The organism is [Actinomadura] parvosata subsp. kistnae, from assembly GCF_900323885.1.
GTDB classification, from domain to species: domain Bacteria; phylum Actinomycetota; class Actinomycetes; order Streptosporangiales; family Streptosporangiaceae; genus Nonomuraea; species Nonomuraea composti.
Genome location: NZ_OOHJ01000027.1, coordinates 115,122 through 170,649, shown reverse-complemented (window position 1 = coordinate 170,649; position 55,528 = coordinate 115,122). Strand labels below are relative to the sequence as shown.

Below are 55,528 nucleotides of genomic sequence, written 5' to 3'. Positions count from 1 at the left end.
AGGTGCGGCTCGCGCCCGGCAAGATCATCGTGGGCCTGGACATCGACAGGGAGATCCGCCTGCCCAAGGGCGTCACCGCCGAGGTGCGGCGCCGCTCCGCCATCGGCGAGCCGTACGTGGCGCTCTCCCCGCCGCCCACCGGCGTCGCCGGCCCCGCGCTCGCGCCCGGCGACACCATCCCGCTGGCCAGGACGACCGTGCCGCTCGACTACAAGAAACTCTTCGAAGGGGTCGGCAAGCTGCTCAACGCCGTGCCTCCCGAGGACGCCGACACCATCGTGCACGAGCTCGCCGTCGCCCTCGACGGGCGCGCGCCCGCCATCCGCCGCATCATCGACGACGCCCACACCCTGACCGGCACCCTCGCCGACAACGCCGCCGTCCTCGACGACCTCGCGGTGCAGCTCACCCGGCTCACCCACACGCTCGCCGGTCGGCGCGGCGCCCTGGCCTCCGGCATCACGGACCTGCGCACGGTGACGGCGGCGCTGCGCGAGTCACGTACGGACCTGAACGCCATCCTCGACCAAGGGCCCGGCGTGTTCGCCCAGCTCGACGCCGCCATCCGCACGTCCAGGCCCGGCTTCTCCTGCCTCCTGACCGCCGCCGGGCTGCCGCACCAGCCCGCCTTCTCCGCCGCCACCGAACGCAACGTGCACCACCTGCTGAGCATCATGCCGACCGCGCTCAGCCTCGCCGGCGACATCAGCGAACGGCGCGGCGGGACCGTGTACGGGAAGGCGTCGTTCATCTTCAGCGTGCCGGGCGGGCCGACGCCGGCCGAGGAGTACGCGGGCCCGCTCGGGCCGCCCGCCATCCCCAAGCTGCGCTCCTGCCCGGCCCGCTCGCCCGCGCCCGCCCCCGACTTCACCGCCGACCGCGGCCACACCTCCGCTGACGACGCCGACGCCTCCCCGGCCGCCGAGCGTCCGAGCGAGCAGGCCAGTCCTGAGCCTTCCTCTGACAGCAGCACCACCCCGTCACCCAAGGGCGTGGCCGCCACCCGGCCCGCGCCCCCCATGAACGTCGTCCCGCTGATTGCCGCGATCTTCCTCGCCGTGGTGGTGAGCGGTGGCATCGTGGGCTGGATCGCGGCGGGCCGGGCCGCCCGCCGCCGTGAGGAGTCGTGATGACCGACGAGCCCAAGGCCGTCCAGCCGCCCGAGGACGCCCGGGAGCCTGAGGACGTCCAGTCGCCCGAGGACGCGCAGGCGCGTGAGGACGCGCAGGAGCGTGAGGACGCGCAGGAGCGTGAGGACGTCCAGAAGCCCGAGGACGCGCAGGGACCTGAGGACACGCACGAGCCTGAGAGCGCCCAGGAGCCTGAGAGCGCCCCGCCGCTCGCCGACGACACGACCGTCGCGGCCGGGACCGGGGACGGGGCCGGGGACGGGGACGGGGACGACGGCGGGCGGCCGTCGCGGCGCGGGCGGTTCACGCGGGCCAAGGTGATGGGCGCGCTGGCCGCCATGCTGGTGACCGCGATCACCGCCACCGCCGTCCTGCAGTGGCTCTCCGCCGCCCAGGCCGAGGACGCGCGCGCCGGCCTGGAGTCGGAGCGCGCCCTGCGGCTGGAGGTCTCCGGCGCGGCCAGCGCGTTCAGCCGCGCCCTGCTCAGCTACGACTACCAGAACCTCCAGAGCACCCGCTCCACCCTCGCCGCCCAGGCCACGGGCGACTTCCTGAGCACGTACGACGCGGCGTTCGGCGGCGCGATGGCGCAGGTCATCGTCAAGCTCAAGGCCACCTCGCAGGCCACGGTGCGCGAGGTGTACCTGGCGGACGTGGACGAGGCCACCGCCCACGCCATCGTCGTCGTGGACCAGCAGGTGAACACGTCGGAGGCGATACGCTCGGTGAAGGACTCCCACCTTAAGATCAGCCTTGTCAAGGAGAAGGGGACCTGGAAGATTCATGACGTGACCGTGCTCGGCGCGGCGTCGGAAGACCAGTACAACCTCAACGACGACAAGAAGAAGAAGGACTGACGATCGGCCCCTTAGCGATGGGCGGCCGCCCCGACGAGGTGCGCGCCCCCGATGACTGGCTCACCGAGGTGGAGAAGGAGCGGGCCGCCCGCTTCAAGTTCGACACCGACCGCAGCATCTTCATCGCCGCCCACCTCCTCGTCCGGCTCTGCGCCGCCGAGGTGCTGGGCGAGGACCCGGCGCGGCTCACGCTGCTGCAGTACTGCGAGATGCACGGTTTCGGGCACGGCAGGCCGTACTTCGAGCAGTATCCCGATCTCGGCGTCAGCTTCAGCCACACGCGCGGTTACGTGTGCGCGGCGGCCGGGCCCGGCAAGGTCGGGGTGGACGCCGAGCGTGTCCGCCCGGGGCCTCTCGACACGGTGCTGGCCGACCGCGTGCTGACCCCGCGCGAGCGGGCGCTGGTCACCGGCAACGACGAGCTGATCCGGCACTGGACGCGCAAGGAGGCGCTCATCAAGCGGGGCGAGCTGACCCTCGACAAGGTGAGCACGGGCGGCGATGACCTGACCGGACGCCACCTGCTGGAGTGGACCGCCGGCCCGGACATCAGGGTGGCCGTCGTCACCGACACCCCGGCCCGCCGCGCCCCCATCCCGGGCGCACCTTCATGAGGGTCGGTCTATGAGGGTCGGTCTTCATGAGGGTGGGCCTTCATGAGCGGCGGCGGGTGGGGGTCGGGTCGAGGAAGACCTGCCTGACGCCGGGGAAGCGCTCCCTCAGCCGCCGGTCCACCTCCTCGCAGGCGATCTCCACCCCGGCGGCGCTGGCCTCGTCCCTGAAGTCGATCTTCGCGGCGACCAGCACCTCGCCGGGGCCGATCATCATCGTCAGCAGCTCGACCACGTCCTCCACCTCGGGCTGGGCCAGCAACACGGCCCGCACCCCGGTCTCAAGCGCCTGCGGCGCGGCCTGGCCGATGAGCAACGACAGGTTCGACTGGATCAGGATGAGCGCGACGACCAGCAGGAGCAGGCCGATCGCGACGGACGCGGCGCCGTCCCAGAGCGCCGAGCCGGTGAGCTGCGAGCCCAGCAGCCCCGCACCGGCGACGAGCAGCCCCACGAGCGCCGCCGCGTCCTCGAACAGCACGGCCTTCAACGCGGTGTCGGACGTGAGCCGCACCAGCCGCACGGGGCTCACCTCGTAGCGGACCGCCTCGGCCCGCAACTGCCGGTACGCCTTCGAGAACGAGACCGCCTCGATCACGAACGAGACGGCCAGCACCACGTACGACGGCGTGAGGTTGGCCAGCTCCTCACCATGGCTGATCTCGTGCAGCCCGTGCGTGACCGAGAACCCCGCCCCGCCCACCAGCGTCGCCACCGCCGCCATCATCGCCCAGAAGAACCCGGCCTTGCCGTGCCCGAACGGGTGCCGCCGGTCGGCGGGCCTGCCCGAGCGGCGCACCGCCACCAGCAGCAGGAGCTCGGTGACCGTGTCGGCGGCCGAGTGCGCCGCCTCCGACAACATCGCCGCCGAGCCGCCGATCAGGCCGGCGACGAGCTTGGCCAGCGCGATGGTGAGGTTCGCGGCGCCGGCGACGAGCACGGTGCCGAGGCTCTCCCCCGACTTGGGCTCCCCCATGGTGTTCAACTCTACGTGCGCTAGATTGGGGATCATGAGCGCGCCTCGCTGGCTTTCACCCGCCGAACAGCGTGCCTGGCGTACACACCTGGCGCTGCACAAGCTCCTCATGCACCGGCTCGACCGCGAGCTGCAGGAGCACTCACTCTCGTTGAACGACTACGAGATCCTCGTTAACCTCTCCGAGAGCCAGGGCCGGCGCATGCGGATGAGCGACCTGGCCGACGCGACCATCCAGTCGCGCAGCCGGCTGTCGCACCAGATCTCCCGCATGGAGGCCAAGGGCCTGGTCGTCAGGGAAGACTGCCGCGACGACCGGAGGGGCACGTACGCGGTGCTGACCGACGAGGGCTGGGACACGATCCAGCGGGTCGCGCCGCACCACGTGGCGGGCGTCCGCGAGCACTTCGTCGACCGGCTCACCGACGACCAGCTCGAAGCCATCGAGGAGGCGTACGCGCCGCTGGTGGAGCACCTGAAGAAGCTCCGCTGACGCGCTGTGCCGACGTCCGGCCCGCGCTGAGCCCGGGGGGCCTGCGCTGACATCCGGGGGCCTGCGCCGAGACCCGGGGGCCTGCGCTGACACCCAACCGATATCGGCGACCGTGCGCGACCCGAGCCGACGGTCGATACGATCCGGGCATGCTCAGAAGACTCCTCGTCGTCGCCGTGCTCGCGTTAGCGGCGGCGTGCTCGTCGGGTGGCGGCGGGGCCGAGCTGCCCGCCGGGCCCGACCTGATGAAGAAGGCCGCCGAGGCCATGAAGGCCGTCAAGTCGGCCGGCTTCTCGATCACCACGGAAGGCAAGCCCAACCTGCCGATCACCAAGGCCGACGGCCGGCTCACCGCAGGCGGCGACGCCGACGGCACGCTCACCCTGAACATCCTGGGCAGCCTCCAGGAGGTCTCCTTCACCCTCGTCGGTGAGACGGTGCACTTCAAGGGGCCCACCGGCGGCTTCCAGAAGATGAGCAAGCAGCAGCTCGCCCAGTACTACGACCCGTCCGCGATCCTGGCGCCCGCCAAGGGCATCGCCAACCTGCTCGCCTCCGCCACCGACCCCAAGGTCGAGGCCGCCGAGTCCGGCTCCTACCGGGTCGCCGCCACCCTCCCCGCCAACGTCATCGCGCCGATCGTGCCCGGCGTCACCCAGGGCGTCAACGCCAAGGTCTGGCTCGACCAGGCCACCAGCCGCCTCACCAAGGCGAGCCTGCCGTTGCAGGGCGGCACCGTCACGGTGTCGTTCAGCGACTACGACGCGCCCGTCACGATCACGCCGCCCGCCGCAGGGTGAGCCCCATGAGACGACCTCCGGCGAGGTCCGCGAGATGAGGCGGGCCCGGCGGGTGGTGCTCGGCGCGGGCGGCGCGGTGGTGCTGCTCGCGGCGCTCGACGCGTACGTTGTGGTCACCGTCCTGATCGACATCGCCGAGGACGTCGGCATCCCGCTCAACCACCTGGAGCGGGCCACCCCCATCGTCACGGGCTTCCTGCTCGGGTACGTCGCCGCGATGCCGCTGCTCGGCCGTCTCTCCGACCGCTACGGCCGCCGCCCCCTCATCCACGCCTGCCTGGCGGCCTTCGCCCTCGGCTCCGTCCTGACCGCGCTGGCCGCCGGGGAGACCATGGTGGTGGCCGGGCGTACCGTGCAGGGGGTGGCCGGGGGCGCGCTGCTGCCGATCACGATGGCACTCATCGGCGACCTGTGGGACGAACGCGAGCGGCCCGTCGCCCTGGGCGCGGTGGGCGCCGCCCAGGAACTGGGCAGCGCCCTCGGCCCCCTGTACGGCGGCGCGCTGGCACTGGTCCCCAGCACCGTGGTGGCGGGCGTGGAGCTTGGGGGCTGGCACGCCATCTTCTGGATCAACGTCCCCCTCGCCGCCCTGGCCGCCCTCGCCATCCACTTCACCGTCCCCCCACACCCACCCGCCCCGAACCCGCCACCCACGCCCGGCACGAACCCGCCACCTCCACTCGGCGCCCAGGCGTCGCCGGGCACCATGCCCCACGCGACCACGGCCGGCGCCACAGCCCACACCACCGCACCCTTGACGCGGGGTGCAGCGCCGGACCTCGCGCCCCACACGACAACGCCCGAAGCCACGCCCGACGCGGCGGCGCGAGCAGCCCATGGTGCGCAGGCCGAACAGGTCACCGGCGGTGCGGTGGCCGAGCACGCGGCCGACCATGCGCAGACCGAGCAGTCAGCCGGGAGCGCACACGCCGAGCACGCGACCGGCGGTGCGGTGGCCGAGCAGGCGACCGGGAGCGCGCAGGCCGAGCACACGGGCGGCGGTGCGGGGGCCGAGCGCGCGGGCGGCGGTGTGCGGGTCGGGCGGGTGGATGTGGTCGGTGGGGTGTTGCTGGCGTTGGCGTTGGGGCTGCTGGTCGTGGGGCTCTACAACCCCGACCCGGCCACCACCGTCCTCCCGCCGTGGGGCCCGCCGGTGATCGCGGCCGGCGTGGTCGCGGGGGTGGCGTTCGTGTGGTGGGAGATCCGCTCCCCCGTGCGCCTGCTCGACCTCACCACCACCCGCAAGGGCCCGCTCCTGGCCACGTTGGCCGTGAGTTTCCTGGCCGGCGCCGCGCTCCTGGTCACGATGGTGTTCGTGCAGCTCACGGCGCAGACGCTGCTGGGCAAGGAGCCGCTGGCGGCGGCGCTGGTGCTGGCCAGGTTCCTGGCGGCGCTGACGGTGGCGGCGCTGCTGGGCGGGCTGCTGGCGCGCAGGCTGGGCGACCGGGCCGTGGCGGTGGCGGGCATGGTGCTGGCGGCCGGAGGTTACTGGCTGATGAGCCGCTGGCCGCTCGACCTGGCGGGGGCGGGCCTGACGCTGGACCGTGACCTGGTGCTGGCCGGTCTGGGCCTGGGGCTGGTGATCGCGCCGGTGTCGTCGGCGGTGCTGCGGGCGAGCACGGCGGCGCAGCACGGGGTGGCGTCGGCGGCGGTCGTGGTGGCCAGGATGATGGGCATGCTGATCGGCATCGCGGCCGTGTCGGCGTGGGGGTTCCACCGGTTCCAGTCGCTGACGGCGCACCTGGACACGCCGCTCCCGTTCGGCGTGGATCCGGAGACGTACCAGCGGCAACTGGCCGACTACACGGCGAAGGTGCAGGCGGCCCTGCACACGGAGTACACGGAGATGTTCCTGGTGACGGCGCTCATCTGCGTGCTGGGCGCGGCGGTCGCCGCCCTCATGCCGCGCCGCTGAGGCGTGCCCGCCCCGCCCATGAGCGGAGGCGGGCACGCGGTGGTGTCATGCGGTGGTCAGGGTGAGAGCCGGTGCAGGTCGCGGGGGAACGCCGTCGTCTGCCGGACGTTCGCCGCGCCCGTCAGCCGCGCCGTCCACCGCTCCAGCCCCAGTGCGAACCCGCCGTGCGGCGGCATCCCGTACCGGAAGGCCTGGAGATACCCTTCGTACGCCGCTGTCCCCTCGCCCCGCTCGGCCAGTGCCCGCACGTAGTCCTCGTACCGGTGCAGCCGCTGCCCGCCGGTGACCAGCTCCATCCCGCGGAAGAGCAGGTCGAAGCCGTTGGTGTAACCAGGCCGCCCGGGGTCGGGGTGGGTGTAGAAGGGGCGCTTGCTCATCGGGTACCCGGTGACGAACAGGAACTCGGAGCCGTGCTCCCGCTCGGCCCACTCCGACAGCCACCGTTCCTGCGCGGGCGACAGGTCGGGCTCGTTGGAGGAGGTGAGCCGCTGCGCCTCGGTGAAGTGGATGGCGGGGATCTCGGCGGGCACCGTGGGAGGCACGACGCCGAGCAGGTCGAGCGCGGCGGGGCGCGCAGGCGTACCGACTCGATCATGCCCGCCACCGCCTCCCGCAGCACGGCCATGACGTCGCGGTGGTCGCGGACGAAGCCGAGCTCGGCGTCGAGGCTCGTGTACTGGGCCAGGTGCCGTACGGTGTCGTGCGGCTCGGCGCGGAAGACGGGCCCCACCTCGTAGACCCGCTCGAACACCCCGACCATCGCCTGCTTGTAGAACTGGGGCGACTGGGCGAGGTAGGCGGGCCGGCCGAAGTAGTCGAGGCCGAAGACGTTCGCGCCCGACTCGGTGGCCGAGCCGACGATCTTGGGCGTGTGGATTTCGGTGAAGCCGAGCCGGTCGAGCGTCTCGCGGAACCCGGCCGCACTGGCGGCCGAGATCTCCAGCCCGGCGCGCAGCAGCGGGTGCCGCAGCGCCACGGGGGCGTGGTCGAGCACGGTCGGCAGCGCCGCCCCGACCACGGGCCGGTACAGGTCGAACGGCGGCGCGGTGGCCGGCCGGGCGAGCACGTGGATCTCGGGCGCGACCAGCTCGTGGCCGCCGGGCGCCTGCTCGCTGGCCGCCACCGTGCCGGTGACGCGCACGACGCTCTCCTCGGACGGCAGGTCACCAGCGCCGACCCCGGCAGCAACACCGGCGGCCTCGCCGGTCAGGGCACCCGCGGCGTCTCCGGGCACGACGACCTGCGCCAGCCCGGTGCGGTCCCTGACGACGAGGAAGGACACGGATTTGAGTTGCCGGCGGCGATGGACCCAGCCGGCGATCGTCACTCGTTGGCCGGCGTGCTTCGCGAGCTCCGCCGACATGACACGAGAGATCATCACAGCTCCTCATGAGGAAGTGCATGACCCCTTGGGAGTGCGGGGGAGAAGGGAGCTCCCGGTGCCACCGCACTTTCGCCGCCCCGTGGGGACGGCCTCGATGACCCGATGACGGGGGTCAGGCCGGCGGGGCATTTCCTCCCCGCACTCGGGAGTGTCTTCACCAGCGGGGCACGGCACCGCCTTCGCAGCTACCGGCGGCTCTCTCGGCCCGTGCGGGGCCGCTGGCTACTCGTCTCCGTCAACGCGTTGCCGCCGATCCTACGATCACGCGGGGATCGGCGGCAAAACGATTACTTGTCCTTCTTGCCGCGCTTCTCGCGGATCTTCATGGTCACCTCGATGGGCGACCCGGCGAAGCCGAACTCCTCGCGGATGCGCCGCTCGATGAAGCGCCGGTAGGTGTCCTCCAGCCAGCCGGAGGTGAACAGCACGAACTTGGGCGGCTCGACGGACGCCTGCGTGGCGAAGAGGATCTTCGGCTGCTTGCCGCCCCGCACGGGCGGCGGCGTCTGCTGCACGAGCTCGGTGAGGAACGCGTTGAGCCGGGCCGTCGGCACCCGCGTGGACCAGGAGTCGAGCGCCTTCTCCAGGGCCGGGACGAGCCGGTCGACGTGCCGTCCGGTCTTGGCGGAGATGTTGACGCGCAGCGCCCACGGGGTGCGGACGAGCTGCCGGTCGATCTCCTTCTCCAGGTAGTAGCGGCGGTCCTCGTCGACGAGGTCCCACTTGTTGAAGGCCACGACCATGGCCCGCCCGGACTCGATGACCAGGCCGATGATGCGCAGGTCCTGCTCGGTGAGCGGCTCGCTGGCGTCGATCAGCACGATCGCCACCTCGGTACGTTCGAGCGCGGCCCTGGTGCGCATGGCGGCGTAGAAGTCGGCGCCCTGCAGCTCGCGGTCGCGCCGCCGGATGCCGGCGGTGTCGACGAAGCGCCAGGTGCGCCCGCCGAGCTCGATCAGCTCGTCGACGGGGTCGCGGGTGGTGCCCGCCATCGGGTCGACCAGCACCCGCTCTTCTCCCGCCAGCTTGTTGAGCAGGGAGGACTTGCCGACGTTGGGCTTGCCGAGCAGCGCGACGCGGGCGGGCCCGCGCTCGGTGCCGAACGTGACGGCGGGCGTCTCGGGCAGCGCGTCGAGCACGACGTCGAGCAGGTCTCCGCTGGAGCGCCCGTGCAGGGCCGAGACAGGGTGCGGCTCGCCGAGCCCGAGTGACCACAGCGCGGCGGCCTCCAGCTCGAGCTGCTGGTTGTCGACCTTGTTGGCGGCCAGGATGACCGGCTTGCCCGACTGGCGCAGCACGGAGCCGACGATCTCGTCGGCGTCGGTCGCGCCCACGGTGGCGTCCACGACGAACACGATCACGTCGGCCAGCTCGACCGCGACCTGCGCCTGCTCGGCGATGCGCAGGTTCATGCCGGTGGCGTCAGGGTCCCAGCCGCCGGTGTCGACGACGGTGAAGCGGCGGCCGTTCCAGTTGGCGTCGTAGGTGACGCGGTCGCGGGTGACGCCCGGCACGTCTTCGACGACCGCCTCGCGGCGGCCGATGATGCGGTTGACCAGCGTGGACTTGCCGACGTTCGGCCGCCCGACGATGGCCACGACCGGCAGCGGCGCGCTGTGGTGCTCGTGCTCGTCGATCTCCAGCTCGTCGAGGTCAGCCTCGACCCAATCCCCCGTTGACACGATTTTTCATCCTTAAGGTGAGTACCGCACCTGAACGGCTCAGGTGCGCTCTTTGACCAGTCTCAGCACCTCAGCGATGACCTCGTCGAGCGTCAGCGCGGTGGTGTCGAGCTCGATGGCGCCAGCCGCCATCGAGAGCGGGTCGGTCTTACGTGTTGAGTCCAGGGTGTCACGCCGGGCCATGGCCTCCTGCTGCGCCTCCACCGTGGAGCCGGCCACCTCGGCGCTGCGCCGGCGGGCACGGGCCTCCGGGCTGGCCGTCAGGTAGATCTTGACGGCGGCGTCGGGCCAGACGACGGAGCCGATGTCGCGGCCCTCGACCACGATGTCACCGGCGCCGATGATCTCACGCTGCAACGCGACGAGCCGCGCCCGCACCTCCGGCACGGCGGCGACGGCCGAGACCGCGCCCGTGACGTCGGACTCCCTGATCGGGCCCGCGACGTCGACGCCGTCGACGTGGATGGCCGGGCCGTCGGGGTCGGTGCCGGAGACGATCGCGGGCTCGCCGCAGCGGGCCGCGACGGCGGCGGGATCGGTCAGGTCGACGCCCTGCTGGAGCATCCACCAGGTCATCGCGCGGTACATCGCCCCGGTGTCGAGGTAACGCAGGCCAAGCGCGCGGGCGGCTCCGCGCGACACGCTCGACTTACCCGACCCCGAAGGGCCGTCCATGGCGACGACCAGACCGGCCACGGTCTCTCCCTCTTCACGTGTGGATCCAACCTGAAGAGGCTACCGCCTCCGGCTCACCCGCCGATCCAGCTTCCATACGGCCACGCGATCCGGCCCGCCCCCGCCCGCGATCCAGCCCCCGCCTCGCACGGCGCGCCGGCTCCCGCCCGGCCGGGCGATCCGGGGCTTGCTTTCAGTCGGCGATCCAGCTTCCGTGGAAGCCGAGCGGCACCCGGGCGGGCAGGTGCACGGTGGCGACCGGCTCGCCCGTGAAGTCCTGCGCGGACAGGATGACCAGGTCGGCGGCCCCTCTGGCGGGGTTGTTGACGAACGACAGCACGTACCCGTCGTCCTCGGCCTCCCCCGCCCCGACGAAGACGGGCTCGCCCACGTAGGCGCCGCGCCCGAGCTGCCGCGCCTCCTGGGTGCCGTGCCGCAGGTCGTGCTTGATGAGCGTGTTGTCGAACGCGCCGTCCGGCAGGTCCTCCAGCTCGCTGCCCCGCACGCCGCCCACCACGTCGAACAGCTCGCGGGTGGCGGCGGTGTAGCCGTAGCGGTAGGGGCGGCCGGTGCGGCGCTCGTCCATGCGCGGGAACTCCTGGGCGCGGTCGTCGAGCGTGGCCCGCCCGACGCGGCCGGTCGTCAGGTCGATCCGCCAGCGGTCGAGCGTGGGCGCGCCGCCGAGGTCGAGCCGCGCGTCCACGAACCCCTTCGGGTAGCTGACCACGTCGACGACCACCTGGTCGCCGTCGTCGTAGGCGTTGAGCGTGTGGAAGACCCAGCACGACGGCGCGTCCACCCACCGCAGCTCGCCGCTCTCGCGCGACAGGAGCCCGATGCGGGCGGGGTGGTCGTCGTTCCACGCGTACGGCAGCCGGTCCCCCCGCTCCGCGTGGGGCATGCTGAACGTGACGGGCAGGTCGTAGATCACCACGAACCGTTCGGTGAGCGCGAAGTCGTGCACCATCGGCTGGTCGGGCACCGGGATGTCGGTGACGCGCCGGACGACGCCCTTGGGGTCGAGCACGAGGTGCTGGTGGTGGTCCCAGCCGAAGAAGTAGGCCAGCGCGTGCAGCTCGCCGGTGACCGGGTCGAGGTGGGTGTGCGCGGCGAACCCGCCGGACAGCCCGCCGTCGAAGTCGCACGCGCCGATGGTGTCGAGCTCGTACCCCAGCTCGTACGGCAGCGCCCCCGCCTCCACGGTGGCGAACGTGCGCCCGCCGAGCCCGATGACGTGGGTGTTGGCCGCGAAGTCCATGCCCGCGTGCACGGGCCCCGGCCTGGGCTCCTCGCCGAGCCGTTCGGCGACGTGGGCGCTGCGCACCCACCGGTTGCGGTACCACTCGGCGCGGCCGTCGCGCAGCCGCACCCCGTGCACCATGCCCTCGCCGAAGAACAGGTGCGCGGCGCTGGGGTCGTCGAGGCTGAGCGGGTTGGGGCCGTTGCGCAGGTAGCGGCCGTTGAGCTCGGCCGGGATGCGGCCGGTGACGTCGAGGTCGAACGCGGTGATCTCATCGTTCACCGGCGCGAACCCGTTCTTGAACGGAGTGGTCATGACCTGTCCCTTCCATCGTCGCTCGCCAGGAACTCGCTTGCCGGGAACTCGTCCGCCGGGGGCTCCGCCGCCAGGAACGGGGTGAGCACCGAAACACAGAGGAGCCGGTAGCGCCGCCCGGCCACGTCCCGATCGAAAAATCCCGAAATTTCCAGACCCACCGCGCCGTGCACAGCCATCCACAACACGTCGGCGATCTCCCTGGCCTCGGCCCCGCGCAGCAGCCCGGCGTCGAGGCAGTCGACGACGTCCCGCAGCAGCAGCTCGAACGTGCGCTTGGCCGCCTCCACCGCCTCGGGCCCCGGCTTCAGCCCCGGCAGCGCGCCCTGGAACATGACCCGGTAGTAGTCGGGCTCGCTCAGCGCGTACTCCCGGTAGGCCATGAGCCCGGCGTGCAGCCGTTCGAACGGGTCGTCGGACGGCGGCACCGCCAGCAGCCACCGCTCGAACCGGGCGAACCCCTCCAGCCAGAGCGCCTCCCCCAGCCCGTCCTTGCCGCCGAAGAGGGTGTAGATGACCTTGGTCGAGCAGCCCACCTCGCCGGAGATCCGCCGCACGGTGAGCGCCGCCGGCCCCTCGGAGACGAGCAGCCGCTTGGCCGCGTCGAGGACGGCCGCCCTGACGACGCTCTGCCCTTCCTTCTGGGCCTGCTGGTACGCGGAAACCGTCATGGAGGTAACGCCGTTTCTGCTCGGTAACACTGTTACCCCTTCCTACGCCCCGCCCCGCCGCCCGTCAAGAGGAGTAAGCCCGCTCCGTCCGGTAAGTGAGACCTTGTGAACAACGGAGCCCGCGTCACGGTCGTCGTGGCGAGCAAGGACAGGCTGGGCGCGCTCAGCCGCTCGCTTCCCCTGCACCCACGCCCGGTGATCCTCGTCGACAACGGCTCCACCGACGGCACCGCCACGTTCGTCAAGCGGCACTTCCCCGACGTCCACGTGGTCGAGGCGGGCAGGAACCTGGGCGCGCCCGCCCGCAACATCGGCGTCCAGATGGCCGAGACCCCCTACGTGGCCTTCGCCGACGACGACTCCTGGTGGGCGCCCGGCGCGCTGGAACGGGCCGCCGACGTGCTGGACGCCTACCCGCGCCTCGCGGTCCTGGGCGCCCGCGTCCTGGTCGGCCCCGAGGAGCGGCTGGACCCGGTGTCCGAGCAGATGCGCCACTCCCCGCTCGGCGTCGAGCCCGACCTGCCGGGGCCGAGCGTGCTGGGGTTCCTGGCGTGCGGGGCGGTGGTGCGGAAGGAGGCGTTCCTCGATGCGGGAGGGTTCGACGACGTGATCTTCTTCTTCGGCGAGGAGGAACGGCTGGCGGTGGACCTGGCCGCGAAGGGGTGGGGGCTGGCGTACGTGGACGACGTGGTCGCCCACCACCACCCGTCACCCTCCAGGGACCCGCGCGGCCGGCAGGTGCTGGCCGCGCGCAACGCCGTACTGACCGCCGTGCTGCGCCGCCCCTGGCGGGTGGTGGCCCGCCGCACGTTCCAGGCTCTGCGCGGCGGCTCGGCGGGCCGCGAGGGACTGCGCACGGCGGTCCGCCGCCTGCCCCGCGCGCTCGCCGAACGGCGCGAGCTGCCGACCTCCGTGGAACGGGCACGACGCACGCTGGAGCGGACCGATGGCTGACCCCCGCATGAACGCCGTCGTGCCTGACCCGCGGGTGGGTGCCGTCGTGATCACCTGGAACCGGCGGGAGGAGGTGCTCACCTCGCTGGGCCGCCTGCTCGCGCTCCCCGAGCGCCCCCACGTGGTGCTGGTGGACAACGGCTCCACCGACGGCACCGCCGAGGCGGTCGCGCGGGCGTACCCGGAGGTGGAGGTGGTCGCCCTGGACGAGAACCTGGGCGCCGTCGGCCGCAACGTGGGCGTGGAGCGGCTGAGCACCCCGTACGTGGCCTTCGCCGACGACGACACCTGGTGGGCGCCCGGCTCGCTGGCGCGGGCCGCCGACGTGCTGGACGCCCATCCCCGCCTGGCCGTGGTGACGGCCCGCATCCTGGCCGAGCCCGGCGGGCGCGACGACCCGATCGTGGCCGAGCTGCGCGACTCCCCCGTCCCAGGGCCGGACTGGCTGCCGGGGCCCGCGCTGGGCAGCTTCCTCGCGGGGGCGTCCGTGCTGCGGCGGGAGGCGTTCCTCGCCTGCGGCGGCTTCTCGCGGCGGCTGTGGCTGGGCGGCGAGGAGGAGCTGCTGGCGGTGGACCTGGCCACGGCCGGCTGGGAGCTGTGTTACCTGGAGGAGCTGACCGTGCACCACCAGGCGTCCAAGCAGCGGGACGCGCACGGCAGGCGGCGGGTCGGGCTGCGCAACACGCTCTGGTTCACGTGGCTGCGGCGGCCGCTGCGGGCGGCGCTGCGCCGCACCGCGCACCTGGCCAGGACGGTGCCGCACGACCGCGTCTCGGCGCTGGCGGCCCTGGACGCGCTGCGCGGCCTGCCGTGGGTGCTGGCCGAGCGGCGGCGGGTGCCCCCGAGGGTCGAGGCCAGGCTGGCGAGCCTGGAGGCGTCCCAGGAGAACTCGCGGGCCCGCCGTTACGTCTCGTGAGCGCGGGGCAGCTGGCGGACATGAGCACTGCACCGAATCCGATCGACCTGCAGAAGCACCTGAGCGGGGTCGACTACCCCGCCAGCAAGGACGACCTGGTCCAAGCGGCCCGCGACCACAACGCGAGCGACGACATCGTCCAGGCGCTGGAGAACATGCCGGACCGCCAGTATGACGGCCCCAACGCCGTCAGCGAGGCGGTCACGAAACGCTGAGACGTGGGGGTGCGGCGGGCGGGGCCGATCACCACGGCCCCGCCCCCCGCGCGTCCGGGGCGATGATCCTCAGGACCAACCCGCCGCGCGCCCGGGACCATGGTCCCGAAGGCCCGCCCCCGCGCGTCCGGGGTCATGACCGCCCGGCGGTCAGGCCGAATGCCCGCACCGGCACCAGGCCGCGCTTGAGCAGCCTGAACAGGGTGAACGGGCTGTCGCTGACCGTCTCCTTGTAGGCGATGGCCGCCCGCCCGGTCAGGTACCACCGGCGCGGGCTGTCGTCCGGGCGGGTGAACTGGATGACGGCGTCCTTCCTGCCCAGGCTCACCGGCTGGTGGAAGAACCCGAACCTGAACGGCCGCGCCCTCCTCCCCCGCAGCGTCGCCGCCAGCGAGTCGGCGGCGGCCAGGGCGCTGGGGATGCCTCCCTGGCAGGTGCCGTGCAGGATACCGAAGCTCTGGGTGATGGCGGCGGCGTCGCCGACGGCGTACACGTCCGGGTGGGAGACCGAGCGCAGGGCCGCGTCCACCACGATCCGGCCGCGTTCGTCCACCGCCAGCCCCGACGCGGCGGCCTGCGGCAAGCCCCTGGTGCCGGTGGTCCACAGCGTCGCGTCGGAGTGGATCAGCTCGCCGCCGGCGAGCTCCACGCCGTCGGGCAGGACCTTCGTGATCTCGACGCCCGCGCGCACCTCGACGCCGAGCCGCTGCAGCGCCCTGTCCAGGTACGCCCGCGCGCCCGCCCCCATCATCGCCCCCGGCCGCCCCCTGGTCAGCAGGACGACGTGCAGGTGGGGGCGTGCCTCGGCCAGCTCGGTGGCCGATTCGACCCCGGTCAGCCCGCCGCCGGCCACGACGACCGTGCCGCGCGTGAGGGTGTCGAGGTGCCGGGAGAGCCGGACGGTGGCGGTGTGGTCGTCGTAGACGTAGGCGTGCTCGGCGACCCCGGGCACGGTCACGTCGGTGACGGTGCCGAGCGCGTAGACCAGCTTGTCGTAGCGCAGGGTGCGCGCCTCGTGCCCGGGCGAGGGGTCGAGGCGCACCTCGTGCCGTTCCGGGTCGATCGCGGCCACCCGTCCCAGCACGAACTGGACGCCGCCGCCCGCGAGCACGTCGGTCAGGGCGTGGTCGGCGAGCCGCTCGCCGGCCGCCGTCCGGTGCAGGCGCAGCCGCTCGGTGAAGCGCGGGGAGGCGTTCACCAGCGTGACGCGCCCGCCCGTGCGGCGGGTCCGGCGGGCGGCCCTGAGAGCCGCCGTGACGCCCGTGTAGCCGCCGCCGAGTACCAGGATGTCGGTCATCTTCCTTACCTCCTCGATTCGTGCTTGCAGACGGATCGAGGGGGCGCGGATGTGACATGGGGCGAGGGTCAGGCCGGTGCCGGCGCGGGCGCGGGCTCGTCCCGGTGGAAGATCGCCAGGAGGGCGAACCAGGCGAGGATCATGATGCCGGCCGGGCGCAGGACCTCTTCGGCGAGAAGGGTGCCGGCGAAGGAGTAGCCGCCGAGCCAGACGCCGGTGACGACGCCGACCACGCGGACCGGCCAGGAACGGCTGACCAGGGAGCTCGCCACGATCCAGACGCCGGCGAGGACGTGACCGCCGAGCCGGACCGCCCAGGCGGTATCGTACTCGACCGCGTTGATCATGAGGATGCCGGCGAGCACGTCGAGCACCACCCAGCCGTAGCCCGCGGCCTTGGCCCAGGGCGCCGCGTCCAGGCGTGACACCAGGAAGAGGATCGAGAGGTGGAAGAAGACGCCCAGGTATTCTCCCCACGCCACGTCCGGGTCCGCGAAGAAGGCGATCACGGCGGGGAGGAACAGCAGGAGGGGCAGGAGCGCCACCTGGCGCAGGCTGGCGTAGTGGCGCCGGGGATCGAGCATCGAGAGGTCCTTGTCCGTCGAGCGGTGCGGTCGGGACGAACACTAGGAAGTAAGGTGTTGATATGTCAACAGTTGGGCCGGGTGCGGCGACCGAGCTGTGGCTGCGGTGGAAGCGCGCCCATGAGATGGTCCGCACCGCCGTCATCGCGGAGACCACTGCGGCGTCCGGCCTGTCCGAGCCGGAGCTGGGCGTCCTGGTGTGCCTGCACGAGTCCGGCGGGAGCCTGCGCCAGAACGCCCTCGCCGCCACCCTCGGCTGGGATCGGACGCGGCTGTCGCACCTGCTGACCCGGATGGGCGAGCGCGGCTACGTGGCCCGCGACAAGGTTCCGAACGGGGTGGAGGTCACGCTGAGCCCGGCGGGCCGGCACCTGATCGACGCGACGTTGCCGGCGCTGGAGACGGCCACCCGGCGTCACCTGCTGGACCGGCTCGGCCCGGACGACGCCAAGACGCTCAGGACCCTCGTCGACCGCCTCCTGCCGGCGAAGGAGTGAGGGCCGTACCGGGATCCGCCGTACCGTGACATGCTGACGTCGGCGGACCGGCGGCGCGCCGACACCTGCGGCGCCGGTGGACGACGGCAGACCGAGGAGGGTGCGTGCCGTGACCGCACTGTACTGGGACCCGTTCGACACGACGATCGACCTCGACCCGTACCCGCTGTGGCGCAGGATGCGCGACGAGCAGCCCGTCTACCACAACGACAAGCTCGCCTTCCACGCCCTGTCCCGCCACGCGGACGTCGAGGCCGCCACGCGCGACCCGCGCACCTACAGCTCCGCGTACGGCACCGTGCTGGAGATCATGACGGCCGAGCCGATGCGCACCGGCATGATGCTCTTCATGGACCCGCCGGAGCACACGATGCTGCGCACACTCGTGTCACGGGCCTTCACACCGCGCCGGATCTCCCTGCTGGAGGGGTACGTCCGCACGCTCTGCGCCGAGCTGCTCGACCCCCTGACCGGCGAGTTCGACTACGTGCAGGACTTCGCCGTCCAGCTCCCGTCGAGGGTCATCTCCGAGCTGATCGGCGTCGACCCGGCCGACCGGGAGGAGGTACGCGAGGAGATCGACCGCGCCTTCCACATCGAGGAGGGCAAGGGGATCATCAACGACGTCGCCATCGCCGCCATGGCGAGGCTGCACACGTACTTCCGCGAGCAGGTCGAGGCACGGCGCAAGAGCCCCCGCGACGACCTGATGAGCGCGCTGGTGCAGGCCGAGGTGCCCACCGGCGACGGCGCGCGGCGGCTCACCACCGCCGAGGCGGCCGACTTCGCGGGGCTGCTGGTCAGCGGCGGCACCGAGACGGTGGCCCGGCTGCTCGGCTGGGCCTGCGTGCTGCTCGCCGCGCATCCCGCCCAGCGGGCGGAGCTGGCCGCCGACCCCTCGCTGCTGCGCAACGCCGTCGAGGAGATCCTGCGCTACGAGTCCCCGTCGCCGGTGCAGGGGCGCACCCTGACCAGGGACGTCCTGCTGCACGGCACAACGATGCCGGCGAGGTCGAAGGTGCTGCTGCTCACCGGGGCCGCCAACCGGGACGAGCGCGCCTACGCCGACGCCGACCGCTTCGACATCCACCGCCGCTTCGACGGGCATCTCGCGTTCGGCCTCGGCATCCACTTCTGCCTCGGCGCCGCCCTCGCCCGCCTCGAAGCCCGCGTCGGCCTGGAGGAGACGCTGCGGCGCTTCCCCGTGTGGGAGGTCGACCACGAGCGCGCGGCACGCCTGCACAGCAGCACCGTACGCGGCTACGACAAGCTCCCCATCGCGGTGTGACGGCCGGGCGCCCGCTTGCTCAGGGAACCTGCCAGCCCCGCTCGTGCAGCGCCTCCGTGAGCGTGGTGGCCGCGTCGGGCTCCACCGACAGCTCGGCGATGCCCAGGGGCAGGCCGGGGGCGTGCTCCAGGCGGACGTCCTCGACGTTGACCCCGATCTCGTCGCACACCTGGAACAGCCGGGCGAGCTGCCCGGGCCGGTCGCCGATCACGACCTGGACGACGGCATAGGACGAGGCCGGGCCGCCGTGCTTGCCGGGGATGCGGTCGTGGCCGGCCACGCCGCGTTTGAGGAGCTGGGTGATCTCGTTGGTGGCGGTGCCGTCGCCCTCGGCCAGGGCACGCAGCGCGCTCGCCGCGTCGGCCAGGTCGTTGGCCACGGCCTCCAGCACCTCGGCGACCGGGGAGGCGTTGCCGGACAGGATGCCCAGCCACAGCCCCGGGTCGCTGCCCGCGATGCGGGTGACGTCGCGCACGCCCTGCCCGGCCAGCCCGAGCGCGACGTCCGTGGCGTCGGCCAGGCGGGCGGCCACGGCGGAGGCGGCCACGTGCGGGGCGTGGGAGACCACCGCGACCGCGCGGTCGTGGTCGATCGCGCCCACCTCGACCGCGTTGGCGCCGCACAGCTCGATCAGCCGCAGCACCGCCGCCTTCGCCTCAGGGTCGGCCTCCTCCGTGGGGCACAGCGCCCACGGCCGCCCCAGGAACAGGTCTTCCCTGGCCGCTCCCGGCCCCGACTTCTCCCGGCCGGCCAGCGGGTGGGAGGCGACGTAGGTGGCCAGGTCGCAGCCGAGCTGCGCGGCCCGGTGGATGGGCTCGGCCTTGACGCTGGCGACGTCGGTGTAGAAGCGCGCCGCGCCGATGCGCTGCAGCTCCAGCAGCTCGGTCGCCACGTGCGCCGGAGGCACCGCGATGATCGCCAGGTCCGCCCGCTCGGCCGCCGGCACCGTCGCCTGCTCGCCCTTGATCGGCTGCCACTCCTCGCCCGCGCCGAGCTCCCGTGCCAGCCGCACGGCGCCCTGGTCGCGGTCGGCGAGCAGCACCCGCACGCCGCGCTTGCGCAGCGCCAGCGCCGCTGAGGTGCCGATGAGGCCGGTGCCGACGACGAGCACGGTACGAAGATCCATCGCGATGTCCTGATTCATCGGGTCGTGCGGGCTGGTGGTTTCGCGCGGCCGGCTGGCCGTGCGCTGGAGCGGGGGTGGTGCGGGTGCCCTATTGGGCGATGTCCTGGCGCAGCGCCACCGCGCCGCGCAGATAGACGTGCTGGATCTCCGAACGCGGCCGGTCGGTCTCCACATGGGCCATGAGGCGTACGACGCGGGGCAGCGCCCCCGGCACGTCGATCTCGGTGCAGCAGATCAGCGGCACCTCGTGGAAGCCCAGCTTACGCGCCGCGAGCGCCGGGAACTCCGCCGTCAGGTCGGGCGTCGCCGTGAACAACACGCTGATCACGTCGTCCGGGGACAGGCTGTTGCGCTCCATGATCGCGCTGACCAGCTCGGTCGTGCCCGAGATGACCGAGTCGCGGTCATTGGCATCCACCTGGATGGCCCCACGGATCGCCCGCACCATGTGGTTCGTCCCCTTCCGACGGGTTCCATAGACGCGAAGCCCGTGCGGAGGTTCGCACGGGCTCCTTCGTCCGGCCAGATTACAGCTTCACGGCCGCGTACAGCTCGCCGACTTCCTTCAAGGTCAGCGCCCTGACGGTGCCGGGCTTCGTCCGGCCCAGCTTCACCGGCCCGAACTCGATCCTGGCCAGGTCGATCACCCGGTGACCGGCCTCCTCCAGCATCCGCCGCACCACGTGCTTGCGCCCCTCATGCAGGACGACCTCGACCAGCGCCTGCTGGCCGTGCTCCTGCACGATCGAGAACGAGTCCGCCCTGGCGATGCCGTCCTCCAGCTCGATGCCCTGCTTGAGCCGGCGGCCCAGGTCGCGCGGGATCGGCCCCGGCACCTTCGCCCAGTACTTCTTCTGCACGCCGTAGCTCGGGTGCGTCAGCCGGTTGGCCAGCTCGCCGTCGTTGGTGAGCAGCAGCAGGCCCTCGGTCTCGGTGTCGAGCCGGCCCACGTGGAACAGCCGCGGCGCCAGCTCCTCCACATAGTCGGCCAGGCACGGGCGGCCCTGCGGGTCGTCCATCGTCGAGACGACGCCGATGGGCTTGTTCAGGGCGTAGTAGACGAGGTCGGGAGCCGTCGGGATGCGCTTGCCGTCGACGTGGATGACCTGCGTCGCCGGGTCGACCTTCGCGCCGAACCTCCGCACGACCTGGCCGTTCACCGTGACCCGGCCCTCGCCGATCATCTCCTCGCACGCCCTGCGGCTGGCCACGCCCGCCTGCGCGAGCACCTTCTGCAGCCGCACGCCGCCGGGGACCTCGGTGGTGTCGCGCTCGTCGGTGTAGCCCTCGGGGTAGAAGGCGTGGTCGCGCAGCGGCTGCCTGGCCGCCTTCACCCGCCTCTCCTGCGGGCTGCCGTAAGTCTGCCCGGCGCCCTGCCCGTAACTCTGCCCGGACCCCTGACCCCGGCCCTGTGCGGAGCCCTGACTGCGGCCCTGCGCGGAGCCCTGGCCGTAACCCTGCCGAGAGCCCTGACCGGAGCGCTGACCGTAACCCTGGCCATTGCCCTGCCCATAGCCCTGGCCGAAGCTCTGGGAGCCGCCGCCGCGCCTGGGGCCGCCGCCGATCGTCTGCACGCCGTCACGGCGCGGCGCGCGGCGGTCGCCGCCCTGACGGTCGTCGCCGTCGCGGCGGCCGTAACGGGACCGGGTCGAGCCGGCCGACCTCGGCGCGAACTCCTCCCTACGCCCGCTCCGCCCCGCCCGGAACCCACCGGCCCGGTCGTCACGACGGTCGTCACGGCTTACGTAGCCGCGGTCGTCGCGGCTCGTGTAACTGCGGTCGTCGCGTCCTGAGTCACGGCCCGCGTCGCGGCTCTCGTAGCGGCGGTCGTCACGCCGGTCATCACGCCGGTCGGAACGGAAACCGCCCCGCTCCTCGCCGCGCGGACCACGCTCACCACGTCCGAACCGGTCATCGCGGACGGGACGGTCACCCCGGCCACCGAACCGCTCCTCACGGGCGGGACGGTCGGCGCGGCCACCGCCGAAGCGGTCATCGCGGGCGGGACGGTCACTCCGGCCGGCGCCGAAGCGGTCGGCGCGGCCACCGAAGCGGTCATCGCGCTCACCGCGACCTCCGGACCGGTCATCACGGCCGTAACGGCCGTCACGCTCGTCCCTGCCGCCACGGTCACCGCGGTCGCCACGGCCACCATCGAAGCGGTCTCCACGATCCCCACGGCCACCGCCGAAGCGGTCGCCACGTTCGCCGCCGAAACGGCTGCCGCGGTCGCCGCCGAAGCGGTCGTCGCGGGCGGAACGGCCCTCGTTGTCGCCGTCGCGCCTGCCTCCGTACCGGGCGCGGGTGCCGCCCCGGTCGGCGCGCAGCGAATCACGCGAGGCGCGCTCGTCACGGCGGGGCCGCCGCCGCGGGAGTCGTCGTCGCGGCGGAAACCGCCGCGGGTGTCGTCGGAGCGGAAGGCGGGACGCCCGGCACGGCCGGAGCCGGCGGCACGTCCACGACCGCGTCCATCACCGGACGGGGTGCTACGCCTGTTGATCACTTTGTTGTCTCCTCGAGATTTTCCACGTCGTCGGGGAGGAAGGGCGCGAGCTCGGGGAGCTCGCTCAGGTCCCGCAGTCCCAGACGTTCAAGGAAGTATGAGCTTGTCCGGTAGAGCACTGCCTGGCTCTCCGGGTCGGTGCCGGCCTCTTCGACCAGCCCCCTGGCGACGAGCGTTCGCATGACGCCGTCGCTGTTGACGCCGCGAATGGCGGCGACACGGGCGCGGCTCACCGGCTGCCGGTAGGCCACGACCGCGAGTGTCTCCAGCGCGGCCTGGGTCAGCCGCGTCTGCTGGCCGTCGCGTACGAACCGCTCGACCAGCGCCGCGCAATCGGCCCGCGTGTAGAACCGCCAGCCGCCCGCGACTTCTCTCAAGTCAAAACCCCGCCCGGCGGCGGTGTATTCCGCGGCCAGAGCACGCAGAGCGGCACCCACCTCGTGTGTGGGCCGCTCCAGCACCTGGGCCAGGGTCACCTCGGCGACGGGCTCGTCAACCACAAGCAGGATAGCCTCCAACGCCGCCTCCAGCGTCGGCCCTCCCCCATTTCCCCCGGCCCCCTCGACCCCAGAGCCCTCAACCGCCTCCTCGGACGCGCCAGTTGCGCCGAACTCCGCCACACCACGACCCGCCGACCCAGCGCCCACAAGCCCCGCGTCCAACGCGCCCGCGTCATCCACCCCGATGCCCACAAGCCCAGCGCCCGCCGGGGCCGCCGCCTCCACGTCCGGGGCGGCCACCTCCTCGGGCGCGCGCGTTGCGCCGAACTCCGCCGCACCACGACCCGCCGACCCGGCGCCCCCAAGCACCGCGTCCAACGCGCCCGCGTCGTCCGCCCCGGCGTCCGCAAGCCCAGCGCCCGCCGCGCCGTCCGCTCCTACGCCCACAAGCCCCACATCCGACGCGCCCACCGCGTCGTCCGCCCCGATGCCCGCAAGCCCAGCGCCCGCCGGGGCCGCCGCCTCCGCGTCCGGGGCGGCCACCTCCTCGGGCGCGCGCGTTGCGCCGAGTTCCACCGCACCACGACCCGCCGACCCGGCGCCCACAAGCCCGGCGTCCAGCGCGCCGACCGCGCTGTCCGCCCCGACGTCCGCATGGCCAGCACCCGTCGCACCTGCCGGGCCGCCGCCTCAGCGCCCGACTCGCCCGGCCGGGCCGCCGCCTCAGCCTCCGGGGCGGCCGCGTCCTCGGGCGCGCGCGTTGCGCCGAACTCCACCGCACCACGACCCGCCGACCCGGCGCCCCAAGCCCCGCGCCCAGCGCGCCAATCGCGTCGTCCGCCACGACGTCCGCATGCCCAGCGCCCGCCGCGTCGGCGTCCTCAAGGTCACCGCTGGCCGCGTTCTCCGGGCCGGTGTGCTCAAGTGCGGGATCCTCGATGCCGGCACCGTGCCCGTCCGCCGCGTCCGGTCCCGTGCTCTCGACCCCCGCGTCCTCAACGGCGTGCTCGGCTTCCACCTGCGGGGCGCCGGGTTGGGCGAGGGAGCCGGGGAGGGTCATCCAGGCGGGGAGGGGTGGGTCCGCGTCGGGGGAGCGGCGAGGGGTGGGCAGTGGGTTGTCGTCATTCATGAGTTGGTTTCTCCGCGGTTTCCTCGTAGTCGTCCCCCACCGCGACGTCGCCGTCGTCGGAGCCCGTCCAGGTCACGTGCAGGTCGCCCAGGGGTTCGACCTGTTCGAACGTCACCGCCGACTCCCGGAAGAGCTCCAGCACGGCCAGGAACCGGGCGATGACCTCGAAGGTGCCGTCGCAGTCGGCGACGAGCTGGCGGAAGGTGGCGCGCCGGAGCCGGCGCAGGTGCATGACGAGGATGGCCGCCTGCTCCTTGACGCTGGCCAGCGGCTGGTAGACGTGGCCCAGGTTGACGGTGGGCGGCAGTTTGGGGGTGAAGGCCTTGGCGGCGATGCGGGCGAGCTGTTCGGGGCCGATGCCGAGGATGAGCTCGGGCAGGAGGTTGGCGAACTGCTCTTCCATGGGCACGGTACGGGGGAAGCGCAGCGCCTCTTCGGCCATGCGGCCCGCGAAGACCTTGGCGACTTCTTTGTACGCCTTGTACTGCAGCAGCCGCGCGAACAGCAGGTCGCGGGCCTCCAGCAGGGCGAGGTCTTCCTCGTCCTCGACTTCGCCGCTGGGCAGCAGCCGGGCCGCCTTGAGGTCGAGCAGGGTGGCGGCGACCAGCAGGAAGTGGCTGGTCTGGTCGAGGTCCCATTCGGGGCCGCGGGAGCGGATGTAGGCGATGAACTCGTCGGTGACCTTGGAGAGGGAGACCTCGGTGATGTCGAGCTTGTGCTTGGCGATGAGGCCGAGGAGCAGGTCGAAGGGGCCCTCGAAGACGTCCAGGTGGACCTGGAAGCCCTGCGGGGGCGGCGGCTGCTCGGTGGTCACCTGGCCATTGTGGCAGGCGCCGGCCAGCGCGAGAGCACCTCGCGGGCCAGCTCACGGTAGGCGTTGGCGCCGAGGGACGACGGGTCGAACGTCGTGATCGGCTCGCCGGCGACCGTGGCGTCGGGGAAGCGCACCGTGCGGTTGATGACGGTGTGGAACACCTTGTCGCCGAACGCCTCCACGACGCGGGCCAGCACTTCGCGCCCGTGCAGGGTGCGGGCGTCGTACATGGTGGCGAGCAGGCCCTCGATCTCGAGCTCTTCGTTGAGCCGCTCCTGGACTTTGGAGATGGTGTCCATGAGCAGGGCGACGCCGCGCAGGGCGAAGAACTCGCACTCCAGCGGCACCATGACGCCGTGGGCGCAGGTGAGCGCGTTGATGGTGAGCAGGCCGAGCGACGGCTGGCAGTCGATGAGGCACACGTCGTAGTGCGGCAGGAGCGGCTTGATGACGCGGCCGAGCACCTGCTCGCGGGCGACCTCGGTGACGAGCTGGACTTCGGCGGCGGACAGGTCGATGTTGCTGGGCAGCAGGTCGAGGCCCTCGACGCCGGTCTGCAGCAGCACCTCTTCGGCGGTGACGCCGCGCTCCATGAGCAGGTTGTAGACGGTCAGGTCGAGCTGGAGCGGGTTGATGCCCAGGCCGACGGACAGCGCGCCCTGCGGGTCGAAGTCGACCAGCAGCACCTTGAGGCCGTACTCGACGAGTGCGGCGCCCAGGTTGATGGTGGTGGTGGTCTTGCCGACGCCACCCTTCTGGTTGACCATCGCGACCACGCGCGCCGGGCCGTGCACCGCCGGGGGCACCGGATCCGGGAACACCGGTCGTGGCCGCTGCGTCGGGCCGAGATTGACGCCGTTGGAAGGCGCGTTGGTCTTGGTGTCGCCCCAGGGGTTGTCGGGGGTCCCCGGGGTCGAACCCTTGGTCTCCACAGTCACCAGCTCGAACCTCCCTGACGATCCCGAACCGGACCGTCCGGACGGACACTATGGCGTCACTACTTAACGCGGCAAGGCGGCACGCCGTGGGCCGGCGCACGTCCCAAAAGACTATAGATCACTGCCGGGCGCGTGGATGCGCGGCGGCGTAGACCTCGCGAAGTTTGTCGACCGTGACCAGGGTGTAGACCTGTGTGGTCGTCACCGAGGCGTGGCCCAGCAACTCCTGTACCACCCTAACGTCAGCGCCGCCGTCGATGAGGTGAGTTGCAAAGGAATGCCGGAGTACGTGCGGGCTTATCCCGTCGAGTCCGGCTCGTTCGGCGGCGGCCTGGAGCACCTCCCAGGCTCCCTGCCTGGTCAGCCGGCCGCCGCGGGCGTTGAGGAAGACGGCGGGGGTGCCGCGGCCGTGGGCGAGCAGCCCGGGGCGGGCCCGCACGAGGTACGCGTCCAGCGCCGAACGGGCGTACCTGCCCAGGGGGACGACGCGGGTGCGGCCGCCCTTGCCGTGCAGGCGCACCTGGTCGTCCTCCAGGTCGTCGACGGCCAGCCCGACGGCCTCGGAGATGCGGGCGCCGGTGCCGTACAGGACCTCGAGCAGGGCGCGGTTGCGCAGCGTGAGGGGGGCGCCGTCGGGGCCGGAGGCGGCGATGAGGCGTTCGACCTCGTCCACGCCGATGGCCTTGGGCAGCCGGCGGAGCTGGCGCGGCGGGCGTACCTCGTGGGCGGGGTCGTGGGCCGTGACGCCTTCGCGCAGGGCGAAGCGGTGCAGCCCGCGCACGGCGGAGACGGCGCGGGCGGCGGAGCTGGCGACGAGGGCGGGGTGCTCGCCGTCGCCCTCGCGCAGCGCCGCGAGGAAGGCCAGCACGTCGGCCTCCCCCACCTCGTCGAGCTCCAGGCGGCCGCGCGCCTGGAGGTGTTCGAAGTACCGGCGCAGGTCACGGCGGTAGGACGCGAGCGTGTTGGCGGCCAGGCCGCGCTCCACGGCCAGATGGGCGAGGTAGCTGGAGAGCACCGCCTCCACGAACTGGTCCTTCCGTCACGCCTCCGGGGCGTCGGCCGGGCGGAGCAGGGCGTGCCCCTCGACCGATGCCGCATATGCGGCGAGGATACCGGCCACGGTCGAGGAATTGTGGATCATTCCCATGAGCGCCTTCTCGACCGCGTCGGCCAGAGGGACCCATTCGACCGGCATGTCGATCTCCTCGTGCCGGTGCACGAAGCCGTTCTCCTCGTCGGGGATCCTGCTCAGGCCGCGCGCGAGGAACACGCGGACCCGCTCGTCGGTCATGCCCGGCGAGGAACGCAGGTCGACCAGGGTGTACCAGGTGTCGGCGCGGTAGCCGGCCTCCTCGGCCAGCTCGCGGGCGGCGGTGGTGACGAGCGGTTCGCCTGCCACGTCGCGGATCCCGGCGGGCAGCTCCCACATGAGGTGCCGGGTGGGGTGGCGGTACTGCCTGATCATCAGGACGCGGTCGTGCTCGTCGAGCGCGACCACGGCGACGGCCCCCGGGTGCACGACGTAGTCGCGGTCGGCGACCTCGTCACGAGGCATCTTGACTGTGTCGGTGACGACTTCGATCACGTAGCCCTTGAACCGGTGCTTGGAATCGACGACGTCCCACGACTCGGGCGTGTCTTCGATGTTCATGGTCGCACTCGCTTCCGGCCCTGCGTGGTTACGCAAGCTGCCGCCTCCGGGCCGAGGCTCGTCGCTCCGGCGTTCATGGGCCCACCTTGGCACCGACGCGGCTGTCGGCGTAGGCGAGTGCGGCGTTGATGAGGCCCTTGAACATCGGGTTGGCCCGCGTCGGCCGGGAGCGGAACTCGGGGTGGGCCTGGGTGCCGATGAAGAAGGGGTGGACGTCGGTCGGCAGCTCGGTGTACTCGACCAGGCGGCCGTCGGGCGACAGGCCGGAGAAGACGAGCCCGACCGCCTCCAGCTTGTCGCGGTAGGCGTTGTTGACCTCGTAGCGGTGGCGGTGGCGCTCGTCGGCCTTGGCCTTGCCGCCGTAGAGCTGCCTGGCCAGGGTGCCCTCGCCGAGCTTGGCGGTGTAGCTGCCCAGGCGCATGGTGCCGCCCATGTCGCGCTCGCCGGCGACGACGTCCTCCTGGTCGGCCATGGTGGAGATGACCGGGTGCTTGGTGTCGGGGTCGAACTCGGCGGAGTTGGCGTCCTCGATGCCGGCCATGTTGCGGGCGGCCTCGATGACCATGCCCTGCATGCCGAGGCAGATGCCGAGCAGCGGGATCTTGTTCTCGCGGGCGTGGCGGATGGCGCCGATCTTGCCCTCGATGCCGCGCACGCCGAAGCCGCCGGGGATGAGCACGCCGTCGACGCCGTCGAGCTCGCGCTCGGCGCCCTCGGGGGTCTCGCAGTCGTCGCTCTTGACCCAGCGGATGTTGACGCGGGCGTCGTTGGCGAACCCGCCGGCGCGCAGCGCCTCGGTGACCGACAGGTACGCGTCCGGCAGGTCGATGTACTTGCCGACGAGCGCGACCGTGACCTCCTTGGCCGGCCGGTGCACGCGGCGCAGGAGCTGCTCCCACTCCTTCCAGTCGACGTCGCGGAAGGGCAGGCCGAGCCGGCGCACGACGTACGCGTCGAGGCCCTCGGAGTGCAGCACCTTGGGGATGTCGTAGATGGAGGCGGCGTCCACGGCGGAGACGACGGCGTCCTCGTCGACGTCGCACATGAGGCTGATCTTGCGCTTGATCGCGGTCTGGACGGGCCGGTCGGAGCGCAGGACGATGGCGTCGGGCTGGATGCCGATGCTGCGCAGCGCCGAGACGCTGTGCTGGGTGGGCTTGGTCTTCAGCTCTCCGGACGGGCCGATGTACGGCAGCAGCGACACGTGCAGGAAGAACACGTTGTCGCGGCCGACCTCGTGCCTGATCTGGCGCACGGCCTCCAGGAACGGCAGCGACTCGATGTCGCCGACGGTGCCGCCGACCTCGGTGATGACGACGTCCACGTCAGGGCCGGCCATCCCCCGGATCCGGTCCTTGATCTCGTTCGTGATGTGCGGGATGACCTGGACGGTGTCGCCGAGGTATTCGCCGCGCCGCTCCTTGGCGATGACGTTGGAGTAGACCTGGCCGGTGGTCACGTTGGCGGAGCCGTGCAGGTCGGTGTCGAGGAAGCGCTCGTAGTGGCCGACGTCGAGGTCGGTCTCGGCGCCGTCGTCGGTGACGAACACCTCGCCGTGCTGGAACGGGTTCATGGTGCCGGGGTCGACGTTGAGGTAAGGGTCGAGCTTCTGCATGGTGACCCTGAGACCGCGCCCTTTGAGCAGGCGACCGAGGCTGGATGCCGTGAGCCCCTTGCCGAGACTGGAGGCGACACCGCCGGTGACGAACAGATGCTTGGTTTGCGATGCGCTGCGCAAAGGGGCTCCCGTGGCTCGAGGTGTGGTCGAAGTGTCCACGGGCTCTCAGGATATCAAACAACGCCCCTCACATGCCTGAACGGCATGACCTAGCGGTAACTTTGGTCCCTATGTCAGTAGTTCGGCGGGCTTTGGGCGCGTTGATTCACCGTACATACACGGGGATCCGGCGCGCCGGCGCGATCTCCCCGGAGAGTCCCGCCGGCTACCGGTTCCGCCATCTGGGCGCCGGGGTCAGCATCGCCTTCCCGCCGGGCGCGATCTTCGGCGAGCAGTGGATCGAGATCGGCGACCACACGCTCGTCGGCGAGCGGGTGTCGCTCTCGTGCGGCATGGTGCCCGACCGGGATCTCGGGCCGGACACGATCCTGCGGATCGGCGCGAGCTGCTCGATCGGGCGGGGCTCGCACATCGTCGCCCACCAGTCGGTACGCATCGGCGACGACGTCTTCACCGGCCCGTACGTCTACATCACCGACCAGAACCACGTCTACGACGACCCGGACGTGCCGATCGGCCGGCAGTGGCCGCGCAACAGCCCCGTCTCCATCGGCTCGGGCTCGTGGATCGGCACGGGCGCGATCATCCTGCCGGGCACCACGCTGGGCCGCCAGTGCGTGGTGGCGGGCGGCGCGGTGGTGCGGGGCGTGTTCCCCGACCACAGCGTGGTGGCGGGGGTCCCGGCCAAGCGGGTGCGCGGCTACTCGCCGGAGCTGGGCTGGCACACGCCCGCCGGGCTGAACGGCGTCTCCCCTGAAGCGCCCCTGGACCGAACAAGGTTCTGACGGTTAGCGTCGTGACATGCGGACCACCATCTGTGAGCGTCTGGGCATCGAGTTCCCGCTGTTCGCCTTCAGCCACTGCCGCGACGTGGTGGCCGCCGTCACCAACGCGGGCGGGTTCGGGGTGCTGGGCGCGATCGCGTACTCACCCGACCAGCTCGACACGGAGCTGACCTGGCTGGACGAGCGGGTGGGCGGCCGCCCGTACGGGGTGGACGTGCTCGTCCCCGGCAAGATCGACCCGTCGGCGCTCGACCGCCGCACGCACCTCCTGGAGGCGGTGCCGGACCGGCACCGCGACTTCGTCACCCACCTCATGACCAAGTACGGCGTCAGCGCCCCCGGCCAGCCCATGACGGCGGTGGCCGACGAGTTCGGCCGGCGGGTCACGGCGGCGGGGGCGACCGGGCTCATCGACGTGGCGCTCAAGCACCGCGTCGGGCTGATCGCCAGCGCCCTGGGGCCGCCGCCGCCCGAGATGGTCTCCAGGGCCAGGGAGGCGGGGGTGCCGGTGGCCGCGCTGGTGGGCACGGTCGAGCACGCCCGCAGGCAGGTGGAGGCGGGCGCGGACCTCATCGTGGCGCAGGGCACGGAGGCGGGCGGGCACACCGGCGACGTCTCCACGATGGTGCTGGTGCCGCAGGTCGTGGACGCGGTCGCGCCCGTCCCGGTGCTGGCGGCGGGCGGCATCGCGTCGGGCCGGCAGATGGCGGCGGCCATGGCGCTCGGGGCCGAGGGCGTGTGGTGCGGCTCGGTCTGGCTCACGACCGAGGAGGCGGAGACGGCGCCCGCGGTGAAGGCCAAGTTCCTGGCCGCCTCGTCGCTGGACACGGTCCGGTCCCGGTCCCGTACGGGGAAGCCGGCCCGCCAGCTCAGGTCCGCCTGGACCGAGGAGTGGGACTCGGGCCCCGAGAGCCCGGGCGCGCTGGGGATGCCGTTGCAGATGCTGCTGGCCGAGGGCGCCATGGCGCGCATCGGGGCGGCGGCCGAGAAGGGCGAGCCGGGCGCGGTGGAGCTGGTCAACTACTTCGTGGGGCAGGTCGTCGGTCAACTCGACCAGGTGAAGCCGGCCAGGGACGTCGTGTACGACATGATCGCCGAGTTCGGCGACGCCGTCGAGCGCCTGCGCCGCCTGTCGGACGGGTGACGCCGCACGTTGCCTGATTTGTGCCAGGAGGTACCCTGCGCCTGTGGTCGGCACCCCGCCTGAGCTGGAGCGCGGCACCGGCGTCCCCGCGCACGTGCAGATCGAGCGCTGGCTGCTCGCCTCGATCGCCGGCGGCGAGCTGGCGCCGGGCGACCGGCTGCCCGGCGAGCGGGAGCTGGCCGGGCGGCTCGGCGTGAGCCGGATGACGCTGCGGCAGGCGCTGGCCTCGCTGGAGCGCGACGGCGTGCTGCTGCGCGTGCCGGGCCGGTCGGGTGGCGCGTTCGTCGCCGAGCCGCGCCCGGAGCCGCGCATCGAGTGCGACCTGACGGGCCTGGCGGGCTTCACGGAGCAGCTGCGCCGCGCCCACCTGCGGGCCGAGGCGCGGATCCTGCGGGCCGCCACGGTGCCCGCGCCGTCCGCCGCCGCGCGGGCGCTCGGCGTCGCGCCCGGCTCGCCGGTGCACGAGGTGGCCCGAGTACGTTCGGCAGCGCGCGAGAGGCCGGCGAGCTGGTCTCCGGTGGCGCTGGAGCGGTCGTACTTCCCGTGCCTGCCCGGCCTGCTCGACCAGGATCTCACCGGCTCCCTGTACGCGCTGCTCGCGACGACGTACGCCCTGGAGCCGCGCACCGCGCTGGAGCACCTGGAGCCGGTGATCGCCCAGCCCGCCGAGGCCGCCGAGCTGGGCATCGAGCCGGGCACGCCGCTGATGCTGATCGAGCGCACCGCCTACGCGGCGGACGGCACGCCGGTGGAGTACGCGCGGGACCTGTTCCGCCCCGACCGTGTCCGCATCTCGGTCCGCAGCGGCGTCACGGAGCCTTGAGGCGGCGGGTCACGGCACCAGCGGCCCCTTGACCACCGTCGCCGGCACCCACCGCCCCTCGACCTCGACCTCGACCGGGGTGCCCGGCTCCGCCTCCAGGTAGGCGTAGGCGATGGACTCGCGCGCGGTGTACCCGTACCCGCCGGAGGTGACCCGGGCCTCGACGCGGCCGTCCACGCGTACCGGCTCGTTGCCGAGCGCGATCGCGCGCGGGTCGCGCAGGGTCAGGCAGCGCAGCCGCCGCGCGGGCGCGGGGTCGAGCGCGTCCTTGCCGAGGAAGTCCTTGTCATCCTTGACGCAGAACCCCAGCCCGGCCTCGTACGGCGTGGTCTCGGGCCCGATGTCGGCCCCCCACACGCGGTACCCCTTCTCCAGCCGCAGGCTGTCGATGGCCCGGTACCCGCCGGCGACGAGCCCGTACGGCTCCCCCGCCCGCCACAGCGTCTGCCACAGCCCGAGCCCGTACTCGCTGGAGCAGTACAGCTCCCACCCGTGCTCCCCCACGAACGTCACCCGCAGCGCCAGCACCGGCACGTCGCCCACGGTCAGCTCGCGCGCGGACATGAACGGGAAGTCCAGCGGGCCGGGGGTGAGCCCGCCGAGCACGTCGCGGGCGCGCGGCCCCCAGAGGGCGAAGCACGCGTACTGGCCGGTCACGTCCGCGATCCTGACGTTCGAGCCGGTGCGGGCGGCCTGCTTGCGCAGCCAGCCCAGGTCGTGGGAGCCGAACGCGGTGCCGGTGACGATCAGGAACTCCTCCTCGCCGCGCCGGGTGACGGTGAAGTCGCACTCGATGCCGCCGCGCCGGTTGAGCGCCTGCGTGTACGTGACGGCGCCCACCTGCCGGGCGACCCGGTTGTCGCACACCCACTCCAGGAGGGCGGCGGCGTCGGGCCCGGTGACCTCGATCTTGGCGAACGAGCTCTCGTCGAACAGCCCGGCGGCCGTGCGGGTGGCGCGGTGCTCGGCGCCGATGGCGGAGGACCACAGCCGCCCGGCCCACCCGCCGGGCCGCTCGTCGTCGCCGGGGGTCTCGTTGGCGGTGTAGTAGTTGACCCGCTCCCAGCCGGACTTCTCGCCGAACGCGGCCCCGTGCGCGGCGTGCCAGCTGTAGGCGGGCGAGACCCGCAGCGGGCGGCCGGCCGACCGCTCGTGGCCGGGGTAGCGGATGTCGTAGTACGTCTCGTAGTTCTCGACGGCCCGCTTGATCGTGTACGACGGCGAGCGGTAGTGGCGGCCGAAGCGGCGCACGTCCATGTGCCACAGGTCCATGCTGGGCTCGCCCTCGACGATCCACTCGGCCATGACCCTGCCGATGCCGCCCGCGCCGGCGATGCCGTGGGCGCAGAAGCCGGCCGCGACGAAGAACCCGGCGACCTCGGTCTCGCCGAGGCAGAACTCGTTGTCGGGGGTGAACGCCTCGGGCCCGTTGATCAGCTTGCGGATGCCGACGTCGGCCATGGCGGGCACGCGGATCCTGGAGTTGTCGGAGATCTCCTCGAACCGCGGCCAGTCCTCGGGCAGGAGGCGGCCGTTGAAGTCGCCGGGCACCGCGTCGTAGGCGTTGTGACCGGCCGTCCAGGGGGCGCACTGACGCTCGTAGCCGCCCATGACCAGTCCCTGGACCTCCTGGCGGTAGTAGACGAGCAGGTCGGGGTCGCGCAGGGTGGGCAGGCCGGTGTGGTCGTGGAAGGCGTCGCTGACGACGTACTGGTGCGACATCGGCACGATCGGGACCCGCACGCCGGCCATGCGGCCGATCTCGGCGGCGAACATGCCGCCGCAGTTCACCACGACCTCGCAGGCGATGTCGCCCTGGTCGGTGCGCACGCCGGTGACGCGGCCCCGCTCGACGGTGATGCCGAGCACGCGGGTGCGGGTGCGCACGGTGACGCCGCCCTCGCGGGCGCCTGCGGCCAGGGCGTAGCAGAGCTGGGACGGGTCGATCTGCCCGTCGGTCGGCAGGTACGCGGCGCCGACGACGCCCTCGGGGTCCATGAGCGGGAACAGCTCCACGGCCTCGGCCACGGAGATCTCCTCCAGCGGCAGCCCGAACGTGCGCGCCCAGCCGATCTGGCGGCGGATCTCCGCCATCCGCTCGGGGGTGGAGGCGAGCTTGATGCCGCCGCACTCGGTCCAGCCGGCGTCGAGGGTGCGGTAGAGCTCGACGGAGTACTGGTTCATCCTGGTCAGCGTCGGGTCGGCGCGCAGCTGCCCGACGAGCCCGGCCGAGTGGAAGGTGGAGCCGCTGGTCAGCTCGTCCCGCTCCAGGAGGACGACGTCACGTTCGCCGAGTTGAGTGAGGTGGTAGGCGACGGACGCGCCGCCCACCCCGCCACCGATGATCACGATGCGGGCCGAGTCGCTCATGGTCGCGAGGCTAACCGGCACACCCCTAAAGGTCTAGACCGTTTAGCGGCGTGGAGCTAGCATTCAGCATGGCCGCGCCCGAGGTCCTCGATCGCATCCCCCTGCTGTCCGGCGTGCCGCGCTCCGTGGAGGAGCTGCCCGGCGGGCTCACCAACCACAACTACAAGGTCACGACGCCGTCCGGCGTGTACGTCGTGCGCGTGTGGGCCAGCGACGGCGAGCTGCTGGCCATCGACCGGGACGCCGAGCACGCCAACTCGATCGCGGCGGCGCGGGCCGGGGTGGGCGCGCCGGTGCACGCCTACCTGCCGGAGCTCGGGTGCTCGTGGTGGGCTTCCTGCCGAACTGCCGCACGTACACGGAGGCGGACCTGCGGGACCCGGCGAACCTGCCGCGCGTGGCGCGGGCGTGCCGGCTGCTGCACGCGGGCCGCGGTTTGTGCGCGACTTCGACATGTTCGAGGTGCAGCGGCGCTATCTGGAGATCGTACGGGAGCGCGGCTTCCGCCTGCCGCCCCGCTATCTCGACTTCATGCCCACCGTCTCCCAGATCCGGAAATGTCTGGCGGTCAGGGACGAGGGCACCGTCCCGTGCAACAACGACCTGCTGCCCGGCAACATCCTCGACGACGGCGAGCGCCTGTGGCTGATCGACTACGAGTACGCGGGTAACAACGACCCCTGCTTCGAGCTCGGCAACATCTGGAGCGAGTCCGACCTGCCGATCGAGCACCTGGAGGAGCTCGTCACCGCCTACTACGGCCGCCGCCTGCGCCACAAGATCGCCCGGGCGCGCCTGCTCGGCCTCATGTCCAAGTACGGCTGGACGTTGTGGGCCTCCATCCAGGACGGCGCGAACGACACCATCGACTTCGACTTCTGGTCCTGGGGCATGGAGAAGTACGAGCGGGCCGTCGCCGAGTTCACCGATCCCGGGCTGGCGCGGCTCATGGACGAGGCGGCCCGGGCAGACTAGGGGCATGCTCGCCGCATTGACCGGCCTGGGGCTGTCCACGGCCGCCGGGCTGAACGCGTACATCCCGCTCCTGGTCGTGGGGGTGCTCGCGAACGTCACCGACGCCGTGCGGCTGCCCGACGGCTACTCCTGGCTGTCCAACTGGGGCGTGCTCGCCATCCTCGCGGTGCTCCTGCTGGCCGAGATGGTGCTCGACAAGGTGCCCGCCGTCGACAGCGTCAACGACGCCATCCAGACCGTGGTGCGCCCGGCCTCGGGCGGCGTCGTCTTCTCCGCCACGAGCGCCGCCGCCGAGCTCGACAGCTCGACCTGGATGACCGAGCACCCCTGGGCCGGCTGGCTGCTGGGCATCGTGCTGGCGCTGGCCGTGCACGCCGTCAAGGCCGCCGCCCGTCCCGTGATCAACGCCGGCACGGCCGGGGTCGGCGCGCCCGTCGTCAGCACCGTCGAGGACGCGGGGTCGTTCGGGATGAGCCTGGTCGCGATCTTCCTGCCCGTCCTGGTGATCGTCGTGCTGCTGGCGCTCGCGGTCGTCGCCTGGTGGCTGCTGCGGCGCGTACGCCGCTTCCGCGCCCGCAGGAGGGCGGCCCGCGGTCATCACCCGCCAGGCTGACCCGCCGTCCGCCCGCGGGCTGATCCGCCGGCCCGTCCGGCCGCCTACGGTGAGGGACGAGGTAGCGAACAAGGGATGGAAACGTGTGAGCGTCGATCGTGGCCCCCAACCCTGGCACGCTCACGCGCGTCGGCGCCCGGCGGTACGTTCCCGTGCCGCCGGGCCCGTCATCCTCCCCCGTCACAGGCGGCGCAACCAGCCCTCCAGGGCGTTGACGAAGTCCTCCGGCCGCTCCTCGTGCAGCCGGTGGCTCGCGCCCTCCCACGACAGCACCACCGACGCGGGGTCCTTGAGCAGCCCGGCCTCCCAGCTCGCCCGCCCCGCGTCCGCCCAGATCGACAACACCGGGCACCGCCGGCGGGTCAGGTAGTCGTCGCTGGCCGGGCGCACGCCGATGGCGTCCGGGCCGGTGAACATCGCCTCGAACGCCTGCACCAGCACGTGCGGCGCCATCCCGTACAGCCTGCGCTTGTGCCAGCGCCTGATGACGGCGGGGGTGGCGGCGTTCGTGCACCACTCGTCGATGCGCTCGGCCGCCTCGTGCGGACGCTCGCCCCGCAGGCTCGCGATCATCCGGGGGAAGCCGCGCGCGATCTCGGGCCCCATGCCGTAGCCGGGGTCCAGGGTGACCAGCGCCCGCACCCGCTCCGGATGCTCGACGGCCAGGATGGAGACCACCTGGCCGCCCATGGAGTGCCCGACGGCGATCACCTGCGGGATGCCGAGACGGTCGAGCAGCACGTCCAGGTCCTCCGCCATCGCGCGCGGCGTGTTGCCGGTCTCGGGGACCGAGGAGTAGCCGTGGCCGCGCAGGTCCACGGCCAGCACGCGGTGGGCGGCGGCCAGCGCGTCGATGTGCCAGGACCACTGGTGCGAGTCCGTGCCCCAGCCGTGCACCAGCAGCAGCGGCGCCGGGCCGTCCTTCCCGTCGTCGGTGTAGAACAGCCGCACGCCGTCTCCGACCTCCGCGTACGGCACCTAGACCCCCTGTGACTTTGGCTGTGGCTTCTGCGGTGGCGGGAGCAGGGAGCCCTCCCCCGCGGTCCACCCGCCGTCGATGGCCAGCTCCGCGCCGGTGACGTACGAGGCGGCGTCCGACAGCAGGAACACGATCGCCTCCGCCACCTCCTCGGCCTCGCCCCAGCGCCCGGCCGCGGCCAGCCGGAACGTGCCCTCCCCCGACACCGCGCCGAGCTGCTGCGTCATCGGGGTGACGATCATCCCGGGATGGACGGAGTTGACCCGGATGCGGTCCCGCCCGAACTCCAACGCCGCGATCTTCGTCAGCCCGCGCACCCCCCACTTCGACGCGCCGTACCCGCCGGTCATCGGCAGCGCGAACAGGCCCGCGACCGACGACAGGTTCACGATCGCGCCGCCGCCCCGCTCCCGCATCGGCCCGGCCACCGCCTTCAGCCCCAGGAACGTGCCCACCAGGTTCACCTGGAGGACGTTCTGGAACTCCTCCAGGGGCTGCTCCTCGATCGGCAGCATCGTGGCGATGCCGGCGTTGTTCACCAGGCCGTCGAGGCCGCCGTACGTCTCCAGGGTCTCGGCGACGACGGCCGCCCAGGCGTCCTGGCTGGTCACATCGTGCTCGACGAAGCGGGCGTCCAGCTCCTTGGCGGTCGCCTTCCCCTCCTCCACCAGCACGTCGGTGACCACGACCCGGGCCCCTGCCGCGACGCAGCGCCGGGCGGTGGCCGCCCCCATGCCCGGGCGCCGCCCGTGATGATCACAACCTTGCCGTCCAGCACCCTGAATCGCCCTTTCTCGGGGTGGTTTGGGGAGACATGTGCACTGAAACACACGGACCCCAACCGATCAAGAGCTTGCTTGCCCACCGTCCGCTCGCCCGGCGCGCCCGAACCGCCGCGGCCGACTATCCTTCAAGTCACCAACACCAACGGGAGGTGGCGAAGATCGGCGAGTTCCTTGTCATCGTGCTGGTGATCCTGGCGTTCCTCCTGCTGCTGGGCGGCGTCGGCATCTACCTCCTGGTCAAGCTGGGCAAGAAGGCCGCCGTCAAGGCCAAGCAGGCCACCGCCCGCCTCAGCACCCACGTCAACGCGATGGGCACGGGCGACGCCGCCGAGGTCGAACGCCTCCGGCTCGACCTGCGCCGCGAGGTCTCCCTCACCCGCCAGGCCGTCGAGCACGCGCAGAGCCTCGGCTGGGGCCTCGGCGACCTGCCCCGCCTCCTGGCCGACCTCACGGCCCAGGCCGACGTGCATGACGGGCAGCTCGGCATGTTCGCCCAGCAGCGCCGCCTGTCGCCGTACGTCGACCACGCCACCCTCGACCGGCTCCGGCAACACCAGGCCAAGCTGACGGCGATGTGCGCCCGCATCCGCGCCGACCTCCTCAGCGACCAGGTCCAGCACACCGCCACCGGCATCGCCGACCTCAGCTCCCGCACCGACCTGGAGATCGAGGCCCGCCGCCGCGCCCCCGACCCGCTCGACGAGATCGACGAGCTCTACCGCCGCTCCATGGAGGAACGCAAGGACCGGCCCTGAAGCGGTGGCGATCGGGCGGCCCGCTCGATCACCTTCCCCCGGACGCGCCTCGGCACGCCGAGCTGATCGACGGCTCACTCGTCGTGAGGCTGCCGCAGACCGGCTTCCACATGCTCACGCTCCGCCTGCTGGAGTGGTCGCTCCATCCGCCCGAAGATCTCGCCGTAGCTCGCGAGATGACCGTTACGCTCGGACCGCGCCAGCGACCGGAGCCTGACATCCTCATCGTCAAGAGATCCGCGTTCACCACGAAGGTCACCTCGTTCAAGCCCGAGGACGTCCACCTGGCCGTCGAGGTCGTCTCCGACGAGTCAAGAGAGCGCGACCGCACCACGAAACCGATCAGGTACTCCGATGCGGGGATCAAGCACTTCTGGCGAGTGGAGCAGGACGACGGCATACCCGTCGCGTACACGTTCGAGCTCGAACCCGCGGTCGAGGCCTACGTCCCGACCGGCGTCCACCGGGAGCGGCTGCGCACGAACATCGGCTTCGACGTGGACCTCGATCTCGACCTCGACCAGGTCACGCGCTGAGAACAATAACCTCGGCCAGGTCGCGCGCCGAGAATAATCCGGTTGCGCCCGCGCCGCCCCCATCGCCATACTCAACGCTCGTATCGATCACCACGTGATCGCCGCTGCACGAAGGGAGGGTGAGACCGTGACGACGACTGTTCGCGTGCCGTTTTCCGCGTCCTCTTACCTTCCCACCGGGCGACAGCCGACCTGATCCGGCCGGCCGGTGGGCCTCAGACTTGGAGTCACCCCACCGTGCCGAAGCACTCGCAACACCGCCGCCGTGGCAAGTACGCCCTCGACGCCGACGACCTCGAATGGCTCGAGAACACCACCGCCGAGACCCTCGACGGCCCGCCTGAAGGCGACCGCTGGTCCACCTGGGACCAGAGCACCCCGACGGAAAAAGGGCCCCGGCCCCACCCCGGCTGGCTGGTCACCGAGCTGGCCGCCGTCGACACCGAGCTCGGCATCCTCAAGACGGGCAAGGAAGCCGACGTCCACCTGATCTCCCGCGGCGTCCCCGGCACCGACCGGGTCTGCCTGCTGGCCGCCAAGCGGTACCGCTCCGCCCAGCACCGCCTGTTCCACCGCGACGCCGGCTACCTGGAGGGCCGCCGGACCCGCGACGACCGCATGAACCGCGCCATGGCCGGCCGCACCGCCTTCGGCAAGCAGGCCATCGCCGCACAGTGGGCGGTCGCCGAGTTCTCGGCGCTGTGCCGGCTGTACGAGCTGGGGGTGCCGGTGCCGTACCCGGTGCAGATCGTCGGGACGGAGATCCTCCAGGAGTTCATCGGCACCGCGGACGGGTACGCGGCGCCGCGGCTGGCGCAGGTCACCGAAGGGCTCGACGACCTGTGGGAGCAGCTCGTGGCGGCCATGGTCACGCTCGCCCGCGAAGGGCTCGCGCACGGGGACCTGTCGCCGTACAACCTGCTGGTGCGTGACGGACGGCTCATGGTCATAGACCTGCCGCAGATCGTGGACGTGATCGCACACCCGACGGGCCCGTCGTTCCTCGACCGGGACGCCCGCAACGTCGCCACCTGGTTCGCCGCCAAGGGCGTCCACGCCGCCGACCCCGACACCCTGACCACCCTCCTCCACAAGGAGGCCGGCCTCCACCCCTGACCCCGCCCCTGCCGTCCGGGAAGGCCCAGGGCTCGTGGCGGGCCGGATGCCGTGCCGGGCACGCTCCGTGGCGTGGTTTCTCGCATCGCCTGGGACGTACCCTGGCGCGGGGCTCGCCTCCCTCGAGGGCGTCCGGAGAGACACCTCGCAACCGGGGACGACGTAGCTCCCGGCACGCACCGTTGCACAGGATTCCGCAGCGCCCGCACGTCCTGTGGCGGAGGACTCTGCGGCGCCCGCACGTCCTGTGGCGGAGGACTCTGCGGCGCCCGCACGCCCTGTGGCGGAGGACTCTGCGGCACCCGCACGCCCTGTGGCGAAGGACTCTGCGGCACCCGCACGCCCTGTGGCGCACGATTCCGCAGCGCCCGCACGTCCCGTAGCGGGGATCTCACCTCCCACCGGGTGTTTCCAGAGGCACCCCACGACCGGGCCCGCCGCCGCCCCCGGCACGCTCAGTGGCGCGGCATCCCGCCTCGCCCCGCACGCCGGACAGGCACAGGGCCGCCCGGTCAGTGCGTCCACAAGCCGGCGCGCCTCCTGGCCGATGCATCTCCCGGCAGATGCATCTCCGGACCGATGCGTCTCCCGGCCGGTACGTCCCCCAGGCGGTGCACCTCCTGGCCGATGCATCTCCCAGCGGATGCATCTCCGGGCCGATGCGACTCCGGGCCGATGCGACTCCCGAACGGCGCGTCCCCGAGGCGGTGCAACTCCCGGCGGTGCGTCCCCGCGGCCGTGCAGCTCCTGGCTGATGCGTCTTCCAGCGGATGCATCTCCCGGCCGAAGCACCTCTGAGCTGATGCATCTCCCGGCGATGCATCTCCGGACCGGTGCGATTCCCGAACGGTGCGGCTCCCGGCGGATACGGCTCCCGCCCGGTGCGTCCCCGAGGCAGTGCACCTCCTGGCCGATGCATCTCTCAGCGAATGCATCTCCGGACCGGTGCAGCTCCCGGCCGGTGCGGCTCCCGGCCGGTGCAATTCCGGGTCGGGGCGTGCTGGCGTCAGGCGAGTCCGGGTGGTTGGGGGGTTTCCAGGGTGGTGATGGTGGTGTGGAGCCAGGACAGTTCGGCTTGGCTGGTGGCGTGGGCGATCGTCAGGAGGCCCTGGCGGAACGGGTCGGGGAACTCCTCGGCGCCCATCGGACGGTCGCCGTCGTAGAAGAAGCTGGTCGGTTCCTCCAGGAATGCCAGCCGTCTGCGCAGCACCGCCGCCTGCTCCTTGGGTTCGTCGAGGTGGCGCAGGAACGCGAGCAGGGTGAACCAGCGGTTCTCGTCGCTGATGTCGAGCTCGTCCGGCTCCCGGAGGCGGTGTTCCAGCTCGGCGCGGCCCTCGGGGGTGAGGTAGAGGGTGCGGCGGGGGGCGGCGGCCGTGCCGGGCTCGTCCTTTCTGGTGAGCCAGCCGGCTTCGGCCATGCGTTTGATGGCCGGGTAGAGGGTGCCGTCGGCCACCGGGCGGACGTGGCCCATCAGCGCCGCCACCCTGCGGCGCAGGTCGTAGCCGTGTAACGGCTGGTCTCTGAGGAACCCGAGTATCGCCAGCTCCAGCATGACGGTGATCATACCTCGGGACCGATATATATTTGTCGCGATATATGAGGAGATCCGTCATGCATGATGCCATCGTCCATCCCAGCGGGGCTCGCATGCGCTGGGTGGAGTTGCCCGGCGAGGAGCCGGCGCGCGTCTACGTTCACGGCCTCGGCGCCACCTCGGCCCCCTACTACGCGGAGGTGGCGGCCCACCCTCTCTTGCCCCGGCACCGGTCGCTGCTGATCGACCTGCTCGGGTTCGGCATCAGCGACCGGCCGCGCGAGTTCTCGTACACGCTGGAGGAGCACGCCGACACGCTCGCGGAAGGGCTGCGCAAGGCGGGGGTCGCGGGGGCGGCGGTGATCGCGCACAGCATGGGCGGGGCGGTGGCCACCGTCATGGCCGCGCGCCATCCCGAGCTGGTCGCCCGGCTGATCCTCGTGGACGCCAACCTCGACCCCTATCCCCGTACGCCGGTGCCGCCGGGCGGGAGCGGGATCGCGGCCTACGGTGAGGAGGAGTTCGTGGCGGAGGGGTGGAAGGAGGTGCGTGACCGGGTGGGGCCGCACTGGTGGTCGACGATGCGGCTGGCCGATCTGCGTGGTTTGCACCGCACCGCGGTCAGCCTGGCCGAGGGGACCGTGCCGACCATGCGGGAGCTGCTGGTCGGGCTGGCGATCCCGCGCGCGTTCCTGTACCCCCAAGGCGCCCCGCCGGCCGGGGCGGAGGAACTGCGGGGGGCGGGCGTGCGGGTGCTGGAGGTGCCGGAGTCAGGGCACAACATCATGCTCGACAACCCCGAGGCCTTCGCCCGCACGTTGAAGGACCTGCTCCCCTGACGGCCCCCGCAGTCACGTCGCCGCTCGCCCGACCGTCCCAGGCCGCACCGCTGCTCACCCCGGCGGCCCTGGGGTTACGTGGTGGCGCTGTTGTTCCTGGTGACGGTGCCCGTGGCGGCGTCGATGGCGACCTCGTGCTTCGTTCCGCCCGGTGTGAGGACGTCCGCCTCCCACACGGTCTTCCCCTGCTCGGTGTCGAGGTTGAGCTCCGTGATCCGCCCCTCCGGCACCGCGGCGGCGATCCTGTCGGCCGCCTGCGCGTAGTCGAGCTTGGCCGCCGACACCCGCGCCCGGTGCTTGGCCTTGTCGGCGGCGTCCTCCTCCTCGGTGGTGGGGCCGCCGACGACCTTGCCGGACTCGACGTCGAGCTGGTGCTCGGTGCCGTCCTGGCCGACGACCTGCACCTCCCACAGCCGCCCGTTCTCCTCGGTCTCGATGGAGACGAGGGTGGAGCCGGGCACGGCGCCGAGCGCGGCCCGCGCGGCCTGCTTGAGGTCGCCGGCCCCCGGCGTGCCCTGCGGCGCGGTGGTGGCCCCGGGCGTGCCCTGCGGTGCGGTGGTGGCCGTGGCCGTGCCGATGGACGGCCCAGGCGAGGACCGTACGGCCAGCCGCTCCACCTCGCGCAGGACGGTGCCGCAGCCCCCGGCCAGCACCGACGCACCGACCAGGGCCGCGATGATCGTCTTGTTCATACCCTGGACGGTGCCCACCTACGGGTGAAGCATTCGCCCAGGTCAGAAGGCATACGACCTATTGAACTCCGGCCTCGCGCATGTCGCGCAGCTCGCGCTTGAGCTCCTTGATCTCGTCGCGCAGCCGGGCCGCCACCTCGAACTGGAGGTCGGCCGCCGACTGGTGCATCTGCTCGGTCAGCGACTCGATGAGCGACTCCATCTGGGCGCGCGGCATCTCGCCGGCGATGGCCTTGGCGTGCTGGCCGGCCTGCCGGGCGGCGAAGCCGGGCACGGGGGCCTTGCCGCGCGACTGCTGCCGGCCGCCGCCCATGAGCTGCTGGGTGTCGGCGTCCTCGCGCGACAGCGAGTCGAGGATGTCGGCGATCTTCTTGCGCAGCGGCTGCGGGTCGATGCCGTTGGCCTCGTTGTAGGCGATCTGCTTGGCGCGGCGCCGGTTGGTCTCGTCGATCGCCCGCTCCATCGACGGGGTGACCTTGTCGGCGTACATGTGGACCTGCCCGGAGACGTTACGGGCGGCGCGGCCGATGGTCTGGATGAGCGAGGTCTCCGAGCGCAGGAAGCCTTCCTTGTCGGCGTCGAGGATGGCGACCAGCGACACCTCGGGCAGGTCGAGGCCCTCGCGCAGGAGGTTGATGCCGACGAGGACGTCGAACTCGCCGGTGCGCAGCTCGCGCAGCAGCTCGATGCGGCGCAGCGTGTCGACCTCGCTGTGCAGGTAGCGGACGCGGATGCCGAGCTCCAGCAGGTAGTCGGTGAGGTCTTCGGCCATCTTCTTGGTCAGCGTGGTGACCAGGACGCGCTCGTCGCGCTCGGCCCGCTCGCGGATCTCGTGCACGAGGTCGTCGATCTGGCCCTTGGTGGGCTTGACCACGATCTCGGGGTCGACCAGGCCGGTCGGGCGGATGACCTGCTCGACCACGTCGCCCTTGACCCGCCCCAGCTCGTAGGGGCCGGGCGTGGCCGACAGGTAGACCGTCTGGCCGATGCGCTCCAGGAACTCCTCCCACTTCAGCGGCCGGTTGTCGAGCGCCGACGGCAGCCGGAAGCCATGCTCGACGAGCGTGCGCTTGCGGGAGGCGTCGCCTTCGTACATGGCGCCGATCTGCGGCACGGTCTGGTGGGACTCGTCGAGGACGAGCAGGAAGTCTTCGGGGAAGTAGTCGAGCAGCGTGTTGGGCGCGCTGCCGGGCTCGCGGCCGTCCATGTGGCGCGAGTAGTTCTCGATGCCGGAGCAGGTGCCGACCTGCCGCATCATCTCGATGTCGTAGGTGGTGCGCATGCGCAGCCGCTGCGCCTCCAGCAGCTTGCCCTGCCGCTCCAGCTCCGCCAGCCGCTCGGCCAGCTCGGCCTCGATGCCGGCCACGGCGGCGGCCATGCGCTGCTCGCCGGCGACGTAGTGGGAGGCGGGGAAGATGTAGAGCTCTTCGTCTTCGGTGATGACCTCGCCGGTGAGCGGGTGCATCGTGGAGAGCTTCTCGATCTCGTCGCCGAACATCTCGATGCGCACGGCGAGCTCTTCGTACTTGGGGATGATCTCGATCGTGTCGCCGCGCACCCGGAACGTGCCGCGCGTGAAGGCCAGGTCGTTGCGGGTGTACTGCATGTCGACGAGGCGGCGCAGGAGCTGGTCGCGGTCGGTCTCCATGCCGACGCGCAGCCGGGTCATGCGGTCGACGTATTCCTGCGGCGTGCCCAGGCCGTAGATGCACGACACCGACGCGACCACGATGGTGTCGCGGCGGGTGAGCAGGGAGTTGGTGGCCGAGTGGCGCAGCCGCTCGACCTCGTCGTTGATCGAGGAGTCTTTCTCGATGTAGGTGTCGCTCTGCGGGACGTATGCCTCGGGCTGGTAGTAGTCGTAGTACGAGACGAAGTACTCGACCGCGTTGTTGGGCAGCATCTCGCGCAGCTCGTTGGCGAACTGGGCGGCGAGGGTCTTGTTGGGCTGCATGACCAGGGCGGGCCGCTGCAGCCGCTCGATCAGCCACGCGATCGTGGCCGTCTTGCCGGTGCCGGTGGCGCCCAGCAGGACGCTGTCCTTCTCCCCGGCCTTGACGCGGCGCTCCAGCTCGGCGATGGCCGTCGGCTGGTCGCCCGATGGAGTCATCTCGGTGACGACCTCGAAGGGCGCCACCTTCCGCTGCAAATCAGTGACCGGTCGCATGCTGCCACTGTAGGCGGCCCGACCGACAGAAACAGTCAGGCGGAGCGCTGGCCGATGCGGGGGAAGGGCGTGGTGGAGAAGACCACCTCGACCGGAACCTCGAAGTACGCGGCGATGCGCAGCGCCAGGTGGAGCGAGGGGCTGTACTCGCCGCGTTCGAGATAGCCGATGGTCTGGTAGTGCACCCCCAGGGCGTCGGAGAGCTGCCTGCGGGTGACGTTCCGCTCTGCGCGCAGCAGCGCGATGCGGTTGTAGACGGTCTCGCTCATCAGGCCGTAGTTTCTCAGGTCGAACGCCGCCCCGGCGCTCATCGCGGGCGGACGGCCCACCCCGAGGGCCATCTATAGCACACCTACTACGAGTCGCACTACACCTGTGACACCACCTTGCAAGCGAACAGCAAGTCATACCCGATACGGTCTAAATCGCCTGTAGCGGAAAAGGAAGGTTCGATGTCACGACCCAGAGAGGCACTGATCCAGGCAGGTCAGGGCGTAGCCCAGGCGGTGGCCCAAGGGGGTGACGTCAGACAGGCGATGGGGCAGGCCATGGGGCAGGTCGTCGACCAGGCCGGGCAGCTGGCCGGCCAGGCCCCCGGCTTCAGGCTGAACGCGAGCGACTTCGCCGCCGCCCGCGACGGCGGCGCCTCCGTCGGCACCCTCATCGAGGCGAAGTCGGCCTCGCTCAACGAGGCCGGCGAGATCGTCAACCGCAGCTTCGCCGAGAACGGCATGCACGTCATCTCGCCCGTGGTGATCCCCAAGGGCAGCACCGCCAAGGTGATCGTGCCGCTGGGCATCCTCGTGGCGCTGGGCCTCATCGGCGCGCTCGGCAACATCGTCCCGAACGCCGAGGTGATCTTCGGCCCCCACTACTGGGTCGTGCTGGTGCTGGCCGCGGTGTTCCTGTGGTGGCGGCGCAGCGTGGTGATGGTGCCCGAGGGCTGCAAGGCGCTCATCACCCAGTTCGGCAAGCTGGTGCACATCGCGGACCCGGGCCGGGTGACGCTGTTCAACCCGTGGAAGCGGGTCAGCTACATCGTCAACACCACCCGCGAGTACCCGTTCAACGCGCCCATCAGCGAGGCGCCCACCCAGCAGGGCGTCAAGGCCAGCGTGGACCTGTTCCTGCAGTTCAGGATCGAGAACCCGGCGGAGTTCATCTTCGTGCTCGGCTCGGTCAGCGGCTTCCAGTCCAAGCTCCAGAACGCCATCAGCGAGGTCACCCGCTCGCTCATCTACGCCCAGCGCGCCGAGGAGATCTACGACCTGGTCGGCGAGAGCACGCTCGGCATGCTGGAGAGCCTCAACCAGCAGTTCCTGCCCGCCGTGCGGCTCACCGACGTCAACATCACGCACGCCGAGCCGTCCAGCCAGGAGTACCGCATGGACCTGGCCGCCCCCGAGATGGTGCGGGTCGCCAAGGAGGCCTACACCTACGAGTACGAGCTCCAGCTGCGCAAGGAGCAGAACGAGGGCGACCTGGTCAAGGAGCTGGCCGGGCTGCAGGAGACGCTGAGCGCCATCCAGGCCGAGATCGCCGGCTACCAGGCCCGCATGGACACCGCGCTCGAACGCGCCACCCACCAGGCCACCGCGCAGGCCAGGCAGCGCCTGGTCGAGGCCGAGTCCACGGCGAACGCCAACGCCGCGCTCCTGGAGGCGCAGGCGCTGGACATCAGGGCGCTGTCGGCCGCCGAGGCCCCCGAGATCCTCGACTACCGCTTCCAGCAGGACCTGCTGGCCAAGCTGGAGTCCGTCGCCACCAGGCTGCCGCAGGTGGTGCAGGTGGGCGAGCAGACCGACATCGACTTCCTGGCCCTGGCCCAGCAGCTCGTGGGCGGCAAGGACGCCACGCTGTTCTCCGCCGACGACATGGCCGCCATCCGCGGCAGGCTCGACGAGATCGCCACCCGCGTGCGCGACCGTGAGGACGAGATCGCCGCGCTGCTCACGAAGGCCGCCGCCGACGTCGCGGAGGCGCCCGCGCCACCCGAGCCCGACGCGGAGCTGGAACGCACCGTCGAGCGCCTGCTGCCCGGGAAGGAGATCTGAGATGAGCCGCGAGTTCTCGAAGATCAAGGAATCGCTCGCCTCCTGGGGCGAGATCCGCCAGCTCCTGCGCGGCGGCGAGCAGGGCCAGCTCGTGCCCGTCGTCATCCCGAAGGACCGGCGCGGCTTCGCCTGGATGACGCTGGTGTTCCTGGCGATCTACTTCGCCGGCATGGCCGCGCTGACCGACTTCAAGCTGATCGGCGCGGCGGCGGCGCTGGTGTTCCTGCTGCTGGCGCTGCTGACGATGTGGCGCAAGGCCATCATCGAGATCGAGGAGGGCACCACCGGCGTGCGCAGCCGCTGGGGCGCCATCACCGGCACGCTGCCGCCCGGCCGCCACTACCTCTGGCTCCCGTGGGACCGGGTGGACGCGGTCGTCGACACCTCCACCGAGATCCCGTACTCGGCGCCGATCGTGGCCTGCCCGACGGCCGAGAACGTGCCGCTGAAGTCGATCGAGTTCTTCCTGAAGTTCAGGATCGTGGACCCGGTCGCGTTCGTCCGCACGATCGGCGCGGGCAACTTCGACCTGGTGCTGTCCAGCGCGGTCCAGGACGCGATCAGGCAGCGCAGCCGCCGGGTCAACACCGAGCGCGCGTACGACCTGCGCGGCTCCGACGTCGGCGACATGCAGGACGCGCTCAACCGCCAGCTCGGCCGCTACGGCGTGCGCATCACCGGCGCGAACATCCCCGACGTGCAGCTGCCCGACCAGTACCAGCAGCACCTGGCCACCCGCGAGAAGGTGGCCAAGGAGCTGTCGGCCTACGAGCGCGAGTGGGAGCTGACCCGCAAGCGCCGCATCGACACGCTGCTGATGGAGATCGAGCGCTCCAAGAAGACCCGTGACGCCCGCGTCGTCGAGGTCAAGGCCGCCCACAACAAGGCGCGCAAGGACGTCGCGCGCATGCTGGAGGAGCAGGAGACCGAGGCGCAGCGGGTGACGTGGGAGATCGAGGCGCGCGGCCGGGCCGAGCTGACCGCCGCCGAGAACGAGGCCAAGGCGCTGCGCCGGCTGGCCGAGTCGTACCGGGACAACCGGGCCGTGCTGCAGTACGAGCTGGCCCGCAGGCGCCTCGACGTGGGCGCCAAACTGGCGGAGAACGCGCCTCAGCCGCTGGTCGTACGCACCCAGCAGGGGCAGTCGGACTCCGCGCTCTCCACCCTTCTCCTGGCCCAGTTGCTCCCCCGCATCTCGGGTACAGGGACAGGCCAACTGAACGGCCACACACCTTCCGCTTAGGAGAACCCCATGGTGTTCCGCAAACTGATGGCCGCGTTCGGCGCGGGCGTCGAGGTCGACACGGTGCTGACCGACACGGGCGTGCGCCCAGGCGAGCCGCTGCGCGGCGTCGTGCACTTCCGTGGCGGCAACTCCGACTACAAGGTCGAGGGCATCCACATCGACCTGACCGCCGTGGTCGAGGTCGAGTCGGGCGACAACGAGTACAAGACGTCCTACAGCTTCCTGCGCCAGCAGGTGGCGGGCACCTTCCAGCTCGCGGCGGGCGCGCAGCACCAGCAGCCGTTCGAGATCACGATCCCGTGGGAGACGCCGATCAGCGCGATCGCCGGGCACCCGCTGCACGGCATGAAGCTGGGCGTCCAGACGGAGCTGGCGCTGGCGGGGGCGCTCGACAAGGGCGACCTCGACCCGTTGTTCGTCAGCCCGCTGCCGGCCCAGGAGTACGTGATCGCCGCGCTCGACCGGCTGGGCTTCCAGTTCAAGAAGGCCGACCTGGAGCGGGGCACGCTGTACGGCTCGACGATGCCGTTCTTCCAGGAGATCGAGTACTACGCGGGCGGGCAGTGGCGGCGCCACTTCAACGAGCTGGAGCTGACGTTCATCGCCGGGCCGCGGCAGATGGACGTCATCCTGGAGGCCGACAAGCGGGGCGGCTTCCTGACCTCCAGCCACGACGCCTACAACCGGTTCACGGTCCGCTACGACCAGCCGCCGCACGAGGCGGACGTGGCGCTGCAGCGGGGCCTGGAGCAGATGGCGCGGCACCGCGGCTGGTTCTGATCGTCAGGCGGTGGAGACCGCGAGCAGGTGGCCGCTGACGCCGAGCAGCGACGGCTCGCACTCCAGGCGGCGGGCGGCGTCGAGCAGCAGCTCGCGCCGCCCGTCGTCGTCCAGCCAGTCGTCGAGGTCGCCGTAGAGACCGAAGGCGCCCTCAGGCCGTGCAGGCGCGGCTCGGGCAGGCCGGCCTCGGCGAACTCGGCGAGGATCTCCTCGGGCAGGTGGCCGTAGCCGCGGAACCCGCCCTCCTTCGAGGAGATGATCACGCCGGTGTCGAGGGAGCGGTAGTCGGCGGCCCGCGACTCCTCCCGGGCGAACGTGCCGAGGCGGACGCTGTCGTGCAGGCACGCGTACCGGCTGATGAACGCGGCGGCCACCAGGCCGCCGGGGCGGACGGCGCGGCGGGCCTCGGCCAGCGCGCGCACCCGATCGGCGCGCTCCGGCAGGTGGTACAGAGGGCCCAGCAGCAGCACCGCGTCGGCCTGCCCGTCCGGGACGGGCAGCGCGCGGGCGTCGCCGAGGCGGGAGCGGACGCCGGGCAGCTTCCCCGCCTCCTCGACGTGCAGCGGCACGGGGTCGACGACCTCGACGTCGTAGCCGCCGGCGGCCAGCCACTCGGCGTGCACGCCCGTGCCGCCGCCGACGTCCAAGACCCGTGCGGGCGCGGGCGGCAGGACGCGGCGCAGCACGTCGCGGGTGCGCCAGTACTCCAGCCGGCCGCGGCCCTGCCGCAGGCGGGTCAGCTCGCCCCCGCGCTCGTAGTACGCCATGACGGCGGGATCCATGATCATGCTCTCCGATGCTAGGGAACCGGGCGATCGGGGCGCGAGGCAATATTCCGCGGCATCGCGCGCTACGTGATCGCTCCTTTCCGTGTGCTGACACTCGCATGACGCGCTCGTTACCATGACCACGGGAACTGATTGATCGTCGGACGGCGGGGCGAGCGATGGCACGGTTCATGGCGGCGTTGAAGAGGACCGCCCCATGGGCGGCACGCAACGCGGACGGCGCCATCGCCCTGACCCTGGCGATCGTGGTCGGCGTGCTCGGCATCATGCCCGACGAGATCTTCGGCCCGCAGGGCGACGACGTCCAGCGCCAGCTCGTCACCGCCGCGACCCTGGTGATCCTCGCGCTGGTGGCCACCGCGCTGCTGCGCGACCGCGCCCGGCAGGCGCCCGTCGAGAAGACGATCACCTCAGGGGTGCTGGCCGAGCTGCCCGTACGCCTGGCGCGCCTGGAGGAGATCGAGACCCTCGCCCACAGCACCCGCAGAGCCCTCGACTCCCTGCAACTCGTCAGGGTGCTGGGCAGCCGGCAGGAGATCGCCCAGTCGCACGCCGAGGCCCGCCGCGACACCACCCGATGGAGCTTCAAGGGCGGCACCGGCACCTACCTGCGCGCGGTCACGCTGCCCGCGTGCGTGGCCGCCGCGCGCAAGGACAAGCGGCACCTCAGGGTCAGCGTCGAGATCATCGACCCGACGAACGTGGAGGTCTGCGAGACCTACGCCCACTACCGCCGCTCGCTGTCCGACGCCCCCGACGGCACCGGCGAGACGTGGACGACCGACCGGGCCAGGAAGGAGTCGTACGCGACGATCCTGGCCGCCTTCTGGCACCGCCAGCGTTACGGCCTGCTCGACATCGAGGTGGGCCTGTCCTCGACGATGACCACGTTCCGCTGGGACCTGTCCTCCAGCCGCCTGATCATGACGGTTGAGGACCCGAACATGGCGATGACCGCGCTGGCCGACACGTTCTACTACGAGAACTGCGACACCGAGCTGCGGCTGAGCCTGGAGCAGGCGCGGCGGGTGCCGCTGGAGATGTACAAGAAGGTGCCGCTCGGCGACGAGCCGACCATCGAGGAGGTGCAGGAGCTGTTCGAGCGGATCGGGGTGCCCCTGCCCAGGTCGTACAACGGGCGCGACGTCGTCGACATCGCCCGCAAGGCCCTGCGCGCTCTGGACCCGTACTCATGAGCCTGAGCGGCGTGCGGGAGGTGCTGCGCGCGGGCGAGGCCAGGACGTGGGCGCTGGCGGAGCTGGCGCGGCCGGGCCTGACGGCGGTGCGGCATCCGCTCGGGTTCGTCTGCCTGCCGCTGGAGCGCGACGGCGGCGAGGGGGTATGCCTGCACCTGTGGACCGACTCGCTCGCGCACGCCGAGAGCACCACCTCGCAGATCCACTGCCACAGCTGGGACCTGGTCAGCCACGTGCTCTACGGCCAGGTGCGCAACGTGCACGCCGTGGTGGACGACACGGCCGAGCGTGCAACGCACCGGGTGTACGAGGTGGTCAGCGACGCCGGCGGCGACCGCATCTCGCCCACTCCCCGCACCGTGCGGCACTCCACGGGCCTGGTCGAGGTCTTCGGCCCCGGCGACACCTACACGCTGGCCGCCGACCGCTTCCACAGCAGCGTGGTGCCCGAGGGCGGCGAGGCGGCCACGATCGCGCTGGGCCGCGGCCGGCCCGGCAGCCGCGACCTGTCGCTCGGCCCGCTGTCCGGCGGCCCCCATCACGTGTCCAGGCAGCCTCTGGACGCCTCGGAGACGGCCCTGGCCATCCGCACGATCACCGCGCACCTGACCTGAGAGGGCACCCGATGGACCTGGATCACGCTCGAACGGTCGCCGTCGAGGCCGCCGAGGCCGCGGGCGCGCTGCTCCTGGAGGGCATGCGGGGCGCGCTCGGCACCCGGGCCAAGGGCGCGGCCGGCGACGTGGTGACCGATCTGGACCTCGCCTCGGAGAAGCTGCTGCTGGAGCGGATCCTGACGGCGTACCCGTCGCACACCGTGATCGCGGAGGAGTCGGGGCTGGTGGGGGCGGCGGGCGGCGAGTGGACGTGGCTGGTGGACCCGCTCGACGGCACCAACAACGTGGCGATCGGGCTGCCGACGTACGTGGTGGGGGTGGCGTTGTGCCGGGGCGGGCTGCCGCTGCTGGGCGTGGTGCACGACCCGGTCTCCCGCCAGACGTGGTCGGCCCTGCGCGGCAGGGGGGCGCTGGCCTCGTCGGGCGCGCGCCTGGCGCCCCCGTACGCGCCGAGCCCGCACGGGCCGCTGCTGGCCTGGACGCAGGGGTACGGCATCGCCAGGGACGACGCGACCGTGCGCCGGCTGAAGGAGCGGCTCGACCTCAACGCCCGCCGCGTGCTGCAACTCTGGGCGCCGCTGCTGGCCTGGGCGATGCTGGCGCGCGGCGACATCGACGGCATCGTGGGCTACCGGGCCGGGGTGGTGGACCTGCCGGCGGGGGCGCTGCTGGCGCAGGAGGCGGGCATCGAGATCAGGGGGCTCGACGGCGGCCCGTACGAGGAGTGCGTGGACGGCCCCGGCGACGAGCGCAGCTTCGTGGCCGCCCATCCGCGGGCCCTGCCGGGCCTGCTCTCCCTGCTCCGCTGAGAAAAAGTACGCGGATAATCTGTGTCCTTCGCCGATGAGTTCCGCCGCGGCTCGATGTCTATTTAGAGGGTGCCGGAGAACGGCGCCACCGCGGAGAGGAGCCCGACATGTTCACCACCACCGACCTGGCCCAGGTGCTCTTCGTCACCACCCTCCAGCCGTCCGACGAGCTGTCCCCGTCCGCGATCCGCGAGGCCGTGGACGAGCGGCTGTGCGCGTGCGGCGGCGACCCGTCGTGGTGCGCGGCGTTCGTGGCGCAGGAGGCCGGCGACCACCCCGAGACGTACGTGCGCCGCATGCGCTGGGCGCTGGACGCGGTCGCGGACGCCTACGCGCTCACCGCCGCCTGATCAGCCGAAGGTGACCAGCGCCCACACGGTCGCGGGCAGGCCGACGGCGGCCAGGCCCGCGCCGGTGAGCAGGAAGCGGCGCATCGGGACGCGCACGTCGTGGCGGCGGCACGACTCGAACCACAGCAGGGTCGCCAGCGACGCCCACGGGGTGATCACGGGGCCGACGTTGGTGCCGGCCAGCAGGGCCAGCAGGCGGTTCTGGTCGGCGGCGGGGATGACGGTCTCGATCGCCTTGTAGGCGGGCAGGTTGTTGATCAGGTTGGACAGCCCGGCGCCGACGGCGGCGGTGCGGTAGGGGTCGCCCTCGGTGCCGATCATCCAGGTCATCAGGGCCGACAGGCCGTGGATGCTGAGCGTGGGCACGACCAGGAACAGGCCGGTCACGAAGACGACGAGCTGCCAGGGGATCAGGCTCCAGGTCAGGCGCTCGCGGGCGCGCAGCGCGAACGCGGCCACCACGACGGCGGCCGCGGCGCCGGCGGCGATGGCGACGTGCGTCTCGACGAGCAGCAGGCCGATGAACAGCACGCACGCGGCCGAGGCGGCCCCGAACAGCACGCGGTCGCCGACCGGCGTGAGCACCGGCGGGGTGTAGCGCAGGTCGCGCCGCTCGCCGCGCCGCCAGTAGAACACCCACAGGAACGCCATCGTGACCAGGATCGCGGCGGCCTGGGGCGCCCACATGCGGGCGGCGAACTCGGTGGCGTCGAGGCCGATCTTGCGCATGCCGAGGAGGTTGGTGAGGTTGGAGACCGGCAGCAGGAGGCTGGCGGTGTTGGCCAGCCAGATGGTGGTCATGGCCAGCGGGAGGGCGGCGATGCGGGCGCGGGGGGCGAGGGCGAGCATGACGGGGGTGAGCAGCACCGCCGTCGTGTCCAAGTTCAGAAATATCGTGACAAATGACGCAAAAAGGACACAAAGAAAGAAGAGGGCGGCGTAATTGCCGCGTCCGAGCACCGCCATCCGCGCCGCGATCGCGTCGAAGACCTGCGCCTCCTTGGTCAGCTCGGCCAGCACGATGACCGCCACCAGGAAGATCAGCAGCGGGCCGATCTCACGCAGGCTCGTGACCGCCTCGGCCCACGGCAGCAGCCCGGTCGCCACGAAGACCAGCCCGAGAGCCAGCAGCCCGACCCTGATCCAGTCGAGTACGCCAAGACGCCGCCACACCCGAAGATGATCGCACACCCGCTGCCGAACCCCCGCCCCGCAAGGGATACTGGACGAATGGCACGTGACGGCAGGCCGACCGACATCTTCGTCAGCTACTCCCCGGCCGACACGGCCTGGGCCACCTGGATCGCCTGGGAGCTGGAGGCGGCCGGCTACCGCACCATGATCCAGGCGTGGGACTTCGTGCCCGGCACCAACTTCATCGACTTCATGGACCGCGGGGTCAGCGAGGCCAAGCTCGTCGTGGCCGTGCTCTCGCGCAACTACCTGGGCTCGCGCTACGGCCGGCTGGAGTGGCAGGCGGCGCTGCGCGCCGACCCCGACAACCCCTCCAACAAGCTCGTCACGATCCGGCTGGAGGACGTCCCCCTGGAGGGGCTGCTGTCCACGATCACCTGGGTCGACCTGCTGGGCGTCACCGACCCGGGCGAGGCCAGGGCGCTGCTGCTGGGCCGGGTCAGGGAGGCGCTGGCCGGCCGGGCCAAGCCGGAGGCCGCGCCCGCCTTCCCCGACGGCTCCCCCGTGTCGGCGCCGGTGCCCGCGCCCACCCTGCCGCCGCCCGCCGAGCCGGCCAGGGCGCGACGGGCCCCGATCGCGCCGCCCGTCTTCCCGCCGGTCACCACCGAGAGCCGGGGCCGCGACTCGATCAACGTGCTGCACATCGGCGGCCCCCGGTTCGGGCGGGCGCTGCCCGACCCCGGCGACCCGTTCACGCCCGAGGACATGCAGGCCCGCGTCTGGGCCGACCTGACCGCCCTGTACGACCGCGGCATGCCCCGCCCCGACCTCATGATCGTCAGCGGCGACCTGACCGAGTCCGGCAGCCTCGGCCAGTACGCCCAGGCCACCCGGTTCGTCACCGACCTGCGGCTGCTGCTCGGCCTGGAGCCGCACCGGCTGGTGCTGCTGCCCGGCCCGCGCGACGTCACCAAGGCCGCCGCCAGCGCGTACTTCCTGACCTGCGAGGCCGACGACGTGAGCCCGCAGCCGCCCTACTGGCCCAAGTGGCGGCACTTCGCCACCCTGTTCGGCGAGCTGTACCAGGGGCTCGACGACCGGGTGTTCGACAGCGGGCAGCCGTGGACGCTGTTCGAGGTGCCCGATCTGAAGGTGGTCGTCGCGGGGCTCAACTCCACGATGGCGATGAGCCATCTGGAGCGCGACGCGTACGCGATGCTCGGGGAGGCGCAGGCGGCCTGGTTCGCCGAGCGGCTGCGGCCCTACGAGGAGCGCGGGTGGCTGCGGCTGGGCGCGATGGGGCATCCGCCGGAGGAGCTGACCGACGCGCCCACGTACGAGCGGCTGCTGGGCCACCGCATCAACCTGCTCTTCCACGGCGGCGCCGGGCAGGCCGCCGAGGGGCGCGTCGGCGCGCCGCGCTCGGGCCGGCACCAGCTCGTGCAGATCGGCCCCGACGGGATGCGCACGTGGGTGCCCGACGCGGAGCCTCCGGAGCAGGTGCACGTGCGCTGGCGGGCCGCGCAGGCCACCTTCACCGGCGAGAGCCAGGCCGAGCGGCCGCCCGCCGCCAAGCCGGAGGAGCGCGTGCCGAGCCCGGTG

The 55,528-nt window shown here is 72.1% G+C and carries 55 protein-coding genes and 1 pseudogene (2 of these 56 only partly in view); 28 read left to right on the top strand and 28 right to left on the bottom strand.

What is annotated here, in order from left to right; genetic code table 11:
* The 3 genes in view from KIS93_RS55365 to KIS93_RS55355 are tightly spaced (at most 17 nt apart) and all read left to right on the top strand, a layout consistent with a single transcriptional unit that may run on beyond the window.
* Positions 1-1,130, top strand: partial view of an MlaD family protein gene (locus KIS93_RS55365; RefSeq protein WP_080040934.1) — the 3' portion only. 199 nt of this gene lie to the left of the window's left edge; 1,130 of the gene's 1,329 nt are visible here — the last part of the coding sequence; its start codon lies off the left edge, out of view; its stop codon occupies positions 1,128-1,130.
* On the top strand, positions 1,130-1,987 hold the full coding sequence (locus KIS93_RS55360) for a hypothetical protein (protein WP_155128117.1): 858 nt from the start codon (positions 1,130-1,132) through the stop codon (positions 1,985-1,987). The genes KIS93_RS55365 and KIS93_RS55360 overlap by 1 nt, the downstream gene beginning before the upstream one ends.
* Positions 1,988-2,004: 17 nt before the next feature.
* Positions 2,005-2,601, top strand: coding sequence for a 4'-phosphopantetheinyl transferase family protein (locus KIS93_RS55355; RefSeq protein ID WP_080040937.1), 597 nt, complete (start codon positions 2,005-2,007; stop codon positions 2,599-2,601).
* Positions 2,602-2,641: 40 nt separating this feature from the next.
* Here the strand turns inward: KIS93_RS55355 and KIS93_RS55350 are convergent, their stop codons facing one another.
* Complete coding sequence (locus tag KIS93_RS55350; RefSeq protein ID WP_080040938.1) at positions 2,642-3,574, bottom strand: cation diffusion facilitator family transporter; 933 nt, start codon at positions 3,572-3,574, stop codon at positions 2,642-2,644.
* A 34-nt stretch (positions 3,575-3,608) separates the two neighbouring features.
* Between KIS93_RS55350 and KIS93_RS55345 the strand changes: the two genes are divergently transcribed.
* The 3 genes from KIS93_RS55345 (at position 3,609) to KIS93_RS66770 (ending at position 6,782) form a co-directional block, all read left to right on the top strand.
* Positions 3,609-4,067 (top strand): MarR family winged helix-turn-helix transcriptional regulator, encoded by a 459-nt coding sequence (locus KIS93_RS55345; protein WP_080040939.1) that lies wholly within the window; start codon positions 3,609-3,611, stop codon positions 4,065-4,067.
* A gap of 149 nt (positions 4,068-4,216) precedes the next feature.
* Positions 4,217-4,867, top strand: coding sequence for an LppX_LprAFG lipoprotein (locus KIS93_RS55340; protein ID WP_080040940.1), 651 nt, complete (start codon positions 4,217-4,219; stop codon positions 4,865-4,867).
* 34 nt (positions 4,868-4,901) lie between these two features.
* Positions 4,902-6,782 (top strand): MFS transporter, encoded by a 1,881-nt coding sequence (locus tag KIS93_RS66770; protein ID WP_230466389.1) that lies wholly within the window; start codon positions 4,902-4,904, stop codon positions 6,780-6,782.
* A 56-nt stretch (positions 6,783-6,838) separates the two neighbouring features.
* Here KIS93_RS66770 and KIS93_RS68050 read toward each other — a convergent pair.
* The 6 genes and pseudogenes from KIS93_RS68050 to KIS93_RS55305 form a co-directional block, all read right to left on the bottom strand.
* A pseudogene (locus KIS93_RS68050) lies at positions 6,839-7,255 on the bottom strand (amino acid--tRNA ligase-related protein); the annotation flags it as partial.
* On the bottom strand, positions 7,156-8,160 hold the full coding sequence (locus KIS93_RS68045) for an amino acid--tRNA ligase-related protein (protein ID WP_222108033.1): 1,005 nt from the start codon (positions 8,158-8,160) through the stop codon (positions 7,156-7,158). The gene KIS93_RS68045 and the pseudogene KIS93_RS68050, both read right to left, overlap by 100 nt.
* Positions 8,161-8,453: 293 nt before the next feature.
* Positions 8,454-9,848: a ribosome biogenesis GTPase Der gene (gene der / locus KIS93_RS55320; RefSeq protein WP_080040941.1), complete on the bottom strand. Its 1,395-nt coding sequence runs from the start codon at positions 9,846-9,848 to the stop codon at positions 8,454-8,456.
* A gap of 39 nt (positions 9,849-9,887) precedes the next feature.
* A complete protein-coding gene (gene cmk / locus KIS93_RS55315; RefSeq protein ID WP_080040942.1) occupies positions 9,888-10,544 on the bottom strand; it encodes a (d)CMP kinase in 657 nt (218 codons plus the stop codon).
* A 172-nt stretch (positions 10,545-10,716) separates the two neighbouring features.
* Positions 10,717-12,078 (bottom strand): carotenoid oxygenase family protein, encoded by a 1,362-nt coding sequence (locus tag KIS93_RS55310; RefSeq protein WP_080040943.1) that lies wholly within the window; start codon positions 12,076-12,078, stop codon positions 10,717-10,719.
* Positions 12,075-12,749, bottom strand: a complete 675-nt coding sequence (locus KIS93_RS55305; protein ID WP_080040944.1) for a TetR/AcrR family transcriptional regulator — start codon at positions 12,747-12,749, stop codon at positions 12,075-12,077. Before KIS93_RS55305 ends, KIS93_RS55310 begins: the two co-directional genes overlap by 4 nt.
* Positions 12,750-12,854: 105 nt before the next feature.
* Between KIS93_RS55305 and KIS93_RS55300 the strand changes: the two genes are divergently transcribed.
* Genes KIS93_RS55300 through KIS93_RS55290 form a run of 3 tightly spaced genes read left to right on the top strand, consistent with a single transcriptional unit; the run spans position 12,855 to position 14,834 of the window.
* Positions 12,855-13,703, top strand: a complete 849-nt coding sequence (locus KIS93_RS55300) for a glycosyltransferase family 2 protein (RefSeq protein WP_080040945.1) — start codon at positions 12,855-12,857, stop codon at positions 13,701-13,703.
* On the top strand, positions 13,696-14,619 hold the full coding sequence (locus KIS93_RS55295; protein WP_230466390.1) for a glycosyltransferase family 2 protein: 924 nt from the start codon (positions 13,696-13,698) through the stop codon (positions 14,617-14,619). The genes KIS93_RS55300 and KIS93_RS55295 overlap by 8 nt, the downstream gene beginning before the upstream one ends.
* A 20-nt stretch (positions 14,620-14,639) precedes the next feature.
* Positions 14,640-14,834 (top strand): DUF2795 domain-containing protein, encoded by a 195-nt coding sequence (locus tag KIS93_RS55290; RefSeq protein WP_080047003.1) that lies wholly within the window; start codon positions 14,640-14,642, stop codon positions 14,832-14,834.
* A gap of 133 nt (positions 14,835-14,967) precedes the next feature.
* Here KIS93_RS55290 and KIS93_RS55285 read toward each other — a convergent pair whose 3' ends face one another.
* Together KIS93_RS55285 and KIS93_RS55280 are read right to left on the bottom strand one after the other, a co-directional pair.
* Positions 14,968-16,131, bottom strand: coding sequence for an NAD(P)/FAD-dependent oxidoreductase (locus KIS93_RS55285; RefSeq protein WP_080040947.1), 1,164 nt, complete (start codon positions 16,129-16,131; stop codon positions 14,968-14,970).
* Positions 16,132-16,199: 68 nt separating this feature from the next.
* On the bottom strand, positions 16,200-16,715 hold the full coding sequence (locus KIS93_RS55280; protein ID WP_080040948.1) for a hypothetical protein: 516 nt from the start codon (positions 16,713-16,715) through the stop codon (positions 16,200-16,202).
* 62 nt (positions 16,716-16,777) lie between these two features.
* Between KIS93_RS55280 and KIS93_RS55275 the strand changes: the two genes are divergently transcribed.
* The gene (locus KIS93_RS55275) at positions 16,778-17,212 is read left to right on the top strand and encodes a MarR family winged helix-turn-helix transcriptional regulator (protein WP_080040949.1); all 435 of its coding nucleotides are present in this window, start codon (positions 16,778-16,780) and stop codon (positions 17,210-17,212) included.
* A gap of 109 nt (positions 17,213-17,321) precedes the next feature.
* Positions 17,322-18,500: a cytochrome P450 gene (locus KIS93_RS55270; RefSeq protein ID WP_230466391.1), complete on the top strand. Its 1,179-nt coding sequence runs from the start codon at positions 17,322-17,324 to the stop codon at positions 18,498-18,500.
* Positions 18,501-18,519: 19 nt separating this feature from the next.
* On the opposite strand, the gene KIS93_RS55265 is transcribed toward KIS93_RS55270, so the two are convergent.
* From KIS93_RS55265 to KIS93_RS55225, 10 genes are all read right to left on the bottom strand, one after another.
* On the bottom strand, positions 18,520-19,626 hold the full coding sequence (locus KIS93_RS55265; RefSeq protein WP_080047005.1) for a prephenate dehydrogenase: 1,107 nt from the start codon (positions 19,624-19,626) through the stop codon (positions 18,520-18,522).
* 88 nt (positions 19,627-19,714) lie between these two features.
* Positions 19,715-20,074: a chorismate mutase gene (gene aroH, locus KIS93_RS55260; RefSeq protein ID WP_080040950.1), complete on the bottom strand. Its 360-nt coding sequence runs from the start codon at positions 20,072-20,074 to the stop codon at positions 19,715-19,717.
* 79 nt (positions 20,075-20,153) lie between these two features.
* Positions 20,154-20,960, bottom strand: coding sequence for a pseudouridine synthase (locus KIS93_RS66765; protein ID WP_246005519.1), 807 nt, complete (start codon positions 20,958-20,960; stop codon positions 20,154-20,156).
* A gap of 407 nt (positions 20,961-21,367) precedes the next feature.
* Positions 21,368-21,829 carry a hypothetical protein gene (locus KIS93_RS66760; protein ID WP_246005518.1) on the bottom strand — a complete coding sequence of 154 codons (462 nt, stop codon included), beginning with the start codon at positions 21,827-21,829 and terminating at the stop codon, positions 21,368-21,370.
* A 296-nt stretch (positions 21,830-22,125) separates the two neighbouring features.
* Positions 22,126-22,659 carry an SMC-Scp complex subunit ScpB gene (gene scpB / locus KIS93_RS55250; RefSeq protein ID WP_155129817.1) on the bottom strand — a complete coding sequence of 178 codons (534 nt, stop codon included), beginning with the start codon at positions 22,657-22,659 and terminating at the stop codon, positions 22,126-22,128.
* A gap of 1,031 nt (positions 22,660-23,690) precedes the next feature.
* On the bottom strand, positions 23,691-24,512 hold the full coding sequence (locus KIS93_RS55245; RefSeq protein WP_080040951.1) for a segregation and condensation protein A: 822 nt from the start codon (positions 24,510-24,512) through the stop codon (positions 23,691-23,693).
* Positions 24,509-25,444, bottom strand: coding sequence for a ParA family protein (locus tag KIS93_RS55240; protein ID WP_418115090.1), 936 nt, complete (start codon positions 25,442-25,444; stop codon positions 24,509-24,511). The genes KIS93_RS55245 and KIS93_RS55240 overlap by 4 nt, the downstream gene beginning before the upstream one ends.
* A 124-nt stretch (positions 25,445-25,568) precedes the next feature.
* The gene (locus tag KIS93_RS55235) at positions 25,569-26,474 is read right to left on the bottom strand and encodes a site-specific tyrosine recombinase XerD (RefSeq protein ID WP_080040953.1); all 906 of its coding nucleotides are present in this window, start codon (positions 26,472-26,474) and stop codon (positions 25,569-25,571) included.
* Between the two features lie 15 nt (positions 26,475-26,489).
* Entirely contained in the window at positions 26,490-27,101 is a 612-nt protein-coding gene (locus tag KIS93_RS55230) for an NUDIX domain-containing protein (protein ID WP_080040954.1), read from the bottom strand.
* A 73-nt stretch (positions 27,102-27,174) separates the two neighbouring features.
* A complete protein-coding gene (locus KIS93_RS55225; protein ID WP_080040955.1) occupies positions 27,175-28,839 on the bottom strand; it encodes a CTP synthase in 1,665 nt (554 codons plus the stop codon).
* Positions 28,840-28,979: 140 nt separating this feature from the next.
* Here KIS93_RS55225 and KIS93_RS55220 point away from each other — a divergent pair, with 140 nt between their 5' ends.
* From KIS93_RS55220 to KIS93_RS55210, 3 genes are read left to right on the top strand one after another with little or no spacing between them, the layout of a single operon-like run.
* On the top strand, positions 28,980-29,624 hold the full coding sequence (locus KIS93_RS55220; protein WP_329607748.1) for an acyltransferase: 645 nt from the start codon (positions 28,980-28,982) through the stop codon (positions 29,622-29,624).
* A 16-nt stretch (positions 29,625-29,640) separates the two neighbouring features.
* Positions 29,641-30,768, top strand: a complete 1,128-nt coding sequence (locus KIS93_RS55215) for an NAD(P)H-dependent flavin oxidoreductase (protein ID WP_080040957.1) — start codon at positions 29,641-29,643, stop codon at positions 30,766-30,768.
* Between the two features lie 43 nt (positions 30,769-30,811).
* Positions 30,812-31,591 (top strand): GntR family transcriptional regulator, encoded by a 780-nt coding sequence (locus KIS93_RS55210; protein ID WP_080040958.1) that lies wholly within the window; start codon positions 30,812-30,814, stop codon positions 31,589-31,591.
* A 9-nt stretch (positions 31,592-31,600) separates the two neighbouring features.
* Here KIS93_RS55210 and KIS93_RS55205 read toward each other — a convergent pair whose 3' ends face one another.
* Entirely contained in the window at positions 31,601-33,961 is a 2,361-nt protein-coding gene (locus KIS93_RS55205) for a GcvT family protein (protein ID WP_080040959.1), read from the bottom strand.
* A 438-nt stretch (positions 33,962-34,399) separates the two neighbouring features.
* On the opposite strand from KIS93_RS55205, the gene KIS93_RS64015 reads away from it, so the two are divergent.
* Positions 34,400-34,936 (top strand): phosphotransferase family protein, encoded by a 537-nt coding sequence (locus KIS93_RS64015; RefSeq protein ID WP_222108032.1) that lies wholly within the window; start codon positions 34,400-34,402, stop codon positions 34,934-34,936.
* 4 nt (positions 34,937-34,940) lie between these two features.
* Positions 34,941-35,549: a DUF4126 domain-containing protein gene (locus KIS93_RS55195; RefSeq protein WP_080040961.1), complete on the top strand. Its 609-nt coding sequence runs from the start codon at positions 34,941-34,943 to the stop codon at positions 35,547-35,549.
* Between the two features lie 180 nt (positions 35,550-35,729).
* Here the strand turns inward: KIS93_RS55195 and KIS93_RS55190 are convergent, their stop codons facing one another.
* Together KIS93_RS55190 and KIS93_RS55185 are read right to left on the bottom strand one after the other, a co-directional pair.
* Positions 35,730-36,527: an alpha/beta fold hydrolase gene (locus tag KIS93_RS55190; RefSeq protein WP_080040962.1), complete on the bottom strand. Its 798-nt coding sequence runs from the start codon at positions 36,525-36,527 to the stop codon at positions 35,730-35,732.
* The gene (locus KIS93_RS55185; RefSeq protein ID WP_080047008.1) at positions 36,528-37,262 is read right to left on the bottom strand and encodes an SDR family oxidoreductase; all 735 of its coding nucleotides are present in this window, start codon (positions 37,260-37,262) and stop codon (positions 36,528-36,530) included. It lies immediately after the preceding gene.
* Between the two features lie 200 nt (positions 37,263-37,462).
* On the opposite strand from KIS93_RS55185, the gene KIS93_RS55180 reads away from it, so the two are divergent.
* The 3 genes from KIS93_RS55180 to KIS93_RS55170 all read left to right on the top strand — a co-directional run bounded on the left by KIS93_RS55180 (position 37,463) and on the right by KIS93_RS55170 (position 39,720).
* Complete coding sequence (locus KIS93_RS55180; RefSeq protein ID WP_080040963.1) at positions 37,463-38,068, top strand: hypothetical protein; 606 nt, start codon at positions 37,463-37,465, stop codon at positions 38,066-38,068.
* Positions 38,065-38,604, top strand: coding sequence for a Uma2 family endonuclease (locus KIS93_RS55175; RefSeq protein WP_080047009.1), 540 nt, complete (start codon positions 38,065-38,067; stop codon positions 38,602-38,604). Before KIS93_RS55180 ends, KIS93_RS55175 begins: the two co-directional genes overlap by 4 nt.
* A gap of 237 nt (positions 38,605-38,841) precedes the next feature.
* Positions 38,842-39,720, top strand: a complete 879-nt coding sequence (locus tag KIS93_RS55170; protein ID WP_080040964.1) for a serine protein kinase RIO — start codon at positions 38,842-38,844, stop codon at positions 39,718-39,720.
* A gap of 1,006 nt (positions 39,721-40,726) precedes the next feature.
* On the opposite strand, the gene KIS93_RS55165 is transcribed toward KIS93_RS55170, so the two are convergent.
* Positions 40,727-41,272: a PadR family transcriptional regulator gene (locus KIS93_RS55165; protein WP_186405027.1), complete on the bottom strand. Its 546-nt coding sequence runs from the start codon at positions 41,270-41,272 to the stop codon at positions 40,727-40,729.
* A 59-nt stretch (positions 41,273-41,331) separates the two neighbouring features.
* Here KIS93_RS55165 and KIS93_RS55160 point away from each other — a divergent pair, with 59 nt between their 5' ends.
* Entirely contained in the window at positions 41,332-42,093 is a 762-nt protein-coding gene (locus tag KIS93_RS55160) for an alpha/beta fold hydrolase (RefSeq protein WP_080040965.1), read from the top strand.
* A gap of 74 nt (positions 42,094-42,167) precedes the next feature.
* Here the strand turns inward: KIS93_RS55160 and KIS93_RS55155 are convergent, their stop codons facing one another.
* Genes KIS93_RS55155 through KIS93_RS55145 form a run of 3 tightly spaced genes read right to left on the bottom strand, consistent with a single transcriptional unit; the run spans position 42,168 to position 45,263 of the window.
* On the bottom strand, positions 42,168-42,785 hold the full coding sequence (locus tag KIS93_RS55155) for a PepSY domain-containing protein (RefSeq protein WP_080040966.1): 618 nt from the start codon (positions 42,783-42,785) through the stop codon (positions 42,168-42,170).
* Positions 42,786-42,843: 58 nt separating this feature from the next.
* Complete coding sequence (gene uvrB / locus KIS93_RS55150; protein ID WP_080040967.1) at positions 42,844-44,952, bottom strand: excinuclease ABC subunit UvrB; 2,109 nt, start codon at positions 44,950-44,952, stop codon at positions 42,844-42,846.
* 35 nt (positions 44,953-44,987) lie between these two features.
* Positions 44,988-45,263, bottom strand: coding sequence for a helix-turn-helix transcriptional regulator (locus KIS93_RS55145; RefSeq protein ID WP_230466531.1), 276 nt, complete (start codon positions 45,261-45,263; stop codon positions 44,988-44,990).
* Between the two features lie 141 nt (positions 45,264-45,404).
* Here KIS93_RS55145 and KIS93_RS55140 point away from each other — a divergent pair, with 141 nt between their 5' ends.
* Genes KIS93_RS55140 through KIS93_RS55130 form a run of 3 tightly spaced genes read left to right on the top strand, consistent with a single transcriptional unit; the run spans position 45,405 to position 49,032 of the window.
* Positions 45,405-47,006, top strand: a complete 1,602-nt coding sequence (locus KIS93_RS55140; protein ID WP_080040968.1) for an SPFH domain-containing protein — start codon at positions 45,405-45,407, stop codon at positions 47,004-47,006.
* A gap of 1 nt (position 47,007) precedes the next feature.
* Entirely contained in the window at positions 47,008-48,249 is a 1,242-nt protein-coding gene (locus KIS93_RS55135) for an SPFH domain-containing protein (RefSeq protein WP_080040969.1), read from the top strand.
* 9 nt (positions 48,250-48,258) lie between these two features.
* Positions 48,259-49,032 (top strand): sporulation protein, encoded by a 774-nt coding sequence (locus KIS93_RS55130; RefSeq protein ID WP_080040970.1) that lies wholly within the window; start codon positions 48,259-48,261, stop codon positions 49,030-49,032.
* On the opposite strand, the gene KIS93_RS55125 is transcribed toward KIS93_RS55130, so the two are convergent.
* The gene (locus tag KIS93_RS55125) at positions 48,951-49,820 is read right to left on the bottom strand and encodes a class I SAM-dependent methyltransferase (protein WP_222108030.1); all 870 of its coding nucleotides are present in this window, start codon (positions 49,818-49,820) and stop codon (positions 48,951-48,953) included. The genes KIS93_RS55130 and KIS93_RS55125 overlap by 82 nt on opposite strands.
* 170 nt (positions 49,821-49,990) lie before the next feature.
* On the opposite strand from KIS93_RS55125, the gene KIS93_RS55120 reads away from it, so the two are divergent.
* From KIS93_RS55120 to KIS93_RS55105, 4 genes are all read left to right on the top strand, one after another.
* Positions 49,991-51,016, top strand: a complete 1,026-nt coding sequence (locus KIS93_RS55120; RefSeq protein WP_186405026.1) for a hypothetical protein — start codon at positions 49,991-49,993, stop codon at positions 51,014-51,016.
* Complete coding sequence (locus tag KIS93_RS55115) at positions 51,013-51,630, top strand: hypothetical protein (protein WP_080040971.1); 618 nt, start codon at positions 51,013-51,015, stop codon at positions 51,628-51,630. The genes KIS93_RS55120 and KIS93_RS55115 overlap by 4 nt, the downstream gene beginning before the upstream one ends.
* Before the next feature lie 11 nt (positions 51,631-51,641).
* Positions 51,642-52,442 (top strand): inositol monophosphatase family protein, encoded by an 801-nt coding sequence (locus KIS93_RS55110; protein WP_080040972.1) that lies wholly within the window; start codon positions 51,642-51,644, stop codon positions 52,440-52,442.
* Between the two features lie 107 nt (positions 52,443-52,549).
* Positions 52,550-52,792, top strand: coding sequence for a hypothetical protein (locus KIS93_RS55105; RefSeq protein WP_080040973.1), 243 nt, complete (start codon positions 52,550-52,552; stop codon positions 52,790-52,792).
* Here KIS93_RS55105 and KIS93_RS55100 read toward each other — a convergent pair whose 3' ends face one another.
* The gene (locus KIS93_RS55100) at positions 52,793-53,965 is read right to left on the bottom strand and encodes an ArsB/NhaD family transporter (protein WP_080040974.1); all 1,173 of its coding nucleotides are present in this window, start codon (positions 53,963-53,965) and stop codon (positions 52,793-52,795) included.
* A 57-nt stretch (positions 53,966-54,022) separates the two neighbouring features.
* Here KIS93_RS55100 and KIS93_RS55095 point away from each other — a divergent pair, with 57 nt between their 5' ends.
* Positions 54,023-55,528, top strand: partial view of a TIR domain-containing protein gene (locus tag KIS93_RS55095; protein WP_080040975.1) — the start only. Its footprint extends 4,056 nt past the window's final position; the window shows 1,506 of its 5,562 coding nt (coding positions 1-1,506); its start codon is at positions 54,023-54,025; its stop codon lies off the right edge, out of view.

Excerpts from the sequence above, each read along its gene's own strand:
- KIS93_RS55360 (WP_155128117.1), top strand. The coding sequence starts at position 1,130 with ATGACCGACGAGCCCAAGGCCGTCCAGCCGCCCGAGGACGCCCGGGAG.
- KIS93_RS55355 (WP_080040937.1), top strand. The coding sequence starts at position 2,005 with ATGGGCGGCCGCCCCGACGAGGTGCGCGCCCCCGATGACTGGCTCACC.
- KIS93_RS55350 (WP_080040938.1), bottom strand. The coding sequence starts at position 3,574 with ATGGGGGAGCCCAAGTCGGGGGAGAGCCTCGGCACCGTGCTCGTCGCC.
- KIS93_RS55345 (WP_080040939.1), top strand. The coding sequence starts at position 3,609 with ATGAGCGCGCCTCGCTGGCTTTCACCCGCCGAACAGCGTGCCTGGCGT.
- KIS93_RS55340 (WP_080040940.1), top strand. The coding sequence starts at position 4,217 with ATGCTCAGAAGACTCCTCGTCGTCGCCGTGCTCGCGTTAGCGGCGGCG.
- KIS93_RS66770 (WP_230466389.1), top strand. The coding sequence starts at position 4,902 with ATGAGGCGGGCCCGGCGGGTGGTGCTCGGCGCGGGCGGCGCGGTGGTG.
- KIS93_RS68045 (WP_222108033.1), bottom strand. The coding sequence starts at position 8,160 with ATGATCTCTCGTGTCATGTCGGCGGAGCTCGCGAAGCACGCCGGCCAA.
- KIS93_RS55310 (WP_080040943.1), bottom strand. The coding sequence starts at position 12,078 with ATGACCACTCCGTTCAAGAACGGGTTCGCGCCGGTGAACGATGAGATC.
- KIS93_RS55305 (WP_080040944.1), bottom strand. The coding sequence starts at position 12,749 with ATGACGGTTTCCGCGTACCAGCAGGCCCAGAAGGAAGGGCAGAGCGTC.
- KIS93_RS55295 (WP_230466390.1), top strand. The coding sequence starts at position 13,696 with ATGGCTGACCCCCGCATGAACGCCGTCGTGCCTGACCCGCGGGTGGGT.
- KIS93_RS55290 (WP_080047003.1), top strand. The coding sequence starts at position 14,640 with ATGAGCACTGCACCGAATCCGATCGACCTGCAGAAGCACCTGAGCGGG.
- KIS93_RS55285 (WP_080040947.1), bottom strand. The coding sequence starts at position 16,131 with ATGACCGACATCCTGGTACTCGGCGGCGGCTACACGGGCGTCACGGCG.
- KIS93_RS55280 (WP_080040948.1), bottom strand. The coding sequence starts at position 16,715 with ATGCTCGATCCCCGGCGCCACTACGCCAGCCTGCGCCAGGTGGCGCTC.
- KIS93_RS55275 (WP_080040949.1), top strand. The coding sequence starts at position 16,778 with ATGTCAACAGTTGGGCCGGGTGCGGCGACCGAGCTGTGGCTGCGGTGG.
- KIS93_RS55265 (WP_080047005.1), bottom strand. The coding sequence starts at position 19,626 with ATGGATCTTCGTACCGTGCTCGTCGTCGGCACCGGCCTCATCGGCACC.
- aroH (WP_080040950.1), bottom strand. The coding sequence starts at position 20,074 with ATGGTGCGGGCGATCCGTGGGGCCATCCAGGTGGATGCCAATGACCGC.
- KIS93_RS55230 (WP_080040954.1), bottom strand. The coding sequence starts at position 27,101 with ATGAACATCGAAGACACGCCCGAGTCGTGGGACGTCGTCGATTCCAAG.
- KIS93_RS55215 (WP_080040957.1), top strand. The coding sequence starts at position 29,641 with ATGCGGACCACCATCTGTGAGCGTCTGGGCATCGAGTTCCCGCTGTTC.
- KIS93_RS55205 (WP_080040959.1), bottom strand. The coding sequence starts at position 33,961 with ATGAGCGACTCGGCCCGCATCGTGATCATCGGTGGCGGGGTGGGCGGC.
- KIS93_RS55195 (WP_080040961.1), top strand. The coding sequence starts at position 34,941 with ATGCTCGCCGCATTGACCGGCCTGGGGCTGTCCACGGCCGCCGGGCTG.
- KIS93_RS55185 (WP_080047008.1), bottom strand. The coding sequence starts at position 37,262 with ATGGGGGCGGCCACCGCCCGGCGCTGCGTCGCGGCAGGGGCCCGGGTC.
- KIS93_RS55165 (WP_186405027.1), bottom strand. The coding sequence starts at position 41,272 with ATGCTGGAGCTGGCGATACTCGGGTTCCTCAGAGACCAGCCGTTACAC.
- KIS93_RS55160 (WP_080040965.1), top strand. The coding sequence starts at position 41,332 with ATGCATGATGCCATCGTCCATCCCAGCGGGGCTCGCATGCGCTGGGTG.
- KIS93_RS55155 (WP_080040966.1), bottom strand. The coding sequence starts at position 42,785 with ATGAACAAGACGATCATCGCGGCCCTGGTCGGTGCGTCGGTGCTGGCC.
- uvrB (WP_080040967.1), bottom strand. The coding sequence starts at position 44,952 with ATGCGACCGGTCACTGATTTGCAGCGGAAGGTGGCGCCCTTCGAGGTC.
- KIS93_RS55145 (WP_230466531.1), bottom strand. The coding sequence starts at position 45,263 with ATGAGCGCCGGGGCGGCGTTCGACCTGAGAAACTACGGCCTGATGAGC.
- KIS93_RS55140 (WP_080040968.1), top strand. The coding sequence starts at position 45,405 with ATGTCACGACCCAGAGAGGCACTGATCCAGGCAGGTCAGGGCGTAGCC.
- KIS93_RS55135 (WP_080040969.1), top strand. The coding sequence starts at position 47,008 with ATGAGCCGCGAGTTCTCGAAGATCAAGGAATCGCTCGCCTCCTGGGGC.
- KIS93_RS55130 (WP_080040970.1), top strand. The coding sequence starts at position 48,259 with ATGGTGTTCCGCAAACTGATGGCCGCGTTCGGCGCGGGCGTCGAGGTC.
- KIS93_RS55125 (WP_222108030.1), bottom strand. The coding sequence starts at position 49,820 with ATGATCATGGATCCCGCCGTCATGGCGTACTACGAGCGCGGGGGCGAG.
- KIS93_RS55120 (WP_186405026.1), top strand. The coding sequence starts at position 49,991 with ATGGCGGCGTTGAAGAGGACCGCCCCATGGGCGGCACGCAACGCGGAC.
- KIS93_RS55115 (WP_080040971.1), top strand. The coding sequence starts at position 51,013 with ATGAGCCTGAGCGGCGTGCGGGAGGTGCTGCGCGCGGGCGAGGCCAGG.
- KIS93_RS55110 (WP_080040972.1), top strand. The coding sequence starts at position 51,642 with ATGGACCTGGATCACGCTCGAACGGTCGCCGTCGAGGCCGCCGAGGCC.
- KIS93_RS55105 (WP_080040973.1), top strand. The coding sequence starts at position 52,550 with ATGTTCACCACCACCGACCTGGCCCAGGTGCTCTTCGTCACCACCCTC.